Origin of the sequence: Variovorax paradoxus, assembly GCF_040544635.1 — a bacterium.
Taxonomy (GTDB): Bacteria; Pseudomonadota; Gammaproteobacteria; order Burkholderiales; family Burkholderiaceae_C; genus Variovorax; species Variovorax paradoxus_R.
Window position 1 is genome coordinate 55,262 of the sequence record NZ_JBEPKJ010000009.1, and the last position, 54,905, is coordinate 110,166.

General features: G+C 66.5%; 56 protein-coding genes and 1 riboswitch (2 of these 57 running past the window's edge). Of the genes, 29 read left to right on the forward strand and 27 right to left on the reverse strand.

The features are described 5' to 3' along the window. On the reverse strand, positions 1–389 hold the start of the coding sequence (locus tag ABIC94_RS16140; protein WP_354374216.1) for a Y-family DNA polymerase. The gene continues 808 nt to the left of window position 1, outside the view; 389 of the gene's 1,197 nt are visible here — the first part of the coding sequence; the start codon lies at positions 387–389; its stop codon lies beyond the left edge, outside the window. 175 nt (positions 390–564) lie between these two features. On the opposite strand from ABIC94_RS16140, the gene ABIC94_RS16145 reads away from it, so the two are divergent. After that, positions 565–1,404: an RNase A-like domain-containing protein gene (locus ABIC94_RS16145; protein WP_354374011.1), complete on the forward strand. Its 840-nt coding sequence runs from the start codon at positions 565–567 to the stop codon at positions 1,402–1,404. 12 nt (positions 1,405–1,416) lie between these two features. Here ABIC94_RS16145 and ABIC94_RS16150 read toward each other — a convergent pair whose 3' ends face one another. Then, complete coding sequence (locus ABIC94_RS16150) at positions 1,417–2,040, reverse strand: hypothetical protein (RefSeq protein WP_354374012.1); 624 nt, start codon at positions 2,038–2,040, stop codon at positions 1,417–1,419. Positions 2,041–2,134: 94 nt separating this feature from the next. Further along, positions 2,135–2,764, reverse strand: coding sequence for a YiiX family permuted papain-like enzyme (locus ABIC94_RS16155; RefSeq protein WP_354374013.1), 630 nt, complete (start codon positions 2,762–2,764; stop codon positions 2,135–2,137). A gap of 58 nt (positions 2,765–2,822) precedes the next feature. Between ABIC94_RS16155 and ABIC94_RS16160 the strand changes: the two genes are divergently transcribed. Beyond that, the gene (locus ABIC94_RS16160; protein ID WP_354374014.1) at positions 2,823–3,386 is read left to right on the forward strand and encodes a putative glycolipid-binding domain-containing protein; all 564 of its coding nucleotides are present in this window, start codon (positions 2,823–2,825) and stop codon (positions 3,384–3,386) included. A 4-nt stretch (positions 3,387–3,390) separates the two neighbouring features. On the opposite strand, the gene ABIC94_RS16165 is transcribed toward ABIC94_RS16160, so the two are convergent. Both ABIC94_RS16165 and ABIC94_RS16170 read right to left on the reverse strand, forming a co-directional pair. Continuing rightward, positions 3,391–4,416, reverse strand: a complete 1,026-nt coding sequence (locus ABIC94_RS16165) for a Bug family tripartite tricarboxylate transporter substrate binding protein (RefSeq protein ID WP_354374015.1) — start codon at positions 4,414–4,416, stop codon at positions 3,391–3,393. Beyond that, positions 4,413–5,333: a LysR family transcriptional regulator gene (locus ABIC94_RS16170; RefSeq protein ID WP_354374016.1), complete on the reverse strand. Its 921-nt coding sequence runs from the start codon at positions 5,331–5,333 to the stop codon at positions 4,413–4,415. The genes ABIC94_RS16165 and ABIC94_RS16170 overlap by 4 nt, the downstream gene beginning before the upstream one ends. 120 nt (positions 5,334–5,453) lie before the next feature. On the opposite strand from ABIC94_RS16170, the gene ABIC94_RS16175 reads away from it, so the two are divergent. Genes ABIC94_RS16175 through ABIC94_RS16185 form a run of 3 tightly spaced genes read left to right on the forward strand, consistent with a single transcriptional unit; the run spans position 5,454 to position 10,564 of the window. Then, a complete protein-coding gene (locus ABIC94_RS16175) occupies positions 5,454–8,210 on the forward strand; it encodes a tannase/feruloyl esterase family alpha/beta hydrolase (protein ID WP_354374017.1) in 2,757 nt (918 codons plus the stop codon). Next, positions 8,210–9,562 carry a hypothetical protein gene (locus ABIC94_RS16180; RefSeq protein ID WP_354374018.1) on the forward strand — a complete coding sequence of 451 codons (1,353 nt, stop codon included), beginning with the start codon at positions 8,210–8,212 and terminating at the stop codon, positions 9,560–9,562. The genes ABIC94_RS16175 and ABIC94_RS16180 overlap by 1 nt, the downstream gene beginning before the upstream one ends. 27 nt (positions 9,563–9,589) lie before the next feature. Continuing rightward, entirely contained in the window at positions 9,590–10,564 is a 975-nt protein-coding gene (locus ABIC94_RS16185; RefSeq protein WP_354374019.1) for a tripartite tricarboxylate transporter substrate-binding protein, read from the forward strand. A gap of 55 nt (positions 10,565–10,619) precedes the next feature. Here ABIC94_RS16185 and ABIC94_RS16190 read toward each other — a convergent pair whose 3' ends face one another. Further along, positions 10,620–11,399, reverse strand: a complete 780-nt coding sequence (locus ABIC94_RS16190) for an IclR family transcriptional regulator (protein WP_354374020.1) — start codon at positions 11,397–11,399, stop codon at positions 10,620–10,622. Positions 11,400–11,587: 188 nt separating this feature from the next. Here ABIC94_RS16190 and ABIC94_RS16195 point away from each other — a divergent pair, with 188 nt between their 5' ends. The 7 genes from ABIC94_RS16195 to ABIC94_RS16225 are packed head-to-tail and all read left to right on the forward strand — an operon-like array spanning position 11,588 to position 18,517. Then, entirely contained in the window at positions 11,588–12,463 is an 876-nt protein-coding gene (locus ABIC94_RS16195; protein ID WP_354374021.1) for an amidohydrolase family protein, read from the forward strand. Positions 12,464–12,473: 10 nt separating this feature from the next. Then, positions 12,474–13,997: a sugar ABC transporter ATP-binding protein gene (locus tag ABIC94_RS16200; RefSeq protein WP_354374022.1), complete on the forward strand. Its 1,524-nt coding sequence runs from the start codon at positions 12,474–12,476 to the stop codon at positions 13,995–13,997. 17 nt (positions 13,998–14,014) lie between these two features. Beyond that, a complete protein-coding gene (locus ABIC94_RS16205) occupies positions 14,015–15,049 on the forward strand; it encodes an ABC transporter permease (protein WP_354374023.1) in 1,035 nt (344 codons plus the stop codon). 31 nt (positions 15,050–15,080) lie between these two features. Continuing rightward, entirely contained in the window at positions 15,081–16,034 is a 954-nt protein-coding gene (locus tag ABIC94_RS16210) for an ABC transporter substrate-binding protein (protein WP_354374024.1), read from the forward strand. A 22-nt stretch (positions 16,035–16,056) separates the two neighbouring features. Then, on the forward strand, positions 16,057–17,337 hold the full coding sequence (locus ABIC94_RS16215; RefSeq protein ID WP_354374025.1) for an L-fuconate dehydratase: 1,281 nt from the start codon (positions 16,057–16,059) through the stop codon (positions 17,335–17,337). 31 nt (positions 17,338–17,368) lie between these two features. Beyond that, positions 17,369–18,145, forward strand: coding sequence for an SDR family oxidoreductase (locus ABIC94_RS16220; RefSeq protein ID WP_354374026.1), 777 nt, complete (start codon positions 17,369–17,371; stop codon positions 18,143–18,145). A gap of 42 nt (positions 18,146–18,187) precedes the next feature. Next, positions 18,188–18,517, forward strand: coding sequence for an L-rhamnose mutarotase (locus ABIC94_RS16225; RefSeq protein ID WP_354374027.1), 330 nt, complete (start codon positions 18,188–18,190; stop codon positions 18,515–18,517). A gap of 33 nt (positions 18,518–18,550) precedes the next feature. Here ABIC94_RS16225 and ABIC94_RS16230 read toward each other — a convergent pair whose 3' ends face one another. The 3 genes from ABIC94_RS16230 to ABIC94_RS16240 form a co-directional block, all read right to left on the reverse strand. Continuing rightward, on the reverse strand, positions 18,551–19,708 hold the full coding sequence (locus tag ABIC94_RS16230) for an alpha-hydroxy acid oxidase (RefSeq protein WP_354374028.1): 1,158 nt from the start codon (positions 19,706–19,708) through the stop codon (positions 18,551–18,553). A gap of 152 nt (positions 19,709–19,860) precedes the next feature. Then, positions 19,861–20,745 carry a LysR substrate-binding domain-containing protein gene (locus tag ABIC94_RS16235; protein ID WP_354374029.1) on the reverse strand — a complete coding sequence of 295 codons (885 nt, stop codon included), beginning with the start codon at positions 20,743–20,745 and terminating at the stop codon, positions 19,861–19,863. Between the two features lie 21 nt (positions 20,746–20,766). After that, positions 20,767–21,363, reverse strand: a complete 597-nt coding sequence (locus tag ABIC94_RS16240; RefSeq protein WP_354374030.1) for a TetR/AcrR family transcriptional regulator — start codon at positions 21,361–21,363, stop codon at positions 20,767–20,769. An 85-nt stretch (positions 21,364–21,448) separates the two neighbouring features. Here ABIC94_RS16240 and ABIC94_RS16245 point away from each other — a divergent pair, with 85 nt between their 5' ends. The 7 genes from ABIC94_RS16245 to cynS all read left to right on the forward strand — a co-directional run bounded on the left by ABIC94_RS16245 (position 21,449) and on the right by cynS (position 27,483). Further along, positions 21,449–21,871, forward strand: a complete 423-nt coding sequence (locus ABIC94_RS16245) for a nuclear transport factor 2 family protein (protein ID WP_354374031.1) — start codon at positions 21,449–21,451, stop codon at positions 21,869–21,871. Between the two features lie 37 nt (positions 21,872–21,908). Further along, a complete protein-coding gene (locus ABIC94_RS16250; protein WP_354374032.1) occupies positions 21,909–23,090 on the forward strand; it encodes a sensor histidine kinase in 1,182 nt (393 codons plus the stop codon). A gap of 10 nt (positions 23,091–23,100) precedes the next feature. Next, complete coding sequence (locus ABIC94_RS16255) at positions 23,101–23,769, forward strand: response regulator transcription factor (protein WP_354374033.1); 669 nt, start codon at positions 23,101–23,103, stop codon at positions 23,767–23,769. A 148-nt stretch (positions 23,770–23,917) separates the two neighbouring features. Then, positions 23,918–25,273, forward strand: a complete 1,356-nt coding sequence (locus tag ABIC94_RS16260; protein ID WP_354374034.1) for a CmpA/NrtA family ABC transporter substrate-binding protein — start codon at positions 23,918–23,920, stop codon at positions 25,271–25,273. A gap of 5 nt (positions 25,274–25,278) precedes the next feature. Continuing rightward, positions 25,279–26,145 carry a nitrate ABC transporter permease gene (gene ntrB, locus ABIC94_RS16265; RefSeq protein ID WP_354374035.1) on the forward strand — a complete coding sequence of 289 codons (867 nt, stop codon included), beginning with the start codon at positions 25,279–25,281 and terminating at the stop codon, positions 26,143–26,145. A 22-nt stretch (positions 26,146–26,167) separates the two neighbouring features. Further along, on the forward strand, positions 26,168–26,998 hold the full coding sequence (locus ABIC94_RS16270; protein WP_354374036.1) for an ABC transporter ATP-binding protein: 831 nt from the start codon (positions 26,168–26,170) through the stop codon (positions 26,996–26,998). A gap of 41 nt (positions 26,999–27,039) precedes the next feature. Next, entirely contained in the window at positions 27,040–27,483 is a 444-nt protein-coding gene (gene cynS, locus ABIC94_RS16275) for a cyanase (protein WP_258504644.1), read from the forward strand. A gap of 22 nt (positions 27,484–27,505) precedes the next feature. On the opposite strand, the gene ABIC94_RS16280 is transcribed toward cynS, so the two are convergent. Next, entirely contained in the window at positions 27,506–28,255 is a 750-nt protein-coding gene (locus tag ABIC94_RS16280; protein WP_354374037.1) for an SDR family oxidoreductase, read from the reverse strand. A 143-nt stretch (positions 28,256–28,398) separates the two neighbouring features. Beyond that, the gene (locus tag ABIC94_RS16285; RefSeq protein WP_354374038.1) at positions 28,399–28,764 is read right to left on the reverse strand and encodes an Atu4866 domain-containing protein; all 366 of its coding nucleotides are present in this window, start codon (positions 28,762–28,764) and stop codon (positions 28,399–28,401) included. Positions 28,765–29,013: 249 nt separating this feature from the next. On the opposite strand from ABIC94_RS16285, the gene ABIC94_RS16290 reads away from it, so the two are divergent. After that, positions 29,014–30,006 (forward strand): alpha/beta fold hydrolase, encoded by a 993-nt coding sequence (locus tag ABIC94_RS16290; protein ID WP_354374040.1) that lies wholly within the window; start codon positions 29,014–29,016, stop codon positions 30,004–30,006. A gap of 60 nt (positions 30,007–30,066) precedes the next feature. Here ABIC94_RS16290 and ABIC94_RS16295 read toward each other — a convergent pair whose 3' ends face one another. The 5 genes from ABIC94_RS16295 to ABIC94_RS16315 form a co-directional block, all read right to left on the reverse strand. Then, positions 30,067–30,315: a hypothetical protein gene (locus ABIC94_RS16295; RefSeq protein WP_354374041.1), complete on the reverse strand. Its 249-nt coding sequence runs from the start codon at positions 30,313–30,315 to the stop codon at positions 30,067–30,069. Positions 30,316–30,443: 128 nt separating this feature from the next. Continuing rightward, entirely contained in the window at positions 30,444–31,745 is a 1,302-nt protein-coding gene (locus tag ABIC94_RS16300; RefSeq protein ID WP_354374042.1) for a TRAP transporter large permease, read from the reverse strand. Beyond that, positions 31,742–32,245 carry a TRAP transporter small permease gene (locus tag ABIC94_RS16305; RefSeq protein ID WP_354374043.1) on the reverse strand — a complete coding sequence of 168 codons (504 nt, stop codon included), beginning with the start codon at positions 32,243–32,245 and terminating at the stop codon, positions 31,742–31,744. The genes ABIC94_RS16300 and ABIC94_RS16305 overlap by 4 nt, the downstream gene beginning before the upstream one ends. A gap of 10 nt (positions 32,246–32,255) precedes the next feature. Beyond that, on the reverse strand, positions 32,256–33,248 hold the full coding sequence (dctP, locus tag ABIC94_RS16310) for a TRAP transporter substrate-binding protein DctP (protein WP_354374045.1): 993 nt from the start codon (positions 33,246–33,248) through the stop codon (positions 32,256–32,258). A gap of 42 nt (positions 33,249–33,290) precedes the next feature. Further along, positions 33,291–33,743, reverse strand: a complete 453-nt coding sequence (locus ABIC94_RS16315) for a type II 3-dehydroquinate dehydratase (RefSeq protein WP_354374047.1) — start codon at positions 33,741–33,743, stop codon at positions 33,291–33,293. A gap of 67 nt (positions 33,744–33,810) precedes the next feature. Between ABIC94_RS16315 and ABIC94_RS16320 the strand changes: the two genes are divergently transcribed. Continuing rightward, positions 33,811–34,605 carry an IclR family transcriptional regulator gene (locus tag ABIC94_RS16320; protein WP_354374048.1) on the forward strand — a complete coding sequence of 265 codons (795 nt, stop codon included), beginning with the start codon at positions 33,811–33,813 and terminating at the stop codon, positions 34,603–34,605. A gap of 27 nt (positions 34,606–34,632) precedes the next feature. Here ABIC94_RS16320 and ABIC94_RS16325 read toward each other — a convergent pair whose 3' ends face one another. Continuing rightward, entirely contained in the window at positions 34,633–35,226 is a 594-nt protein-coding gene (locus ABIC94_RS16325) for an NADPH-dependent FMN reductase (protein WP_354374049.1), read from the reverse strand. 153 nt (positions 35,227–35,379) lie between these two features. On the opposite strand from ABIC94_RS16325, the gene ABIC94_RS16330 reads away from it, so the two are divergent. From ABIC94_RS16330 to ABIC94_RS16360, 7 genes are all read left to right on the forward strand, one after another. Beyond that, positions 35,380–36,168 carry a hypothetical protein gene (locus ABIC94_RS16330; RefSeq protein WP_354374050.1) on the forward strand — a complete coding sequence of 263 codons (789 nt, stop codon included), beginning with the start codon at positions 35,380–35,382 and terminating at the stop codon, positions 36,166–36,168. Positions 36,169–36,321: 153 nt separating this feature from the next. Beyond that, a riboswitch (glycine riboswitch) is annotated at positions 36,322–36,453 on the forward strand. Between the two features lie 202 nt (positions 36,454–36,655). Then, positions 36,656–38,239: an ABC transporter substrate-binding protein gene (locus ABIC94_RS16335; protein ID WP_354374051.1), complete on the forward strand. Its 1,584-nt coding sequence runs from the start codon at positions 36,656–36,658 to the stop codon at positions 38,237–38,239. A 21-nt stretch (positions 38,240–38,260) separates the two neighbouring features. Next, the gene (locus ABIC94_RS16340; protein WP_354374052.1) at positions 38,261–39,202 is read left to right on the forward strand and encodes an ABC transporter permease; all 942 of its coding nucleotides are present in this window, start codon (positions 38,261–38,263) and stop codon (positions 39,200–39,202) included. A gap of 24 nt (positions 39,203–39,226) precedes the next feature. Beyond that, entirely contained in the window at positions 39,227–40,174 is a 948-nt protein-coding gene (locus ABIC94_RS16345) for an ABC transporter permease (RefSeq protein ID WP_436318030.1), read from the forward strand. Between the two features lie 2 nt (positions 40,175–40,176). Beyond that, positions 40,177–41,793, forward strand: a complete 1,617-nt coding sequence (locus ABIC94_RS16350) for an ABC transporter ATP-binding protein (protein WP_354374053.1) — start codon at positions 40,177–40,179, stop codon at positions 41,791–41,793. A 37-nt stretch (positions 41,794–41,830) separates the two neighbouring features. After that, positions 41,831–43,333, forward strand: coding sequence for a M81 family metallopeptidase (locus ABIC94_RS16355; protein ID WP_354374054.1), 1,503 nt, complete (start codon positions 41,831–41,833; stop codon positions 43,331–43,333). Between the two features lie 47 nt (positions 43,334–43,380). After that, positions 43,381–44,565, forward strand: a complete 1,185-nt coding sequence (locus tag ABIC94_RS16360) for a M20 aminoacylase family protein (protein WP_354374055.1) — start codon at positions 43,381–43,383, stop codon at positions 44,563–44,565. Between the two features lie 25 nt (positions 44,566–44,590). Here ABIC94_RS16360 and ABIC94_RS16365 read toward each other — a convergent pair whose 3' ends face one another. From ABIC94_RS16365 to pbpC, 4 genes are all read right to left on the reverse strand, one after another. Then, on the reverse strand, positions 44,591–45,871 hold the full coding sequence (locus ABIC94_RS16365) for a CynX/NimT family MFS transporter (protein ID WP_354374056.1): 1,281 nt from the start codon (positions 45,869–45,871) through the stop codon (positions 44,591–44,593). 55 nt (positions 45,872–45,926) lie between these two features. Further along, complete coding sequence (locus ABIC94_RS16370; RefSeq protein ID WP_354374057.1) at positions 45,927–46,607, reverse strand: FadR/GntR family transcriptional regulator; 681 nt, start codon at positions 46,605–46,607, stop codon at positions 45,927–45,929. 87 nt (positions 46,608–46,694) lie between these two features. Continuing rightward, positions 46,695–48,116, reverse strand: a complete 1,422-nt coding sequence (locus ABIC94_RS16375) for a TPM domain-containing protein (RefSeq protein ID WP_354374058.1) — start codon at positions 48,114–48,116, stop codon at positions 46,695–46,697. Further along, on the reverse strand, positions 48,113–50,389 hold the full coding sequence (gene pbpC / locus ABIC94_RS16380) for a penicillin-binding protein 1C (protein ID WP_354374059.1): 2,277 nt from the start codon (positions 50,387–50,389) through the stop codon (positions 48,113–48,115). Before pbpC ends, ABIC94_RS16375 begins: the two co-directional genes overlap by 4 nt. Before the next feature lie 268 nt (positions 50,390–50,657). Between pbpC and ABIC94_RS16385 the strand changes: the two genes are divergently transcribed. Next, positions 50,658–50,864, forward strand: coding sequence for a hypothetical protein (locus ABIC94_RS16385; protein WP_354374060.1), 207 nt, complete (start codon positions 50,658–50,660; stop codon positions 50,862–50,864). An 18-nt stretch (positions 50,865–50,882) separates the two neighbouring features. Here ABIC94_RS16385 and ABIC94_RS16390 read toward each other — a convergent pair whose 3' ends face one another. From ABIC94_RS16390 to mnmH, 6 genes are all read right to left on the reverse strand, one after another. Continuing rightward, a complete protein-coding gene (locus ABIC94_RS16390; protein WP_354374061.1) occupies positions 50,883–51,509 on the reverse strand; it encodes a LysE family translocator in 627 nt (208 codons plus the stop codon). A 27-nt stretch (positions 51,510–51,536) separates the two neighbouring features. Then, entirely contained in the window at positions 51,537–51,806 is a 270-nt protein-coding gene (locus tag ABIC94_RS16395; RefSeq protein ID WP_354374062.1) for a DUF2277 domain-containing protein, read from the reverse strand. A 32-nt stretch (positions 51,807–51,838) separates the two neighbouring features. Then, on the reverse strand, positions 51,839–52,333 hold the full coding sequence (locus ABIC94_RS16400; RefSeq protein ID WP_354374063.1) for a GNAT family N-acetyltransferase: 495 nt from the start codon (positions 52,331–52,333) through the stop codon (positions 51,839–51,841). A 22-nt stretch (positions 52,334–52,355) separates the two neighbouring features. After that, positions 52,356–52,781, reverse strand: a complete 426-nt coding sequence (locus tag ABIC94_RS16405) for a GNAT family N-acetyltransferase (protein WP_354374064.1) — start codon at positions 52,779–52,781, stop codon at positions 52,356–52,358. A gap of 27 nt (positions 52,782–52,808) precedes the next feature. After that, positions 52,809–53,708, reverse strand: coding sequence for an FkbM family methyltransferase (locus tag ABIC94_RS16410; protein ID WP_354374065.1), 900 nt, complete (start codon positions 53,706–53,708; stop codon positions 52,809–52,811). Positions 53,709–53,868: 160 nt separating this feature from the next. Beyond that, positions 53,869–54,905: the 3' portion of a tRNA 2-selenouridine(34) synthase MnmH gene (gene mnmH, locus ABIC94_RS16415; protein ID WP_354374066.1), read on the reverse strand. The gene runs 43 nt beyond the window's last position; 1,037 of the gene's 1,080 nt are visible here — the last part of the coding sequence; its start codon lies off the right edge, out of view; the stop codon is at positions 53,869–53,871.

The following is a 54,905-nucleotide window of genomic DNA, read 5'->3' on the forward strand; positions in this document are numbered from 1 at the left end:
TCGATGTACACCTCGTCCACGCCCCGGTCTTCCATCAGCGGCGCGACCTCCCTGATGATCTGCTTGAAGGTGCGCGAATACTTGCGTATCTCTTCGAAGTCCACCGGCAGGATGATGGCCTGCGGGCACAGCTTGGCGGCCTTCATGAGCCCCATGGCCGAACCGACGCCGAACTGCCGCGCCGGGTAGGTGGCGGTGGTGATCACGCCGCGGCCCACGTAGTCTTTCAGCCGGGGAAAAGCGTCGAGCGGAATGTCGGCCAGCGTGCCGCCTTCCGGCACATGGCGAATCGCCTCGTCCACGCTGCGCCGCCCGCCGCCGATCACCACCGGCAGGCCCTTGAGCTGCGGATAGCGCAGCAGCTCGACCGACGCGTAGAAGGCGTCCATGTCGAGGTGGGCGATGCGGCGCAGCGGCGGCGCTGGAACGGGCTGGGGACTCACGGCTCCGATTGTCTCGCGGCCGGGGCTTGTTCGCCCGCGGGCGCATGCATGCCAGAATGCGGCGGACTGCGGTTTTGACCGTCCGATGGCATCGAAGGCATGGGAAGGAAAGGGATCTGGCATGGATGACGAAGTCGAAGGCATGACCATCGCGCTGACGCCGGTGCAGATGGCCGGGGTTCTGGGTGGACAGGATGTGCCCGAATCCGCGAGCTTGAGCAATCGGCTCTGGGGCACCGTCGGGCTGGTGGGCGGTGTCGTGGAACTGGTCGGTGCCGGCGTGCTCTGCCTCACCCCCGAGCCCACGATGGTGACCAAGGCCGGCTGCGTGGTGCTGGGCGTGCACGGTTTCGACACCCTGGCCACTTCGGGCCGCCAGGTCTGGACCGGTACGCCGCAACGCACCGCGACCGCCGTCACCGCAAGTTCGGCGGCCGAAGCGCTGGGTGCCTCGCGCGAAACGGCCGACGGCATCGGGCTTGCGGTGGATGTGGCGGTGCCGCTGGCCGTGGCCGCGGGGCTGGGAGCCGCTCGCATCATCGCTGTGACGCGCGGAGGCCGCATCCGTCTGGTCGAGCATGAAGCCGCCGCCGGATCGAGGCTCGGCGGCCACACCATGGCACGCCATGTCGGGCAAACCGACGCCCAGTTGCTGGCCAGGGTGCGGACCGCCACCCGGCCGGGCCCCAAGGCAGTTTCCACCTTTGCCGATCTCGCCACGGCGGAACGCGCGATCACTGAAACGCTGCGCGTCAATGCCGCCGCGGTGCGCGCCTGGTCACGCGGAGCGGCCGCGGGCAGCAAATCGCCGGAGCTGGAGCACGTGCTGGGCTATGTGGTCGGACGGGGCGTGCAATTCGGCAGCACGGCCGTCAATGACCTCTCCGGCGTGCGGATCATCCTCAAGATGGAAAGCTACAACGGCAAGCCGTTCTACATTCTGACGGCCTATCCGATCTGAGGCTCTGGGTGGCTAAGGAAACGAAGGCGCTTCGCCCGTGGTCCACACGTCGGCACCGAACTCCTCTGCAAGCTGGGCCACGATCTTCACGGTGCGCTCGCGCAGCGGTGCGATGCGAGCCTGCAGGCCCGCCCTGGCCAGCGTAACGGCCTGGCCGGGGTCATCGTCGGCCTCGGGATCGCTTTGGCGGATGTAGAGCGTGCCGTTTCGGGCCCAGACCTCTATGGCCCAGCCCTGGTCCTGGTCGTCGTAGATCATGCCTTGGTCGTTGCCGGCCATTGCGGCAAGAAAATGGTCCATCGTGGCAAAGGTGTCATACCAGGGGAACGACAGCTGAACGCCGGCTTCTTCGTTGTCCAGCCGCAGATCCATCCAGAAGTAATGCCGCACCTGGTCGAGCTTGAGCGTGTGGCGCCGGGCCGCCGCAACCACCTGTGCGTAGTACGCGGCAAGCTCCGCCTCGTGCCCCACCACCTCGGAGGTGCGCGCCAGCAAACGCTCGGCGCGCGGAAACCCGGGCAAGGCGAGCGGTTCGGCCGGGCCGCCCGACACGGGGCTGAACTCGTCCTGCAAATGAAAAGCGATCTCGGGCTCCAGCGAGTCGATCGGCTTGGCATGGGCGAACCAGGGTTCCAATTGCGCGCTCCTCTGAATGGTCGGGCGTACGATGTTAGCTCGGCATGCATCGATGCGAGCGGCGGCTTGGGCGAGACCGCTCGGCGCTCAGCGCTCAGCGCGCCTCCACCGTCACCAGCAGCGGCGATCCGAACATCGCCACCGGAGAGATCACCGGTTCGTCCATCGGCACCTTGTCGCCATAGCGCTCGCGCATCTTGGCGCGCACCGCGGGGTCGTCCAGGTTGAAGCTGCGAATCTTCTGCAGCTCGCCGATGCGCACGCCCAGTGCGCGCTGGTAAAGCTTCCACACGAGTTCGGAGCAGTAGATGCGCTGGTCCGACCATTCGAAAGTCAGGTCGTAGGGGCGGCCTTCGTAGTCCGCGGAGCCCGCATGCAGGCGGGCCACGGCGCCGGGCGTCAGCAGTGCGTCGGCATTGCGCAGCCGCTTCGCCACGTAGTGCCCGCCGTCGCCGCGCGCCGTCCACTGCGCGAGCGGCGTGTAGCGCACGGTCGACACCGCTTCGAACACATAGGGCTTGCCGCCGCGCAGCAGCACGATGCCCATGTGGCTGTAGCGTGAGCCGGTAGCGCGCTGCACCGCCAGGCTCTGGGCCGAGCGCGAGGTGTGAAAGACGATGTCGCCGTCTTTCAGCGCGGCATGGACCGGCGTGGCGAACAGAGCGAACAGGCCGAACAGGGCGGGCAGCAGCGGGGCCGCCGCGGGGAGATGGATCTGCTTCATGTGCGGCGCATTGTGACAAGGCTTGCCTGTTGTGCCGCCTCGGGCCATTATCCGGACCATGCAAACCGTCGCTTCCATTCTGTGGCGCAGGCTCGATGCACCGGGCCATGACGCCTGCCGCCTCGAACGCAACGCCGCTGCGTGGCAGCTCGACGGTGCCGCCGTATTCCGCCTTGAAGACCGGCGCATCGCGCAGTTGCACTATCGCGTGCGCTGCGATCTGCACTGGCACACGCAATGGGGCACCGTGCGCGGCTGGCTCGGCGCAGCCGCCATCGACCTGTCGATTGCCCGCGATGCGCACGGGCATTGGAAACTCAACGACGAGGCGGTGCCGGACCTCTCGCATTGCGTCGACCTCGACCTGGGCTTTACGCCCGCCACCAACCTGCTGCAGCTGCGCCGGCTCAACCTTGCAAAAGGCGAGGGCGCGGACGCGCCGGCCGCCTGGGTCGACCTGGACGGCGGTGGCATGCTCAGCGAACTGAAGCAGCGCTACGAACGGACCGCGAACGACGCGTACGCCTACGAGGCCAAGCGCTTCGACTATGCGGCGATGCTGCGTGTGACGGAGGACGGGTTCGTGCACGACTACCCCGGACTCTGGATCGCCGAGGCGTAGCACCTCAGTCGAACTGCGACCGATCCCCCGCCACCAGTTCGCGGTTGCGCCGCCGGTCGACGGCAATCTCCTGCGCAAAGTCTTCGATGCTGCCGCCGGCCGGAATGTTGTGGGCATCGCGCAGGCGTGCGCGCAGCGGCCCGGTTCGCAGCAGGCGGTTGATCTCCGCATTGAGGCGTTGCACCACGGCGGCGGGTGTGCGTGCCGGCGCGAAGATGCCGAAGAGCGAATCGCGGTTGGCCTTCCCGAAGCCCAGCTCCGCGAGCGTGGGCACCGAGGGCAGCGCCTCGATGCGGGCGGGCGCGCCCACGGCCAGCGCGCGCAGGCGGCCGCTTTCGATGTATTGCAGCTGCTGCGCCGCAACGTTGGTCGACAGCACCTCGAACTGCCCGCTCAGCGCATCGTTGAGCTGCGGGCCGCCGCCCTGATACGGAATGTGCGTGATGTCGGTGCGGCTTTGCATGCGCACCTGCGCCAGCACCATGTGGCCGATGGTGGCCACGCCCGAGGTGGCCCAGCGCACGGCGCCCGGCTGGCTGCGCGCCATGGCGATCAGATCGTCGAAGCTGCGGCCCGCGAAGGCGGGCGTGCCGACCACCAGCACCGGCGTTCGCATGACGCTGGCCACGGGCACGAAGCCGCGCAGCGCGTCGTAGGGCACGCGCGCGAGCAGCGGGTGCAGCGTGAGCGGGCTGATGGCCGAGAAGGCGAGCGTGCAGCCGTCGGGCGTGGCACGCGCGAGCGCATCCATGCCCACGCTGCCGCCCGCGCCGGCGCGGTTTTCGATGAGCACCGGCACGCCCAGCGCCTGCGCGAGCGGTTCGGCCAGTGCGCGCGCCATGCCGTCGCTCACGCCACCGGGCGGATACACCACGATCAACCGGACCGGGCGATTCGGCCAGGGCGGCGCAGCGGCGTGCAGCAGGCGCGGCCCCCCGCACGCGGCGGCGAGTGCCGTGCCCAGGTGGCGCACGAAGCGGCGGCGCTGGAACAGCGGGCTCACTGGTGCAACCCTTGGCGCTGTGCTCATGACCGCGGGTTCTCGCTCGCGAGCCGGCGCAGCAGCGCGGCAAAGTGCTGCGCGGGCAGGTTGTCTTCCTCTGCACGCGATACCAGCGTGAGCGGCGCATCGAGCTGGCCGCCGTCGGCCAGCCGCGCGTAGGCGATGGCATGCGCGTGCACGCCGGTCATCGAGGCCGGCACCACCGAGAGGCCGACACCCGCGGCCACGAGGTTCAGGTTGGTCATCATGCGATCGACTTCGGCCACCACGCGCGGACGCAGCCCCTTGGCATGGCACAGCGCGAGCAGCTCGGCATAGAGGCCGGGCGCGCCGGGGCGGCGCACGAGGATGATGCCTTCCTCGCACACCCTGGCCAGCGGCAGCGGCCGCGAGGCCTTGCTGCGTGCGAGGGCAAAGCGATGGTCGCTGGGCATGGCCACCAGCACCGGTTCGCGCAGCAGCGTTTCGAACACCAGGCCGTCGGGCCGCGCCACCGGCACGCGCAGCAGCCCGCAATGCAGGCGGCCGGCGGCCAGCGCCTCGGTGAGCTCTGCGGCGTTGTCTTCGCGCAGCTGCAGCTCCACGCCCGGATGCGCGCGGCGAAAGGCGCGCAGGGCCTCGGGCATGAAGCGGTGCGCCGCCGCCGAGCTCGTGAAGCCCACCGCGAGGGTGCCGGCCTGCCCCTTGGCCACGCGCGCCATCCGCTGCTTCATGGCCTCCATGTCGTGGAGCATGCGCAGCGCCTCCACCTGGAACAGCCGGCCCGCATCGGTGAGCGCCACGCCGCGCGGATGCCGCCTGAACAGCAGCACGCCCAGCTCGCGTTCGAGCGCCTTGATCTGCTGGCTCAACGGCGGTTGCTGGATGCCCAGTTGCTCTGCGGCGCGCGTCATGTGGCCGGTCTCGGCCACGGCCGCGAAGTAGCGGAGCGCTCTGATGTCCATATCTTTTTCGTATTGAAAGTGCCTTGTTATTTTATTTGACCCGAAGTCACTCGTGCACCTATCGTCCGGCCGCCTGATCAAAAAAGCGGCCCACCGAGGCCGCATGCCGGAGACAAGTCCATGCGCATGTCGCGCCCCTCATCGATGATTCAAGCCGCCTTTCGCGCCTGCCGTTCGTTCGGCCCCGCGATCGGCATTTCCCTGGTTCTGGCCGCGTGCGGCGGCGGCGGTGGAGGAGGGAGCGGCGGCGCCGGTTTCTTCTTCCCCACGCAGCCCACGACGCCGCCCGCCGCCAGCAATCCGCCCGACGCCGAGCCACCGGACAACCCGCCGCCACCGCCCGTGGCGCCTGTGCTCTCGTGCGCGGAGCTGGCCGGCAAGAGCCTGCCCGCCTCGCTGATCGGCCTTCCCACGCAGGGCGCCACCGTCACCAGCGCCACGCCCGTGGCCGCGGGCGACGCCGGCAACCTGATGGGCGACTACTGCCGCGTGCGCGGCACCATCCAGCCGGTCGACCCCGGTTCGCAGGCGATCAACTTCGCGCTCAATCTGCCCGAGAAGTGGAACCAGAAGACCATTCACTTCGGCGGCGGCGGCTTCGACGGCGTGCTCATCGACGGCACCGAGACCATCCGCTTCGGCCCGACCGGAAAGCCTGCGCTGCTGGCACTCGGCTACGCCACCTATGGCGACGATTCGGGCCACCAGGCGAGCAGCATCACCGACGGCCGGTTCGCCGCCAACGACGAGCAGCTGGCCAACTACGGCGGACTGTCGCTCAAGAAAACCCGCGACGTGGCGCAGGCGCTGGTGCTTGCGCGCTACGGCGTCAAGCCCAGGAAGGCCTACTTCCTCGGCACCTCCACCGGCGGGCGCGATGCGCTCGGCTACGTGCAGCGCTGGCCGCTCGACTACGACGGCATCGTTGCCAACGAGCCCGCGCTCAACTACACGGGCACGCGGCTGTCGAACGTGGCGGTGGGCCGCGCGCTCTACAACAACGGCGGCGCCGGCTGGATGAACGTGGCCAAGACGCTGCTGGTGCAGAAGGCCGCGATGCAGGCCTGCGACAAGCTCGACGGCGCGGCCGACAACATCGTAAGCAACGTGGAGAGCTGCCGGCTGCTGAACACGCAGATCCTCGCCTCGCTGCGCTGCAGCGGCGGTGCGGACACGGGCAACACCTGTCTGTCGGATGCACAGATTGCCACCGTGCGCACCATCGAGTCGCCGCTGGACTTCACGACCTACTCGCTCGCCAACGGCGTGAAACGCGCGGGCGGCTACAACATCCTCGAAGGTGCGCTCGTGGCGGGCCCGTACACCACGCGCGACCTCGGCACGCGCCCTGTGCCGGCCAACCCCGCTACATCGGCCGATGCCAACATGTATGTCACGGGCGACCAGTGGGTGAAGTACTTCGTCACGCGCATCGACAGCTTCGACACGCTCGGCTTCGATCCGCTGGACCCGGGCAGCTATGCGGCGCGGGTGACTGCCGTGTCGAACCTCACGGACGCGACCAACCCGAACCTCGCACCGTTCTTCGCGCATGGCGGCCGCATCATCATGCTGCATGGCCTGGCCGACGAGGTGATCAGCCCCAACTCCACCATCGACTACTACCGGCAGCTTGTCGCCACGCTGGGCCAGGCCGCGGTGGACGAGAGCGTGCGCTTCTACACCGTGCCCGGCATGGGCCACGGCACGGGCGTGTTCATTCCCAACTGGGATTCGCTCGCGGCGCTCGAAGGCTGGGTGGAGGGTGGCCTCGCGCCCGCCACCGGCGTGGCGGTGGATGCCGTGGCCGGCACCTACGGCCGCACGCGTCCGCTGTGCCGGTTTCCGTCATGGCCCAAGTACCGCGGCAGCGGCAGCCTCGACGCGGCGGTCAACTACAGCTGCGTGACCGAAGTCGGCGATCCGCTCGCCTGCCCGAACCTGCCCGCGGCCACCACGGCCTACAAGGGCGGCAACGGATTCGGCGAAGAGCTCAGCGTGCAGGTCGATCCCACCACCATGGCCTATGTAGTCACCATCGACGCCAGCCTGCAGCGCACCGCCGGCGCGCAGCGCCGCGGCACGTTGGTGGCGCAGGGGCAGTGCAGCTACGCCAGTGCGGAGAGCGGCGCGGTCTTCACGTTTTCGCCGGGAGGCGTGCTGCTCGGCGGCGTGAACGCGCCGGCCGGCGGCGGCTTCACGCCGCTCCTGGCTTTCCAGACCACCTTCGAGAATGCGGCCACGCCCACGGTGTTCAACCCGGTGGCGAACATCTTCAACGCGGTGGGCGTGCAGCAGGGCACGGGCGGCACGGCGGCACACGCGTCATCGGTGCGGCTGCGCAATGCGGGCACCTTCCAGTACTGCCGCGACGCGACCACCGGCAGCTTCATGGCCTACGACCCGAGCTGCACCCAGACCGAGAAGGGCTACATCACGTACAACGCCGCGCGCAACGCCTACGACCTGCGCACCACGTTGCCGACGGGGGGCTCCACCACCACCGGCGGCACGCTCACCGGCTCGATGGTGATCGGGCTGGTCAACGGCAACGCAGTGCCCCTGCACCTGGTGCGCGAATCGGCCACCAACACCGGGCTGCGGCTGCTGGCGCCGCAGCAGAGCCTGATGGCGGGCGCAGCCGACGGCAGCTACACCGTGGCCAGCGTGCAGGGCGAAAGCCGCGAGGCCACCGTGGCGGGCAGCGCCTTCAACCTGGGCGGCGCCGCCGCGGTGCTGAGCTACGACACGCCGGTGCCGGGCGTGGTGCAGGCCGATGCAGGCCGTCCCGGCAATTTCATCTTCACCCACGGCGTTCTCGGCTTCGTCTCCGCATCGGGGACGGCCGCGGCGCTGGAACTCGGAGCACGGCATTGATGAACAACAGGAAACCGCTTCTTCGCACGGTTGCTTTTGCGCTGCTCGGCACCATGGCCGCGCTGGCGGCCGAGGCCGCCGCCTGGGGCCCCAAGCCCACGGCCTGTCCGGCGCCGGTGCCCGCGCAAACGCGCTGCTACACCGGCGACGATGGCGCCGGCGCGCTCTACTGGATCGCCGTCCCGCAGGCGTGGAACCGCGTGCTCGTCATGCATGCCCATGGCGGCCCCGAGACCGGTCCGCCCAGGCTCGAGCGCAGCGAGGAAGACCTGAAGCGCTGGGCCGTCACCGTGAAGGCCGGCTACGCCTGGGCCGGCTCCACCTACCGGCGCGGCGGCTACGGCGTGACCATGGCCGCCGAAGACACCGAGCGCCTGCGCCGCATCTTCGTGCAGCGCTTCGGCGCACCGCGCCGAACGCTGCTGCATGGCCAGAGCTACGGCGCGGGCGTGGCTGCAAAAGCCGCCGAACTCTATGCGCCGGCGGGCGATGCGAAGAGCCCGTACGACGGCCTGCTGCTCACCAGCGGCGTGCTCGGCGGCGGCAACAGCGCCTACGATTTCCGGCTCGACCTGCGCGTGGTCTACCAGTACGTGTGCCGCAACCATCCGAAGCCTGATGAGCCGCAATATCCGTTGTGGCAGGGCTTGCCGATGGATTCGAAGCTCACGCGCGCCGAACTGGCCGCGCGCGTCAGGGAGTGCACCGGCGTCGGCCTGCCCGCCGCTCAGCGCACGCCCGAGCAGGCCGCGCGGCTCAAGACCATCCTGTCGGTCGTGAAGATCCAGGAGCGTTCGCTGGTGGGCCACCTGAACTGGGCCACCTGGCTGTTCCAGGACCTGGTGCAGCAGCGCCTGGAGGGACGCAATCCCTTCGGCAACATCGGCGTGGTCTACCAGGGCTCGGCGGACGATGCGGCGTTGAATGCCGGCGTGGCGCGCTATGCGGCCGACCCGCAGGCCAAGGGCGCGCTCGCCGCCGACAGCCAGCCCACCGGCCGCACCGCGTTGCCCACCGTGGCCCTGCACGCCATCGACGACCCCACGGCCTTCGTCGAACTCGAAAGCGCCTACAAGCGCATCCGCGATGCCGCCGGCACGGGCGACATGCTGGTGCAGAGCTTCAGTGCCGAGCGCGAGCACAGCTACCTGAGCGATTCGGAATACCCCGCGCTCTTCGGCGCGCTGATGGACTGGATCGACAAGGGCGAGAAGCCCACGCCCCAGAGTCTGGCGCAACGCTGCGTATCGCTCGCGCCGCGCTACGACACCGACGGCAAGAACGGCTGCCACATCAAGCCCGAGTGGCAAGCGCCCGCGCTCGAAACCCGCGTGCCTGCGCGGGCTCCCTGATTTTTTTCTTAACTCGTTGGAGACTCCATGAAAAAACTGTTCGCCCTTGCGGCGATTGTCCTGGCCGCGGGCGCACACGCGCAGGACTTTCCCGCCGGCAAGCCCGTGACCATCGTCGTGCCCTTTGCTGCCGGCGGCCCCACCGACCGCGTGGCGCGCGACTTGGCCGAGGCGCTGCGCAAACCATTGGGCGGCAGCACCGTCATCATCGACAACGTGCCCGGCGCGGGCAGCTCCATCGGTGCGGCCAAGGTGGCGCGCGCCAACCCCGATGGCTACACGCTGCTGCTCAACCACATCGCGATGGCCACCGTGCCCACGCTGGTGCGCAACGTGCCGTTCAAGGTCGAGAGCGATTTCGAATACCTGGGCATCGTCAACGACGTGCCGATGACGTTGATCGCCAAGCCCAGCCTGCCGGCCAACAACTACAAGGAACTGACGGCCTGGATCGCCGCCAACAAGGGCAAGATCAACATCGGCAACGCGGGCGTGGGTTCGGCCTCGCACCTGTGCGGGCTGCTCTTCCAGAGTGCGACCAAGACCGAGATGACGCCCGTGCCCTACAAGGGCACCGCCCCGGCCATCACCGACCTGATCGGCGGGCAGATCGACCTCTTGTGCGACCAGACCACCAACACCTCGCCGCAGATCGAGGCGAAGAAGGTCAAGGCCTACGCGGTGACCACGCCCAGGCGCCTGACCATGCCGCTGCTGAAGGACCTGCCCACGCTCGACGAAGCCGGCCTGAAGAATTTCGAGGTCACGATCTGGCACGGCCTGTACGCGCCCAAGGGCACGCCGGCGCCGGTGCTCAAGAGGCTCAACGATGCGCTGAAGGTCGCGCTGAAAGACCCGGACTTCATCAAGCGCGAAGAACTGCTGGGCGCCGTCGTGGCAACCGATGGCCGCATCGAGCCCGCGGGCCACAAGAAGTTCGTGATCGACGAGATCGCCAAGTGGACGCCGGTGATCAAGGCGGCTGGCGTCTACGCGGACTGAGAGCCGGTCATTTACCCAACCATCGCCCCTGTGGGCAGGCGCCGGATTCGATAGCCTAGGCGTTCGCCAGCAGTGAGAGATCGCGCGCGGCCTGCAGCATCAGCTCTCGCGCGCGGTCGAGCGACGGAATCGCGTGGCGGTCGATGCGCCGGATGTACGGCGTGGTGAGCACCGCCAGCGCATGGCCGTGCGGCCCGAGGATCGGGCACGAGATGTCGATCACACCGAAGTACTGCAGGCTCTCGCGCTGCCGGTAGCCGGTGGCGCGCACGGCTTCGAGCATGTGCTCCAGCTCGTCGGGCGGTATCTGCACCTCGCCGTCGAGCGCGACGTGCTCGGCCAGCATCTGCTTGCGCCGCGCATCCGATTCGCAGGCCAGCAGCACCTGGCCGGAGCCCGTGTCCAGCAGGTTCACGCGCGTGCCCGGACGCACCGTCATGCTGCTGGCGGCGGGGCTGTTGACCTGCGCCACGATCTGCACGTTGCCCCGGTCGTACACGCCGAGGTGGCAGGCCTGCTCGGCCTCCTTGGCATAGCGGTCCATCACCGGCAGCGCCTGCGCGACCAGGCGGTGCGTGGGCGGGTAGCGGTGGGCGAGGTCGAACATCTTCAGGCTCAGGCTGTAGCGGTCGCCCGCCAGCGAACGCAGCACGTACTGCCGCGCCACCAGCCGCTCGAGCATGCGGTAGATCTCGCTCGGGCCGCGGTCCAGCGCCTTCACGATCTCGCCGCGCGTGAGGCCGTCGGGCTGGTCAGCGAGCAGCTCGAGGATGTCCAGCCCCTTGTCGAGGGCGGGAGCGCGGTAGCGGTCCGCGTCGTCGGCAGGCTTGGCCAAAACTTCAGATGAGAGAGATTTGTTCACTGGTGAATTTCACCAGCAGGCTTTGTTTTTTGCAAGTTTCGTTCTACGGGTAAGCCCCGATGAATCGCGCTTGACGCTGAAAGTTCGCATGTAAATACTCTGTTCGCATATGGACTAGAGAGGCAAGGCGTGCGGCGGCTCCCTTCCGCCCGCGTCACGACATGATCCAGCGCATCGACTCGCATCAGCATTTCTGGCGACCCGCGCGCGGCGACTACGCGTGGCTGCGCGCCGATGTGCCCGCCCTCGCGCCGCTGGTGCGCGACTTTCTTCCCGAGCATCTTGCACCGCTGTTGCACGCGCATGGGGTGGAGCGGACCGTGCTCGTGCAGGCCGCCGACTCGGAAGCCGAAACCGGCTTCATGCTCGAGCTGGCCACTGCGAACGACGTGGTGGGCGGCGTGGTCGGCTGGGCGGACCTGAGCAGCCCCGATGCCGTGGCCTCGATCGAACGCATGGCGCGGCATCCCAAGTTCAAGGGCGTGCGGCCGATGCTGCAAGACCTGCCCGAGGACGACTGGATCGCGCGCATGCCGCGTCCCGATGCGGTGCAGGCGCTCGTGCGCCTGGGCCTGCGCTTCGATGCGCTGGTGAAGCCGCGGCACCTGTCTTCGCTGATGCGCTTCCTGAACGACTGGCCGCAACTGCCCGTGGTGATCGACCACGCCGCCAAGCCGCCCGTGGGCGCGCATGACAGCGAAGTCTTCGCGACCTGGCGCAAGGACATGAGCGCGCTCGCCGCGCTGCCGCAGGTGTGCTGCAAGTTCTCCGGCCTCTGGGGCGAGGCGCCGCCATCGACGCACGGCGATGTCGATGCGGCGGCGCGCGCCGTGCGCCCGGTGTGGGAGCCGCTGCTCGAAAGCTTCGGCCCCGCGCGCCTCATGTGGGGCAGCGACTGGCCGGTGCTCACGCTGGCCGGCGACTATGCGGGCTGGATCGCGGTCAGCGAGGCCTGCATCGGCGGCCTGTCGGCCAGCGAGCAGGCGCACATCTGGCGCGGCACCGCGCAACGCTTCTACGGCCTTCCGATGGACTGAACGCGCCGCCATGCAACCCATCGTCACCATTCGCGATCTCTGCAAATCCTTTGCCGGCGTACGCGCCCTCGACAAGGCCCACTTCGACCTGCTGCCCGGCGAGGTGCATGCACTGATGGGAGAGAACGGCGCGGGCAAGTCCACGCTCATGAAAGTGCTGGCAGGCGTCTACAGCAAGGACTCCGGCGAGGTGATGTTCGACGGCCGGCCCGTGGACATCGCGAGCCCGCGCGCGGCGCAGGCCCTGGGCATCGGGATCATCCATCAGGAACTCAACCTGATGAACCACCTGAGCGCCGCACAGAACATCTTCATCGGCCGCGAGCCGCGCGGGCGCTTCGGCCTCTTCATCGACGAAGACGCGATGCGCGCCGAGGCCGCGCGCATCTTCGCGCGCATGAATCTGCGGCTCGACCCGCACACGCCGGTGGGCGAGCTCACGGTGGCCAGGCAGCAGATGGTCGAGATCGCCAAGGCGCTCTCGTTCGACTCGCGCGTGCTCATCATGGACGAGCCCACCGCCGCGCTGAACAACGAAGAGGTGGCCGACCTGTTCCGCATCATCGGCCAGCTCAGGTCGCAGGGCGTGGCCATCGTCTACATCTCGCACAAGATGGACGAGCTCAAGCGCATTGCCGACCGCGTGACCGTGATGCGCGACGGCCAGTACATCGCCACCGTGTCGATGGCCGAAACGCCGATGGACACGCTCATCGCCATGATGGTGGGCCGCCAGCTCACCGAGGTGGAGAACGACTTTCCCGACACCTCGGGCAACGAAATCGTGCTCGAGGCCCGGGGCATCACGCGTGGATCGATGGTGCGCGATGCGAGCTTCGTATTGCGCCGGGGCGAGATCCTGGGCTTTGCGGGGCTCATGGGCGCGGGCCGCACGGAACTGGCGCGCGCGGTGTTCGGCGCCGACCCCATCGACGCGGGCGAGGTTCGCGTGCGCGGCAAGAAGGTGTCGATCAAGTCGCCCGAGGATGCGGTGTCGCACGGCATCGGCTACCTCTCCGAAGACCGCAAGCACTTCGGCCTGGCCACCGGCATGGACGTGGAGACCAACATCGCGCTGCCGAGCATGAAGAAGTTCCTGTCCATGGGCGTCTTCATCGACCAGGCCGCCATCGAGGCGGCCGGCGAACGTTATGTGAAGCAGCTCAGCATCAAGACACCCTCGGTGCGCCAGCAGGTGCGGCTGCTCTCGGGCGGCAACCAGCAGAAGATTGTCATCGCCAAATGGCTGTTGCGCGACTGCAGCGTGCTCTTCTTCGACGAGCCCACGCGCGGCATCGACGTGGGTGCCAAGGCCGAGATCTACCACCTGCTCAACGAGCTGGCCGCGCAAGGCAAGGCCATCGTGATCATCTCTTCGGAGCTGCCCGAGATATTGCGCGTGAGTCACCGCGTGCTGGTGATGTGCGAAGGCCGCATCACCGGTGAACTGGCGGGGCGCGAAGCCTCGCAGGAAAAGATCATGCAGCTCGCCACCCGGCGTGAAACCACCGCTGCTGCTGCCGCCACCGCATGACGACTGGAGACAACGCTTTGACGACCCCCAACGCTACCACCGCCACCACCGCCCCCGTATCGGGCTTCTCGCTGAAGGCGCGGCTTTTCAGGCCCGCCACGCGGCAGAAGCTGCTGGCCTTTGCCAGCCTCATCGCGCTGATGGTGTTCTTCAGCTTCGCGTCGCCGCAGTTTTTGCAGACCGACAACCTCGTGAGCATCCTGCAGTCGACCGCGGTGAACGGCGTGCTGGCCATTGCCTGCACCTTCGTCATCGTCACCGCGGGCATCGACCTGTCGGTGGGCACGCTGATGACTTTCTGCGCCGTCATGGCCGGCGTGGTGCTCACCTACATGGGCATGCCGCTCGCGCTCGGCATCGCGGCCGCGATCTTCTTCGGCGCGCTGGCCGGGTTCGTCTCGGGCGTGCTGATCGCCAAGCTCAAGATCCCGCCCTTCATCGCGACGCTGGGCATGATGATGCTGCTCAAGGGCCTGTCGCTCGTGATCTCGGGCACCAAGCCGATCTACTTCAACGACACGCCGGACTTCCCGGCCATCTCGCAGGAATCGCTGATCGGCTACTTCATTCCGTCGCTGCCGATTCCGAATGCGGTGCTGATCCTGTTCCTGGTTGCGGTTGCCGCGAGCATCCTGCTCAACAAGACCATCTTCGGACGCTACACCTTCGCGCTCGGCAGCAACGAAGAGGCCGTGCGCCTGTCGGGCGTGAACACCGACTTCTGGAAGGTCGTGGTCTACACGGTGAGTGGCGGCATCTGCGGCATCGCGGGCCTCTTGATCGCCTCGCGCCTGAACTCCGCGCAGCCTGCGCTGGGACAGGGCTACGAGCTCGACGCGATCGCGGCCGTCGTCATCGGCGGCACCTCGCTCAGCGGGGGCACCGGCACCATCGTGGGCACGATCATCGGCGCCTTCATCATGAGCGTGCTGACCAACGGCCTGCGCATTCTCTCGGTCGCGCAGGAATGGCAAACGGTGGTCACGGGCGTGATCATCATCCTGGCCGTGTATGCGGACATCCTGCGCCGCCGCAGCAGCAGCAAGCATTGACCCCATTTCTACAACCACAGGAGACCTTTGCATGATTCAACGAAGAGCAGTCACCGCCGCGATCGGCGCGGCCCTCATCGGCCTGTCGGGCTTCGCGCAGGCACAGCAGGCGCAAGAGATCTACATCCCGCTCGTGTCGAAGGGCTTCCAGCATCAGTTCTGGCAGGCCGTGAAGTCCGGCGCCGAGCAGGCTGCGAAGGACCTGAAGGTCAAGGTCACTTTCGAAGGCCCCGAGACCGAGGCGATGGTCGACAAGCAGATCGACATGCTCTCCGCCGCGCTCGCCAAGAAGCCGCAGGCCATCGGATTTGCCGCGCTCGACAGCCAGGCCGCCATTCCGCTCCTGAAGAAGGCGCAGGCCGCGAAGATTCCCGTGGTGGCGTTCGACTCGGGCGTGGACAGCGACATCCCGGTGACCACCACAACGACCGACAACAAGGCCGCCGCCGCGCTGGCCGCCGACAAGATGGCCGAGCTGATCGGCAAGACGGGCGAAGTGGCGTTGGTGGTGCACGACCAGACCAGCCGCACCGGCATGGACCGGCGCGACGGCTTCGTGAACCGCATCAAGTCGACCTACCCGAACATCAAGATCGTGAGCGTGCAGTACGGCGGCGGCGACCAGCTGAAATCGACCGAGATCACCAAGTCGATCCTGCAGGCCTCGCCGAACCTGAAGGGCATCTTCGGCGCCAACGAGGGCTCCGCCATCGGCGTGGTCAACGGCGTGAAGGAGATGAAGCGCAACGGCAAGGTCGTGATCATCGGCTACGACTCCGGCAAGCAGCAGAAGAACGCGATCATCGACGGCAGCATGGCCGGCGCGATCACGCAGAACCCGGTGGGCATGGGCTACAAGACCGTGGAGATGGCGGTGAAGGCGATCAAGGGCGAAAAGCTGCCCAAGGTGGTGGATACAGGCTTCTTCTGGTACGACAAGACGAACATCACCGACCCGAAGATTGCCACTGTTCTGTACGACTGATTCTTTCGACGAAGACTTGTCCATGACCATCGTCCGATCCATGCGCGTACTGGACGTGCGCTTTCCCACTTCGCAGCAACTCGACGGCTCCGACGCGATGAACCCCGACCCGGACTACTCCGCGGCGCATGTCGTGCTCGAAACCGATCAGCCGGGGCTCGAAGGCCATGGCCTGACCTTCACCATCGGCCGCGGCAACGAGATCTGCTGCGCGGCCATCGAGGCGATGCGTCACCTGGTCGTCGGGCTCGATCTGCAGTGGGTGGCCGAGGACATGGGCCGCTTCTGGCGGCACATCACCTCCGACAGCCAGCTGCGCTGGATCGGTCCCGACAAAGGCGCCATTCACCTTGCGACCGGCGCGGTGGTCAATGCGATGTGGGACCTGTGGGCCAAGTCCGAAGGCAAGCCGGTGTGGCAGCTGGTGGCGGACATGAGCCCCGAGGAGCTGGTGCGGTGCATCGACTTTCGCTACATCACCGACTGCATAACGCCCGATGAGGCGCTTGTGTTGCTGCGCGATGCGGCCGCCGGCAAGGCCGAGCGCATCGCCACGCTGCAGGCCGAAGGCTACCCCTGCTACACGACTTCGGCCGGATGGCTCGGCTACTCCGACGAGAAGCTGAGGCACCTGGCGCAAGAGGCGGTCGATGCGGGCTTCAATCACATCAAGCTCAAGGTCGGCCGTGATCTGCAGGACGACATCCGCCGCCTGAGAGTGGCGCGCGAAGTGCTCGGGCCCGACCGCCACCTGATGATCGACGCCAACCAGGTCTGGGAAGTCGACCAAGCCATCGACTGGGTGCGGCAGCTGGCATTCGCCAAGCCCTGGTTCATCGAGGAGCCGACAAGTCCCGATGACGTCGAAGGCCATCGCAAGATCCGCGAAGGCATCGCGCCGGCGGTGAAGGTGGCCACGGGCGAGATGTGCCAGAACCGCATCATGTTCAAGCAGTTCATCATGCGCGGCGCCATCGACGTGGTGCAGATCGATTCGTGCCGGCTCGGCGGCGTGAACGAGATCCTGGCGGTGATGCTGATGGCTGCGAAGTACAAGCTGCCCGTGTGCCCGCATGCGGGTGGCGTGGGGCTTTGCGAGTACGTGCAGCACCTGTCGATGATCGACTACCTGTGCATCTCGGGGACGCGCGAGGGGCGGGTGATCGAGTATGTGGACCACCTGCATGAACACTTCACCGAGCCCTGCGTGATTCGCGGTGCGGCGTACATGCCGCCGACGGCAGCGGGCTTCTCGATCACGATGAAGCCCGAGTCGCTCGAGCAGTACCGCTTCCGCGGCTGAACAGACAACGAAAGAAAAGGCACGGAAAACCATGGACCTGCATCTGAAAGACAAGGTGGTGATCGTGACCGGTGGCGGCAGCGGCATCGGCGCGGCCATCTCGCTCACGCTCGCACGCGAAGGAGCGGTGCCGGTGATCTGCGGCAAGAACCCGCTCGACGCGCCGTTCGAGCAAGAGCTGCGCGCGCTGCAGCCGCACGCACGGTTCATCCAGTTCGAGCTGATGGAAGAAGCGGCTTGCGCCAAGGCCGTCGAAACCACCGTCGCCGAGTTCGGCCGCATCGACGGGCTCGTCAACAACGCGGGTGTGAACGACAGCGTGGGCCTCGAAGCGGGGCGCGAGGCCTTCGTTGCTTCGCTGGAGCGCAACCTCATCCACTGCTACGTGATGGCGCATTTCAGCCTGCCGCACCTGAAAGCCAGCCGTGGCGCCATCGTCAACATCTCGTCGAAGACCGCGGTAACGGGGCAGGGCAACACCAGCGGCTACACCGCAGCCAAGGGCGCGCAACTGTCGCTGACGCGCGAGTGGGCGGCATCGCTGCTGGAGGACGGCGTGCGCGTCAATGCCGTGATTCCGGCCGAGGTGATGACGCCGCTGTACCAGCGCTGGATATCGGCCTTCGACGAACCCGACCGCAAGCTCGCGGCCATCACCGACAAGATTCCGCTGGGGCGACGCATGACCACGCCGCAGGAAATTGCCAACAACGTGGTGTTCCTGCTATCGGAGCAGGCGTCGCACACGACCGGGCAATGGGTGTTCGTCGACGGTGGCTACACGCATCTGGACCGGGCGTTGACCTGATCTTTTTTCTTCACCCTTTCCACTGGAACGAACGAGCCGCCCATGCGCCATTGCCTTGCCCTTGACCTCAGAGACGACCCGGCGCTGATTGCGGAATACGAGGCCTACCACCGCAGCATCTGGCCCGAGGTGCGCGCGCATCTGCATGCGCACGGCGTGACGGGCATGGAGATCTATCGTCTCGGCACGCGGATGGTGATGCTGATGGAGACGGACGACGCGCGGTATGACGCCGAGGCCATGGCGGCTGCAACGCGGGGCGACCCGAAGATTCGGGAGTGGGAAGAGCTGATGTGGAAGTTTCAGGCGCCTACGCCCTGGACGCCTGAAGGGGAGAAGTGGGTGGCCATGGAGCGGATATTCGAGTTGTAGGCTCCTTCGCATCAGCCTACCCCCGAAGTGGCCTTAGAAGGTGCCCGGCAGCAGGATGCTCGAATCGACCTGGTCGATCTGCGTGCGACCGCAGAAGGCCATGGTGATGTCCAGCTCCTTGTGAATGATCTGCAGCGCGCGCGTCACGCCCTCTTGCCCGTGAGCCCCCAGGCCGTACAGGAAACTGCGGCCGATCAGGGTGCCGCGGGCGCCGAGCGCGCGGGCCTTGAGCACGTCTTGCCCGCTGCGGATGCCGCCGTCCATCCACACCTCGATCTCGCTGCCCACGGCCTCGACGATGGCCGGCAGGGCCGCGATGGACGAGGGTGCGCCGTCGAGCTGGCGGCCGCCGTGGTTCGACACGATGAGCGCATCGGCACCGCTGGCCGCCGCAAGGCGGGCGTCTTCCACGTCCATGATGCCCTTCAGGATGAGCTTGCCGCCCCAGAGCTTCTTGATCCACTCCACGTCGGCCCAGCTGAGCGCGGGGTCGAACTGCTCGGCGGTCCACGAGGAGAGCGACGAAAGATCCTTCACGCCCTTCGCATGGCCCGCGATGTTGCCGAAGGTGCGGCGCTTTGTACCGAGCATGCCCAGGCACCAGTGCGGCTTGGTTGCCAGGTTGAGCATGTTGGCGATGGTCGGCTTGGGCGGCGCGGTGAGGCCGTTCTTGATGTCCTTGTGGCGCTGGCCCAGTATCTGCAGGTCGAGCGTGAGCTGCAGCGCCGAGACGTTCGCGGCGCGCGCACGCTCGATCAGCCGCTCGATGAAGTCGCGGTCTTTCATGACATAGAGCTGAAACCAGAACGGATGCCGGCCGGTGTGTTCGGCAATGTCCTCGAGCGAGCAGATGCTCATGGTCGATAGCGTGAACGGAACGCCGAAGGCCTTGGCCGCGCGCGCGCCGAGAATTTCGCCGTCGGCGTGCTGCATGCCGGTAAGGCCGGTGGGCGCAATGGCCACCGGCATGGCCACGTCCTGGCCGATCATGGTGGAGCGGGTGGACCGGCCCTCCATGTTCACCGCCACGCGCTGGCGCAGCTTGATCTTCTGGAAGTCGCTCTCGTTGGCGCGGTAGGTGCTCTCGGTCCAGGCGCCGGAGTCGGCGTAGTCGTAGAACATTTTCGGCACGCGCCGCTTGGCGATCACCCGCAGGTCTTCGATGCAGGTAATCTTGGAAAGGTCGGGCACGAGGCGGTCTCCTGTTGGGTCTTCTATGGGTTGCGCAAGGCGGGCCGTTGTCTTGTCGCTTGTCGACGGGCCCGCAACGGTCCGAGTCTGATCCACCCCAAGGCCGCCGGTCTGAAATTTACCCGGTCCTGGCCTGAAAAAAATTCAAGTCGTCAGCCGCGCAGCGCGTCTCGCAGCCATTCGACGAATGTGGCGCACTCCCAGCGCTCCATCGCACCCGGCCGCCAGCAGATGAAGTAGGCGTTGGGCGAGGGCACGCTCGCTTTCGAAAGCCGCACGAGCCGGCCGCTCTCGAGCCAGGCGCTTCCGAGCTTCAGGTGCATCAGCACCACGCCGAAGTCTTCGGCCGCCGCATCGAGCGCCAGGCCCAGGTCGTGAAACTGGTGGCCCGCAGCCGGCTCCGGCAGGCCGATGCCGCAGGCCTTGAACCAGGTGCGCCAGGCTTCCAGCGGCGTACGCAGCAGCTGGGCGCGGGACACTTCCGCATCCGTCGCAAAGCCGTCGAACGGACCATGGCGCTCCCGGTAGGCCGGGCTGCACACCGGCGACACCTCGTCGGCCAGCAGCTGAAAAAACTCGCGGTCGTGGAACGGACCGGTGCCGAAGCGCAGCTCGATGTCGGCCTCTTCGGCCGTCATGTTGCGCACCGGCGTGGTCACCTGCAGCATCAACTCGATGTTCGGATACGCGTCGCGGAACAGGGCCAGCCGGGGCAAGAGTATCTGGCGCGAGAAGGTGGGCGTTACCGCCACGCGCAGCCGCCGCACCTGCGATTCGGGCTCGCGCCCGGGCACCTGCTGCAACGCTGCAATGGCTTCGCGCACGCGGGCCAGGTAGGCGATGCCGTCCGCGCTCAGGCTGAAGTCGTTTCCCCTGAAGAACCTGAGCGCCAGCTGCGACTCGAGCTGCCGTATGCGATGGCTTATCGCGCTGGGGGTGACGCTGAGCTCTTCCGCCGCAAGGTTCACGCTGCGCAGCCGTGCAACGGCCTCGAAAGCCTGCAGGCCCTGTGTGGAGGGAAGTCGCGTCGAAGCCATGGGTTGTTTCCGGAGCGGATGTTAGCGGGCCGGCGCCGGCACGGCGGCCAAAGCCTCGAGCAGGCGCCGCAGATCGCAGACGGCTTCGTGCGCCATGGCCGCGCCGCCCATCTGTGCCTTGACAATGGCGCCGTCCACCCCGAGCGCAGCCGCCTGCGCGAGCGCCATGCCTGCGGGTGAAGCCGCGGGCAGCAGGCCCGCGATGACCTCCACCATCTCGCGCTTGTGTTCGCGCGCACGCTCGGCGGCGCCCTCCACGCTGCCGCCCACCTCGGCCACCGAGTTGATGAAAGCGCAGCCCCGAAAGACAGGATCTGCGAACCATTCGGCCATGACGTCGGCCAGCAGCGGCAAGGCTCCGGCATCGCCCGCACGGTCGTGTGCGCCGCGGCGGCCGAGCGCATCGACGAACCACGCCATCCATTGCGCATGGCGATGGTCGAGAAACTCGCGCACCAGGTCGTCCTTCGACGGGAAGTGCCGGTAGAAGGTGACCTTGGTCACGCCCGATGCGGCAATGACGCGGTCGATGCCCGTGGCCCGGATTCCATCGGCATAGAAGAGGTCGTGCGCGGTCAGCAGGATGCGCTCGCGCGCGGGCAGTGCGGAGATGTCCATGGCGCTATTGTAGGCATGTAGACAGATCTGTCTACATATGGCACATTGCGGGCCTTCACCATCCCTTCCTCAAAGAAAGAACGCCATGGAATCCCGTCCGCCGCTGCCTCCCTTTACCCTTGAAACCGCAACGAAGAAAGTGCAGGCCGCCGAAGACGCCTGGAACACGCGCGACCCGGTCCGCGTGAGCCTGGCCTACACGCCCGACACCGAATGGCGAAACCGCGCCGATTTCGTCAGCGGACGCGAGCAGGTGGTCGGCTTCCTCACCCGCAAATGGGAGCGCGAGCTCGACTACCGGCTGAAGAAGACACTCTGGGCTTTCATGGACAACCGCATTGCGGTGCGTTTCGAATACGAATGGCACGACGCGGCCGGCCAATGGTTTCGCAGCCACGGCAACGAGAACTGGGAGTTCGCGGAGAACGGGTTGATGCAGCGGCGCTACGCGAGCATCAACGACCAGCCCATTGCCGAGTCGGAGCGCAAGTTCCGCTGGGAACGCTGACCGGCCTTCGGGCACGGGTGTTGCTTGCTTTTGGTGCATGGAGACACCCGTACTGAACCCCACCGCCAGCCACCCGCTCTGGCAGCATCAATTGGGGTTGCTGCTCGAGTCCACCGGCGAAGGAATCTTCGGCATCGACCTCGACGGCCATTGCATGTTCATCAACCGGGCCGGCGCGCAAATGCTGGGCCACGAGGCGCGTGACGTGATCGGCAGCAACATGCACGAGCTCACGCACCATTCGCACCCCGACGGCTCGCACTACGCCGACACGGACTGTCCCATCTTCAACGTCTTTCGCCGCGGCCTGCCGTGCCGCATCGACACCGAGGTGTTCTGGCGCCGCGACGGCAGCGCCTTTGCGGTGGAGTATTCGAGCCACCCCATCATGGACGGCGCGCAGGTACGCGGTGCGGTCATTACCTTCGTCGACATCACCGAGCGCCGCCGCCAGGCCGAGGCGCTGCAGCAGGCCAAGGACGAGCTCGGCCTACGCGTGCAGGAGCGTACGCGCGAGCTCAGCGATGCGCTGGTGCAGTTGCGCGAGCTTTCGGCCTGGCTCGACAAGGTGCGCGAAGACGAGCGCACCCGCATTGCGCGCGAAGTGCACGACGAACTCGGCAGCCTGCTGGTGGCACTCAAGATGGACGTCAACTGGATCGGCAAGCGCCTGGGCGAACAGCAGGAGCGCGCACCCGACGCAGCGCAGGCCATGCGCGAGCAGATGCGCGGCAAGTGCAGCAACATGAGCCAACTGATCGAACGCGCGGTCGACAACGTGGGCCGCATCATCACCGACTTGCGCCCGAGCATCCTCGACCACCAGGGCCTGTGGGCCGCGCTCGAATGGCAGGCGCATGAGTTCGTTCAATCGGCCGAGCTGGCGCTGCAGTGGCACCTCGACGTGCCGGCGGGCGTGGAGCTTCCCGAGCCTGCGGCCATGGCGGTATTTCGCATCTTCCAGGAGATGCTGAGCAACGTCGGGCGCCATGCCAGGGCGCGCAGCCTCGACATTCGCATCGATGTTCAACAGCGGCACTTGAGCATCAGCGTGCGCGACGATGGCATCGGCGCGCCGGCGCAGGCCTTCGAGGCGGCCACCGCCTATGGCGTGCTCGGCATGCGGGAGCGCGCGCGCCACTTCGGCGGGCGCATCGATATCGAAAGCCATGTGGGCGAGGGCAGCACCTTCCGCCTGCACCTGCCGTTGCCGGTGTAGGCTCCGACGAATGAACGACATCCGCGTACTCATCGGAGACGACCACCGCATCGTGCGCGAGGGCCTCAAGCAGATGCTCGGCGACCTCTCCAACGGCCTGCCCTCGATGACCGTGCGCGCCGAAGCGCAAACCGGCCCCGAGGTGCTGGCCGCCGTGCAGGAACTCGGCGGCTCCGAAGGCCTGGACGTAGTGCTGCTCGACATCGCGATGCCGGGCCGCGACGGCCTCGACGTGCTCCAGGCCTTGCACAAAGACTGGCCCACGCTGCCGGTGCTGATGCTCAGCACCTATCCCGAAAAGCAATACGCAGTGCGCTGCATCAAGCTCGGTGCCTCCGGCTACCTGAACAAGAGCGCCGATGCCGACGACATGGTGAGTGCGGTGCGCAAGGTGGCGGCGGGTGGCCTGTATGTCTCGGCCGGCACGGCGGAAGCGCTGGCTGCGGCGGTGGGCCGCAATGCGGGGCAGGGCCCCGAACAGCTTTCGCATCGCGAGCACCAGGTGTATCGCCTGCTCAGTACCGGGCACAGCGTGAGCGAAATTGGTGCGCAGCTGGGCCTGGCGCCCAACACCGTGAGTACTTACCGTGCGCGCATTCTCGAAAAGACCGGCACCAAGAACGACGTGGAGCTCGCGTTGTATGCCGAGCGCCACGGCAAAGCCGCGCCCGCAGCCTGAAAACGAAGCCGGCGGGCACTGCCTTGTAGTGCCAGCCCTACAAGGCCTCGACAGCAGCGGCACGATCTGCAGTCCATAGGCCTTTCGGCCTCGCTTCCGGCCCGCGCCTTGCATCGTGGCAAGCATCTTTTCACCGAGGTGCAACACCATGTCCAGCCCATCCGACTCGACCGCCTGCGATCTCTATGACGCCGACCGGCCACTGAGCATGCGCTGCGCCTGCGGCCGCAATCATGGCCGCGGCGCAGAGATCGACGTCAGCCCCGACGACAAGCTCGAGGCCAGCCTCATGAAGGCGCTGTTCCCGATCGACAGCGTGCGCCGCAATTTCCTGCGTGCCGTGGGCGCCAACACCGCGCGCGCCGCCATTGCCTCGGTGCTGCCGCTGGGCACGCTGCAGGCCATGGCGCAAGACAAGGCGCCGCTTGAAAAGACCAACCTCAAGATCGGCTTCATTCCCATCACCTGCGCCACGCCGCTCATCATGGCGCACCCGCTGGGCTTCTATCAGAAGCAGGGGCTCAACGTCGAGGTGGTGAAGACGGCCGGCTGGGCGCTCATCCGCGACAAGATGCTCAACAAGGAATACGACGCCACGCATTTCCTGTCGCCGATGCCGCTCGCCATTTCGATGGGGGCCGGCTCGAACCAGGTGCCGATGAATGTCGCCACCATTCAGAACACCAACGGCCAGGCCATTACGCTGGCCAACAAGCACAAGGACAAGCGCGATCCGAAGATGTGGAAGGGCATGAAGTTTGCCGTGCCCTTCGAGTACAGCATGCACAACTTCCTGTTGCGCTACTACGTGGCCGAGGCGGGCCTGAACCCCGACACCGACATCCAGATTCGCGTGGTGCCGCCGCCCGAGATGGTGGCCAACCTGCGAGCCGGCAACATCGACGGCTACCTGGGCCCCGACCCCTTCAACCAGCGCGCCGTATTCGAGGAAATCGGCTTCCTGCACCTTTTGACCAAAGACCTGTGGAACGGTCACCCGTGCTGCGCCTTCGGAACCTCGACCGAGTTCATCGAGAAGAATCCCAACACTTTCGCCGCGCTGGTGCGCTCGGTGCTCACGGCCTCCGCCATGGCACGCGACCCGAAGAACCGTGAACTCATCGCCAAGGTGATTGCGCCCGCGCAGTACCTGAACCAGCCGGAGACGGTGATCAACCAGGTGCTCACCGGCAAGTTTGCCGACGGCCTGGGCAACATCCGCACCGTGCCCGACCGCGCCGACTTCGACCCGATTCCGTGGCAGTCGATGGCGGTGTGGATGCTCACGCAGATGAAGCGCTGGGGCTATGTGAAGGGCGATGTCAACTACAAGCAGATCGCGGAGAAGGTGTTCCTGCTGACCGACGCCAAGAAGCGCATGAAGGAGCTCGGCCAGAGCGCGCCCGATGGCGCCTACCCCAAGTTCACCATCATGGGCAAGGTGTTCGACCCCGCGAAGCCCGACGACTACGTCAAGAGCTTTGCCATCAGCAAGATGGCTTGAACAACATGCGCAAGAAAATCCTCTCGTTCAAGGCGGCGCTGGTGTCGTTGTTGATGTTCCTGCTGCTGATCGGGGTATGGCAGCTCGCCACCCTGCCGGCGGCCGGCAACGGCGCCCCCGCCGGCATGACCGCCGAGCAGATCGAATACCAGAAGATGCTCGGCAAGGACCCGGGAGGGCAGGTCAAGAGCTCGGGCTTCCCGACGCCGGCGGAAATGGCCGTGACAGCGTGGAAGCACTTGTCGAACCCCTTCTACGACAACGGGCCGAACGACAAGGGCATTGCCATCCAGCTGGCGTACTCGCTCGGGCGCGTGGGCCTGGGCTTTCTTCTGGCCTGCGTGGTCGCGGTGCCGCTGGGCTTTGTCATCGGCATGTCGCCGCTGCTGCACAAGGCCTTCGATCCGTTCATCCAGGTGCTCAAGCCCATATCGCCGCTCGCGTGGATGCCGCTTGCGCTCTACACCATCAAGGACTCGTCGGTCAGCGGCATCTTCGTGATCTTCATCTGCTCGGTGTGGCCGATGCTGCTCAACACCGCCTTCGGCGTGGCCTCGGTCAAGCGCGAATGGCTCAACGTGGCGAGCACGTTGGAAGTGAAGCCGCTGCGCCGCGCGTTCCGCGTCATATTGCCCGCGGCGGCACCCACCATTCTCACGGGCATGCGCATCAGCATGAGCATTGCGTGGCTCGTCATCGTGGCGGCCGAAATGCTGGTGGGCGGCACGGGCATCGGCTACTTCGTGTGGAACGAGTGGAACAACCTCTCGCTCACCAACGTGATCTTCGCGATCCTGGTGATCGGCGTGGTCGGCATGCTGCTGGACCAGGCCTTTGCCGGACTGCAGCGAAAGGTGACCTATGTGGAGTGATCGATCGGCACAAGGCGCCCTCATGACAGCTGTTCCCATCCCATCATCGCCCGCCGCCGGCGGCTTCCTGCGCATCGAAGGGCTTGCCAAGGCCTTCGCGCCCGCGCGGCCCGTGTTCGCCGACGTGTCGTTCACGCTCGACCGCGGCGAGTTCGTCTGCATCATCGGCCACTCGGGCTGCGGCAAGACCACCATCCTCAACGTGCTGGCCGGGCTCGACCAGGCCAGCGCCGGCCACGTGTTCATGGACGGCCGCGAGGTGGCCGGCCCGAGCCTGGAGCGCGGCGTGGTGTTCCAGAGCCATGCGCTCATGCCGTGGCTCACCGTGCGCAAGAACATCGCCTTTGCCGTGAGCTCGCGCTGGCCCGACTGGCCGGCCGCGCAGGTCGATGCGCAGGTGGAGCGCTTCGTGGCCATGGTGGGCCTGCAGGCCGCCATCGACAAGAAGCCCTCGCAGCTTTCGGGCGGCATGAAGCAGCGCGTGGGCATTGCGCGGGCCTTTGCCATCCAGCCGAAGATGTTGCTGCTCGACGAGCCCTTCGGCGCACTCGATGCACTCACGCGCGGCACCATTCAAGACGAGCTGATGGCCATCGTGCGCCAGACGCAGCAAACCGTTTTCATGATCACGCACGACGTGGACGAAGCCATCCTGCTGGCCGACCGCATCCTGCTGATGACCAACGGCGCCGAGCAGCCGGGTGGCGGCTGGCGGCCCGGCAACATCGCCGAGACCGTGGTCAACCCGCTGCCGCGCGAGCGCACGCGCGCTTCGCTGCATCACCTCGATGGCTACTACGCGCTGCGCAACCACATCGTCGATTTCCTCGTCACGCGCGCCAAGGCGTCGTGACTTTCACTTCATCCATCCAACTCGATCAGGAGCAAACCCGCATGAACCGCAACGACGTTACCGAGAAGATCATCACCGTGAAGGTGTCCAAGGGCATTCAATGGGCCGACGTGGCCAAGAAGGTGGGCCTCTCCAAGGAGTGGACCACCGCCGCATGCCTGGGGCAGATGACGCTCGACGACAAGCAGGCGAAGATCATCGGCAAGATCTTCGGCCTGACCGTCGAGGAACAGAAATGGCTCAAGGTCGTGCCCTACAAGGGCTCGCTGCCCACGCCCGTTCCGACCGATCCGCTCATCTACCGCTGGTACGAGGTGGTGAGCGTGTATGGCACCACCATCAAGGAACTGATCCATGAAGAATTCGGCGACGGCATCATGAGCGCCATCGATTTCAGCATGGACATCCAGCGCCAGGCCGACCCGAAGGGAGACCGCGTCAACGTGGTGCTGTCGGGCAAGTTCCTGCCCTACAAGACCTACTGACGCGGCCGGCCGGACCGCAGAGTCAGAACGCGTGCTCGGCCGGCTTCGGCCGCCACGCCGGACGCCGGGGTGCCAAGATGCTGCTGCCTTCGATGGCGCCGGCAATCGAGCGTGCCACGGCTTCCGCCGGCACCGCGATGCGCCGCCGCGTGACCATGCGCTCGAAGGTGCTGCAGGCGGCAATGCGGTCGGCCAGCGTGTTGTCAGCCTCGCTCACGTCGGGGCGCACCACCGTCACGCGCACCCGCCCCGCATGCTCCTGCCGCAGCCCTTCGGAGATAGCGTCCACCGCGTACTGCGTGCCGCAATACACCGCCGAGTTCGGCGACACGCCGTCCGCGGGCACCGGCGCCACGTTGACGATGTGGCCCCAGCCCTGTTCCTGCATCGTCGGGAGGACCGCCGCAACACCCAGCAGCACGCCGCGCAGGTTCACGTCGATCATCAGTTCCCATTCGTCGATCTTGCGCGTCCACAGTGGCGAGCGCGGCATCACGCCCGCGGCGTTCACCAGCACGTCGATGCGGTCATGCGTCTCGAGTGCAAACTCGGCAAACGCTTCCACGTCGGGCCGGTAGGTCACGTCGAGCCTCTGGAAGCTCGCCGTTCCGCCGGCCGCCGTGATTTCTTCCACCAGTGCTTCGAGCTGATGGGTACGCCGCGCGCCGAGCACCACCTTGGCGCCACGCCGCGCGAGCAGCCGCGCGGCCGCAGCGCCGATGCCGCCGCTTGCGCCCGTGATGAGGACGACTTTTTCCTGGATTGCGCTCATAAGAAACTCCTCGTGCTGGTTGGTATGAACCATGGCGCAACGCTGCGCCGGCATGGTGACAAGTCTCGCGCCGATGGTGCCGCGGGCGTTATCCGGATCGAACGGCGTTCTTGCCTGATTCTGCAAAACGCGCGTGTCCGGCCTCAGCGCCGCGGTGTACTTTCGCGGTAAAGCACCATTCCGGCGTGGTACAGCACGCCGTCGCGAAAGTCGCCGTCGGCCGTAAAGCCGGTGTCGTCCACGTAGTCGATGTGATCGCCGCGCAGCGTGTAGCGGCCCTGGTAGGCGCTGCGGCGGTTGCCGCGCGCCTCGTCATAGCGGCCGCCCGGCAGCAGCTCGTGGCGGATGTAGCCGTCCTTGGTGACCCACATGCCGACATAGCGGTTCTGATCGGTCGGCGCGCGGGCCGACTCGGTTTGCGAGTGCGATGGCGCGGAAGCCATCGCCAGGGAGAGCGAGAGTGCGGCGAGGGTGCTGCCGCTGCGGTGTGTGATGGTGCCGGTGGACATGGTGTGCGCCTTTCTTTCGATGGTGTGGATGGATCGGCCGGTTTGGCTTCTCGTGCCACGCCATTGTGAAAAGAGCACCGCTGCGAGCGTTATCCGCTTCGTGTCGATTTCTTGCCCGATTCTGCGCAAGCCCCCGGGGGGCGGCCCGCTCGAGCGGCATCCGGGAAAGCGATTCGCCTTTCTTCGCCGTTCCGGCCACACAATGCGCTGCTCTGAGGCTCACTGTTGAAAACCGCCAGACGTCGAACCATGCATATCGTCCTGGGAGTCGCCGCATTCGCGGCATTGCTCGTCCTGGCGGGCGTCGTGTACGAGCGCCTCGGTCAATACCGGGCCGCCCGGGACTTTCCTCCGCCCGGAAAAATGGTCGACATCGGCGGCCGCAGGATCCAGCTGGATTGCCGGGGCGCGGGCTCTCCCACTGTCGTGTTCGAGGCGGGGCTGAGCGTCGAAGGTTCGCTGAGCTGGTCCGCCGTCCAGCCGAAGATCGCCGCCCACACGCGCGCCTGCGCGTACAGCCGCGCGGGCCTGATGTGGAGCGATTCTTCGAGCGCTCTTCACAGCGCGAAGCAGGTGGCGCAAGACCTTCACGCAGCGCTGGCCAACGCGGGCGAACACGGTCCCTTCGTGCTGGTGGGCCAATCTATCGGGGCTCTTTACGCCATGAGCTTCACCAAGTATTTCGGCCCGGAGGTGGCGGGGCTGGTTTTTGTCGACCCCTCGCATCCGCAGCAGGTCGAGCGTGTCGCGGGCTTCATGACGGAGTCGCGGTCCATGCTGTCCCGGATCGGTGTGGCACTTGGATGGTCCGGCATCCTGCGAGCGGCGGCCCCCGTGCTTCTGCCGCAGGCGCGGCATCAGTCCGCACGCGATGCACATGCGGTTTGGGCTTACGCGCCCAAGTCGTTGGCGACGCAACTCGCGGAGAGCGATTCCACAGACCGCACGCTCGCCGAGACGCGAGACTTTCGGAAGTTGGGTAACCGCCCGCTGGTGGTGCTGACCGCGATGGCTCCGTACACCGAGGCCGAACTCCGGGGGATGAAGATCACGCCCGAGCAAGGCCGGCAGGTTCAGGCCATCTGGAAGCAGCTGCATGAAGAGGAGGCGACCTGGTCGTCTCGAAGCACCCATCGGGTACTGCCGAATTCAGGGCACAACATCCAACTCGAAGATCCGGATGCCGTGGTCGAAGCGGTGCTGTCGGTCGTGCGGGCTGGCGGACCTACCGAGGCTCGGTGACGATAGACCTGCAGCGGACCGGTTCGCGGAGGCGAACGAACTCAGGTCCGTTCTTGCAACCTATTCCCTGGCTTCTTCGATGGAGTCGTCCCACTCGGCGCCCAGCGCAACCCGAATGTGCGATGCCACAGCCGAAAGGCGTGCGTCCGACACTGCGACGGGTGGTGCGTCGTCCAGGTGATTGGCAATGACCTGAAGTTCTGCAGCCGCCTGCGGCGAGTACTTCAATACCGAAGCCAGGCATGTGGTCAGCGCGAATATACGGCTCTCCGCGGCGTCCAGGCGCCGGGTGACTGCGTCGAGGTCCATCTTGTCTGCCTCTCGCAGAGGCCGTAGTAGGGGGAACCTCGACGTTATCTCCGGCCGGCGGCCCGACCTGTCGGCCAGCATCCGGCACATGCGTCGGCGCATTCCCCTACGGCCGAGGGCCGCTCCGCTCAGCCCGAATATCCCGCCAGCCTCGGCAGGAACAGCACCATGTCCGGCCACACCGTCACCAGTGCCAGCGCGCCCAGCATGACCATGAGAAAAGGAAAGGTCTCGCGGATCAGCACCATCAGCGACACGTTTGCGATCTTGGCCATCATGAACAGCAGCAGGCCGTAGGGCGGTGTCACCAGCCCGATCATGATGTTCAGCACCGCCATCACGCCGAAGTGCACGGGGTCGATGCCCAGCGCAGTGGCGGTCGGCAGCAGCACGGGCAGCATGATCAGGATGATCGTCGAGCCTTCGAGGAACGCGCCCAGCACCAGCAGCAGAAGGTTCACCAGCAGCAGGAAGCCGAACGGGGAGAGCTCCAGCCCTTTCATTGCCGTGCTCAGCGTCGCGGGAATGTTCTCGGAGGTGATGACGTAGTTGAACACCATCGCCCCGGCGATCAGCATGCCGATGGAAATGCTCATGCGTGCGCTGGAGAGCAGCGACTGGTACAGGTCCGCCCAGCGCATGCTGCGATACAAGCCCACGGAAATGAGCAGCGCGTACGCGGCGGCAATGCCCGCTGCTTCGGTGGGCGTGGTCACGCCGCTGTACAGGCAGCCCAGCAGGATGACCGGCAGCATGAGGGCCGGCAGCGCCTCGCGGGTGATGCGGGGCATCTCGCGCAGCGGCACCCTCGGCTCGACCGGAAAACGGCCCCGGCGCGCCAGCACGTAGATCAGGCCCATCTGCACCGCGCCCAGCAGCAGGCCCGGCAGCACCCCGGCAATGAACAGGTAGCCGATCGAAGTTCCGGACACCAGCGCATACAGCACCAGGGGAATGGAAGGCGGCAGGATCGGCCCGATCACGGACGACACGGCACTCAACGCCGCGGCAAAGCCCGGCGTGTACTTGCCGTCCTTGGTCATCATCTCCTGCATCAGCTTGCCCGAGCCCGCCGCGTCGGCCAGCGCCGAGCCCGACATGGTGGCGAACACGATGCTCTGCAGCACGTTCACCTGCGCCAGGCCGCCCGGAAAGCGGCCCACGATGGCATTGCAGAAGCGCAGCAGCCGGTCCAGGATGCTGCCCGAACTCATGATGGTGGCCGCCAGGATGAAGAGCGGAATCGCCAGCATCAGAAAGCTGGAGTAGGTGCCGTTGAGCAACTGCTCCGCCGCGGCGCCCATGTCCATGCCCTTGAGGTACAGGTAGAGAACGGAGCCGCCGATCATCGCGTGGCCGATGGGCACGCCCAGGAGACTGAGCGCCACGATGACGTAGAGCGCCAGCGAAAAAGGACTGGTGAAGTTCACAGTGCAGATGAGGAAGAAGAAGGTAAGTCGTCCGACGCCGGTGCGGGCCCGCGGATGAGTTGGCGCAGGCTGCGGGCCATGACGGCCACGACGAACACCAGGTAGATGGCGTACATCACGTCCATGCGTATGCCGAGGTACGAGCTCTTCTCGACCTTCATGAAGCTCACGTAGGCGTACGAAGCCGGCAGCGACATGCCGAACAGCACGATCACGCCCAGCGCCGCAATGGCGCCGACGACGCGGCGCGTGCGCGGGCCGGAATTCGCGGCGACGAAGTCCATCCGGATCTCGTCGGAGTCTTTCAGCACGAAAGCCGCGCCCCAGAGCACCAGCCACAGCCACGCCGCCAGCGAAACCTCGGAGGTCCAGCCCACCGGCCAGTTGAACAGGTAGCGCAATGCGATCTGCACGATGAACGCGACGAAGATCACTCCCAGAAACAGTGCCGCAACCGCTTCGGCGAAGCGGTGCAGCAGCGACAGCACGCGGTCGAACATGGCCGCCGCGTCACTTCATGGCATTGATCTTGTCGAGCATGCCGGGCGGCCAGGTCTTCGCATCGTCCGAGGCGAGATAGGCCTTCTGCGCATGGTCGCGAAAGGCGTTGATGTTGGGCACGTACACCTCCAGCCCCTGCTTGCGGAAGCTCTCGGCCAGCTCGGCTTCGCGCTTCTGGTGCTCGGCCGTGCTCCAGGCAATGGCCTTGTCCGCCGCGGCCTGGAAGGTGCGCTGCTTCGCGGGCGTCATGCCCTGCCAGGTCTTCATGTTCACCGTGAGCAGGTCGAAGGCCACCAGGTGCGAGGTCAGCACGATCTGCGACATCACCTCGTTGAACTTCATGTTCTGCACGTTGGGCAGCGGATTGTCCTGGCCGTCGATGGCGCCCGTCTGCAGGCCGGTATAGGTCTCGGCGTAGGCCATGGGCGTGGGGTTGGCGCCGAGCGAGCGGCCCAGCATCTGCCAGGTGTCGCCGGGCGGCATGCGCAGCTTCACGCCGGCGAGGTCGGCGGGCGTGCTGACCCGCTTCTTCGTCTTCAGCCCCACGTGGCGCGTGCCGAAGAAGGTCGGCCCGAGGATCTTCACCTTCACCTGGTCTTCCACCATCTTCTTCATCTGCGCGCCGAGGTCGCTCGCGAAGAACTTGCTCAGGTGATCGGGGTCGCGGAACAGGTAGGCCGAGGTGAGCAGCGACCACGCCGGCACCTGCTTTGAAATGTCTTGCGGCGCGATGTTGCCCATCTCCAGGTTGTCGCGTTGCAGGGCGACGAGTTCGGTGCCCTGGCGGAACAGCGTGGAGTTCAGGAACATCTCGAGCTTGAAATCGGCCTCGATGTCCTTGGCGAACATCTTCATCATGTCGGCGCGAATGTCCTTGTCCGAAAACACCGCGGCGAACCGCAGCGTGGGCGGTGTGGTCTGGGCCCGGGCCGGCAGCACGGCGCCTGCGGCCAGCGCGGCTCCAGCGCCCAGCAGCGTACGGCGATCGATGGAAAAGGTCATGGTGTCTGTCTCCTGTTGTGTTGTGATGATGAACGCGGGAACTCAGGCTGTCGATGCAGCCGCCAGGCGCTGCGCCAGCGCCCGGATCGCCAGCTCGTAGCCGAAGGCGCCGAAGCCGCAGATCACGCCCGTGGCGGCGAGCGACACCAGCGAATGCTGATAGAGCGCATCGCGGCGGTGGATGTTGGTGATGTGGACTTCCGCAATGGGCTGCTCGAGCGTCTTGAGCGCATCCAGCAGCGGAATGGATCGGAACGACAGCCCCGCCGGATTGATGGCCACCGCCGCAGCCTGCTCGCGGGCTTCCTGCACCCAGTCCACCATCACGCCTTCGTGGTTGGTCTGGCGAAAGTCGCAGTCCAGTCCCAGTTCGCCGGTGACGCGGCGGCACAGCTGCTCCACCTGCGCCAGCGTGGTGCCGCCGTACAGATGCGGCTCGCGCACGCCCAGCAGGTTGAGGTTGGGGCCGTTGAGGATGTAGACGATTGAACTCATGCGGCCGATTCTTCGGCGGCGCCAGGAAAGACTTTCCAAATTGGAAACAACTTTCATAATGCAGGATATGAGCATCTCACTCGACCGGGGCCTTTCCGTGGTGGAACACCTTGCGCGGCATCCGCAGGGGTTGCCGCTCACGCTGCTCGCCTCCGAGCTCGACATTCCGCTCGGCGCCTGCCACCGCTTGCTTGCCGACCTGCAGCGCCGCGGCTACGTGCGCCAGACGCGCAAGCAGGGCGACTACGTGCTGACGACCAAGGTGGTGTCGCTTGGGCTGGGCTTCCTGAGCGGGGCGGGCATCGTGAACATCGCCGAGCCGCTGCTGGAGCGGCTGGCGCAGGCCTCGGGCGAACTGGTGCGGCTGTCCATCGTGGACGAAGACCGCCTCACCTGGGTCGCCAAGTCGCAGGGCATGCGGCAGGCGGGGCTGCGCTACGACCCGGACATGGGCATGGATGCGCGCCTGTCGTGCACGTCTTCCGGCCACGCCTGGCTGATGGCGCTGAGCGACGAACGCGCACTGGAGCTCGTCTCGCGCCAGGGATTCGGCACGCCCTCGGAATACGGCCCGAAGGCGCCGACCACCATTCGCGCACTGCTGGGTTTTCTGCATGCGGCGCGGGTGCGCGGCTACGCGATGATCGACGAGGTCTTTGCGCCCGGCATGGCCGCCATGGCCGCGCCCGTGTTCCGCCGCAAGGAGGTGATCGGCGTCATCAGCATCGCCGGACCCCGCACGCGCCTCGGCAGCGAGCGCATGCACGACCTGGCACCGGCGCTGCTGGCCGCGACGGCCGAGCTCGGGCCGATCAGCAACGCATCGAGCCTGTTCGGCCGCCCTTCGCTGGGGAAGGGCTGAATCGCGCGACTTGGCTTGTCACTTGGCTTATGAGTAGGGCGGCGCCTTGCGCGCCCGCTGTTCGCGCGCGGCCTCGGTCCACCAGGCCAGGTCATCGGCAAAGCGGCCGAACGAACGCTGGAGCGATTCGCCCGCGCTGCCGGCGGGCTTGCCGCTGGCATCCAGCGTCTGCGAAATAGGCCCGACAGCCAGCGTGCTCGAAATGACGACCATGCCCATCTCCGACAGGATCGAATGCCACACGGTGCCTGAGCGCACGCCGGAAAACCGGCCCGCCGAGTAGCTGGCAATTGCAGCGGGGCGCCAGAACCATTCTTCGAGGAAGTGGTCGGTCAGGTTCTTCAGGCCGGGTTGCGGGCCCCAGTTGTATTCGCCGGTCACAAAGACGAAGGCGTCCGCGCCGCGTATCTTCTGTGCCAGTGCCTCCATGGCCGCGGGCGCGGTACCCGCAGGGTACTCTTTGTACATGCGGTCGAGCATGGGCAGGCCGACAGCTTGCGCGTCGATCAGCTCCGCATCGGCGCCTCGCGACCGGAGGCTCGCCACCAGGTAGTCCGCCAGGCGAATGCCCATGCGGTCCGACCGGTAAGAACCATAGAACACCAGAATCTTGTCAGCCATTGTTCGTCGCTCCGTTGCAGGCCGGGGCGGCCATGGTCGCGAAGGCTACAACATCGGGTGCTCACGCTGGTGTTGCGGCTGTTGCGACTGGTTGCGCCCGATTGCCGCAATTGGTAGCAGCATCTTTCAAAGGGTCTGGCTACCATCGCGGCCATGAACAAGCTGCCTGCCCTTCGCACCGCTGCCTGGACGCTTGCCGTGCTGCTGACGGGCCACGCGTTCGCCGCACCTTCGGCGCAGGTGTTCGATGCGGTCAGGAAGCCGCAGGCGGTCGATCCGGAGTGGCGCGCGCGTTTGTGTGCGTTGCTGCCGCAGCCCTGCGACGCGCAAGCGCTTGGGTTGTACCGGCTGCGCGGCGCGGCGGCAAACGACTATGTGGTGCTGTCGGCCGAGCCGCTCGCCATGGCGCGCATCAAGCGCGACAAAGACACCAGGACCTGGCGGCTGAACCGCTTGCACGACTTCAGCAGCTATTCGGCCATCATGAAAAAAGACGCCGGCACGGGCATGGCCGACGTACGCCTGTCTCTCGCGCCGGCGCTCTACCCGCTGGCCGAAGGGCAGTGGGCCGTGGCCGTGCTGCAGACCGTGTCGGAGATGTATTCGGGCGGCGGCGCCTCGTTCAGCAAGGCCGACTTCGTGCCGCTCGACGACACCAGGGCCGTGCATGAAGGCATTCCTTTTTCGTGCTCGAAGATGATCCGTGCCTGCTTCAGCGAAAGGGATCACAAGCAGTCGAAGCGTTGCCACGACGAGAGCAACGGCAGCCTTCGCATTGTTTACGACGAGCCCGCCAAACCCGGTGAACCCCACAGCTGGCAATACACGTGGCTGCAGAGCGAGTGGCCGGCGAACACGCCCGCAAGCGGAATGACCACCACGCGCCTTCATTTCACCGCGAAGACCACCGAAAGAGCGAGCTTCTGCGGCGGGCCGCAGTAGCCTCCGGCTCATTTCTGTTCGCGTGCGCACGACGCCGAGTGGCACGCATTCTGCTTAGAAGAAAACATCCAGGAGAAATGCCGGCTCGATGCTTCGAGTTAGTGCATTACCGAAGGCGACAGCCCGTAACGCTCAGGTCCCCAGACTGGATATACGACTAACGCTGGAGAGCGCTGCCCGGAGTCCTGAACACAAAAGGATTCCGAGGGCGGCCGCCGAAGGGGCAAGCCATGCGCGATGAGCGTGCATGGTGAATCTCTCAGGCTAAAGGACAGCAGGGGCAGCTCGCGCAGCGCGCGGGGTGACCTTTGCGCGCTTCCGGAGCCTTCTTCTTGATGACTTTCAACAGAGCGCATTGCGCGTTGTTCTCTTCTCCATCGGATCTTCCGAGGCCTGCGTACGCGCGCAGGAGCCCGGCTGAATCGCGTCCCCCGTTCTTTGCCCCTTGCCGACTTTTCCTCACGATTTATCAACCGGAGAACCGAAGATGCTGTCGAAACGAAACCTGAAAGCCGTTGTCGTGGGCGCCGTGCTCGCTGCCGCTGTCGCAAGCGCGTTCGCTCAAGATGCGGGCAAGGTGCTGCGGGTGGTGCCTCAGTCCGATCTGAAGATTCTCGATCCGATTTGGACCACCGCATTCATCACGCGCAACCATGGCTATGCCGTGTACGACACGCTCTTCGGCGTGGACGAGCAGGGCAAGGTCAAGCCGCAGATGGTCGACAAGTACACCACCAGTGCAGACGGCAAGACCTGGACCTTCACGCTGCGCAAGGGCCTGGAATTTCATGACGGCAAGCCGGTGACGTCGGAAGACGTGCTGGCGTCGCTCAAGCGTTGGGGCCAGCGCGACGGACTGGGCCAGAAGATGTATGCGGCGCTCGACAAGGCCGAGGCTGTCGACGCCAACTCCTTCAAGCTGGTTTTCAAGGACACCTTCGGCATGGTGCTCGACGCGCTGAGCAAGCCTTCGTCGAATCCGCCGTTCATCATGCCGGCACGTGTGGCCGCTACCCCGTCCGACAAGCAGATCGACGATGCCACGGGATCGGGCCCCTACGTCTTCAAGAAGGACGAGTACCGTCCCGGCGAGAAGATCGTGTACCTGAAGAACACCAAATATGTGCCCCGCACCGAGGCACCCTCGGGCACTTCGGGCGGCAAGAACGTGTACGTCGAGCGCATGGAATGGATCATTCTGAAAGATGCGCAAACGCAGGCCAATGCGCTCGCCAACGGCGAGGTCGACATGATCGAGTGGCTGCCGCCCGAGCAGTACACCGCGCTCAAGAACAACCCGGCCATCACGGTCGACAACCCGATTCCGAAGGGCTCGTTCGCGCTGCACCTGAACCACGTCATCCCGCCGTTCGACAACCCGAAGATCGCGCAGGCGGCCATCATGGCCATCAACCAGGAGGCGCTGATGCGTGCCCAGATGGTGCACAAGGAGCTCTACAACAGCTGCGCGTCGGTCTACCCGTGCGGGACGATCTTTTCCAACGACAAGACCGGCTACTTCACCGGCAAGCCGCAGTTCGAGAAAGCCAAGGCACTGCTGAAGGACGCGGGCTACGACGGCAAGCCCGTCGTGCTGATGTACCCGGCCGACTTTGCGCTGCTCAACAAGTTTCCGCCGGTGATGGCGCAGTTGCTGAAGCAGGCCGGCTTCAACGTCGACATGCAATCGATGGACTGGCCCACGCTGGTGACGCGACGCGCCAAGAAAGACCCGGTGGACAAGGGCGGCTGGAATCTCTTCATCACCGGCTGGGGCATTGCCGACAACATGAACCCGATGTTCTACGCACCGCTCACGGGCAACGGCGAGAAGGGCTGGTTCGGCTGGGCCACCGACGACAAGCTGGAGCAGCTGAAATCGGACTTCCTCGCGACGGCCGACGAGCCCCGGCGCAAGGAACTGGCCACGGCCATCCAGCAGCGCGTGTACGACACCGGCATTTACGCGCCCGTCGGCGAATACAAGCCGCTCACGGCCTACCGAAAGGGCGTGGTGAGCGGCGTGGTGCGCTCCCCGGTCAACGTGTTCTGGAACATCAAGAAGAGCTGAGCGCGCTCCTTCGCAAAACCCATGCTGATCTTTCTTGCGCGCCGCATCCTGTCGACCGTGCCGGTGCTTGTCATCGTCGCGCTGATCGTGTTTCTCATGCTCCGGCTGGCGCCCGGCGATCCGGCTGCCGCCATCGTGGGCGACAGCGGCACCAGCGAAAACATCGCGAAGGTGCGCGAGCAGCTGGGGCTGAACGAATCGCTCCCCGTGCAGTTTCTGCACTGGAGCGGCCGGTTGCTGCAAGGCAACCTGGGCGAGTCCTACTTCATGAAGAAAACGGTGGTGGAACTCATCGGCCAGCGCATCGAGCCGACGGTGTCGCTCGCGGCGGTGACGCTGGTGGTCACCATCCTCGTCGCGGTGCCGCTGGGAGTTATTGCCGCCTGGCGGCACGGCGGCTGGCTCGACCGCATGCTGATGGGCTTTTCGGTCATGGGCTTTTCCATACCGGCCTTCGTGATCGGCTATGTGCTCATCTGGATCTTTGCGCTGCACCTGCAGTGGCTGCCGGTGCAAGGCTACCAGCGGCTGAGCCAAGGGCCGCTGCTCTGGATCAAGCACCTCATCCTGCCTTCGATCACGCTGTCGATCATCTACGTGGCGCTGATCGCGCGCGTCACGCGCGCGGCCGTGGCCGAGGCCATGACCGAAGACTACATTCGCACCGCGCGCGCCAAGGGCATCTCGGAAAAGCGGGTGCTCATGCGGCATGCGCTCGCCAACGCGGCAATTCCCATCGTCACGGTGATCGGGATCGGCATTGCACTCCTGATTGGAGGCGTGGTGGTTACCGAAACCGTGTTCGCCATTCCGGGCCTCGGGCAGCTCACGGTGGATGCGGTGCTGTCGCGCGACTTTCCGCTGATACAGGGCATCACGCTGTTCTTTTCAGTCGTCTATGTGCTCGTCAACCTGCTGATCGACCTGAGCTACCTGGTGTTCGACCCCCGTATCCGCTATTGAGGCGCAAGAACGGAACAAAACACGATGACCGATTCACTTGCCACTCCCATGCTTTCAGGCGACGCTCTCGCTGAACCGCTGCCGCCGCCCAGGCGCCGGTCGCTCCTCAAACGCATCCTGGCCGACTGGTCGGTGCGCGCCGGCGGCGGCGTGCTGATGCTGCTGGTGCTCATCTCGCTCGCTGCGCCATGGCTCGGCACCATCGACCCGACCGCCATCGACCCCGGCAGCGGCAATCTCCTGCCCGGCACGCGCGGCGAATTCAACAGCCTGGCGGGCGACACCTTCGAGCACCTGTTCGTCATGGGCACCGACAGCCTGGGCCGCGACATCTGGAGCCGCACGCTCTACGGTGCGCGCGTGTCGCTCACCGTGGGCGTGTCGGTGGCCGTGCTGGCGGTGGTGTTCGGCATGCTCGTCGGCTTGCTGGGCGGCTACTTCCGCCGGCTCGACAGCGCGATCATGCGGTTGATGGACGGCGTCATGGCCATCCCCGGCATTCTGTTCGCGATCAGCCTGGTGGCGCTGTTCGGCGGCAAGCTGCTGACGGTGGTGGTGGCCATTGCGGTGCCCGAGATTCCGCGTGTGGCGCGCCTCGTGCGCTCGGTGGTGCTCACCGTGCGCGAAGAGCCCTATGTGGAAGCGGCCATTGCGCTGGACACGCCGACGTGGAAGATTCTTGTGCGCCACATCCTGCCGAACGCCATTGCGCCGCTCATCATTCAGGCGACCTATGTGTGCGCCTCGGCGATTCTTGTCGAAGCCATCCTGTCGTTCCTCGGCGTCGGGCTGCCGGCCGACATGGCCACCTGGGGCAACATCATGGCCGAGGGCAGGGCGCAGTTCAACCAGTTCCCGCACAACGTGCTGTTCCCCGGTATCTTCCTGGCGCTCACGGTGCTGGCGGTCAATATCCTCGGCGACGGGCTGCGCGACACGCTCGACCCCAAGTTCAACAAGCGCGGGGGCTGAACATGACGCAAGCACCTGTTCTTTCCGTTCGCGACCTTGCCATTTCGCTTCCGCGCGGCGGTGACCGGCCGCATGCGGTCGACAAGATTTCCTTCGACGTGCCGCCCGGCAAGATCGTCTGCCTGCTCGGCGAGTCGGGCTCGGGCAAGTCGGTCATCGCCAATGCGGTGATGGGGCTGCTGCCTTCGGCCCTGGTGCCGGTGCGCGGCGCCATCGAACTGCAGGGCGAGAACCTGCTGGCCGCAACGCCCGCCCGCCTGCGCCAGCTGCGCGGGCCGTCGATGGCCATGGTGTTCCAGGAGCCCATGACCGCGCTCAACCCCGTAATGACCTGCGGTGCGCAGATCGACGAAATGCTGGCTCAGCACGTGCAGATGGGCTCGGCCGAGCGGCGGAAAAAGATCATGGCCATCATGGCGCGGGTCCGGCTGCCCGAGCCCGAGCGCATCTACGCTTCGTATCCGCACCAGCTCTCGGGCGGACAGCGCCAGCGCATCGTGATTGCGATGGCGCTCATCCTGAAGCCCGTGCTGCTGATCTGCGACGAGCCGACCACCGCGCTCGACGTGACCACGCAGGCCGAGATATTGCGGCTCATTCTCGAGCTGCAAACCGAGAACGGCACGGCTGTGCTCTTCATCACGCACGACTTCGGCGTGGTGGCGGAAATTGCCGATGAAGTGGTGGTGCTGGAGCTGGGCGCCATGATCGAGAAGGGCGACAAGATGGCGGTGCTCACGGCCCCGCGCGAGCCCTACACCCGGATGCTGCTCGACGCGGTGCCCGAGCTCTCGCCGCCGCAGCGGCCACCGGTGGTGGACACCTATCCCCTGCTCAACGCGGTGAACATCTGCAAGACCTACATCACGGGCAGCTGGCCCGGCAAGCGCCGCACGGTGAATGCGGCGCGCGATGTGTCGCTCGAGGTGCGGCCCGGCGAAACCGTGGGCATCGTCGGCGAATCGGGCTCGGGCAAGTCGACGGTGGCGCGTTGCATCGCGCGGCTGATCGATCCGAGCTCGGGAGACATCTTTGCCGACGGCCGCTCGGTGGCGCATGTCAAGGGCCGCGCGCTGTCGCCGTTCCGGCGCACGGTGCAGGTGATTTTTCAGGATCCGTACCGTTCGCTGAACCCGCGGCAGACCGTGGGCGCCTCGATTGTCGAAGGCCCGGTCAACTTCGGCATGCCCCGCGAGCAGGCCTGGGCACGCGCCGAAGAGCTGATGCGCCTCGTGCGCCTTTCGCCCGATGCGCTTCGCCGCTACCCCAGCGAATTTTCGGGCGGGCAGCGCCAGCGCATCTCGATTGCGCGCGCGCTGGCCTGCGATCCCAAGGTGCTGATTGCCGACGAGGCCGTTTCTGCACTCGACGTTTCGGTGCAGGCGCAGATCCTTCGCCTGCTCGACGAAATCCAGCAGCGGCTGAAGATCGGCATTCTCTTCATTACCCACGATCTGCGTGTGGCCAGCCAGATCTGCGACAGCGTGCTTGTCATGAGCCAGGGCGAAATCGTGGAGCGCGGCTCGGTGCGCGACGTGTTCTTTGCGCCGCGCCACGACTACACGCGCAAACTGCTGGCGGCGGCGCCGGGTCGCGACTTTGCTTTTGCACGCAGCTGAAACCTTTTCATTCCCACGATCAAGAAAAAAGGATCCCATGAAAGTCTTCATCGCCGGTTTCCAGCACGAAACCAACACCTTCGCGCCGAGCAAGGCGGACTGGGCCGCTTTCAACGCGGGGTCAACCTTCCCGCCGTACCGGCGCGGCGCCGCGATCGTCGAGGCCTACGCGGGAAGGAACATTCCCGTCGGCGGCTTCATCGACGCCGCGCGCGAGAAGGGCTGGTCGCTGGTGCCTTCGGCCTGGGCCGGTGCCACGCCCTCGGCGCATGTGACGGAGGATGCGTTCGAGCGCATCTCGGCCGCCATCACTGAAGACCTGGCCGCTGCATTGGCCGACGGCGGCATCGACGCGGTCTATCTCGACCTGCACGGCGCGGCCGTGACCGAGCACCTCGAAGACCCTGAAGGCGAACTGATCGCGCGCATCCGCATGCTCGTGGGGCCCGGCGTGCCGATCGTCGCGAGCCTGGACCTGCACGGCAACATCACGGGCCGGATGCTGGCCGAGGCCGATGCGCTGGCCACCTACCGCACCTATCCGCATGTCGACATGGCCGACACGGGCAGGCTCGCCGCCGAACTGCTGGAACGCCGCATCGCGCGCGGCTCGCGCGAGCCGCTGCATGCGCGGCGGCTCAGCTTCCTGCTGCCGCTCAACGTGCAGTCGACCATGATCGAGCCGGCCGCATCCGTGTACCGGCTGCTCGGGGAACTCGACGCCAGGCACGATGCAGTGCTGAGCTTTGCCACCGGCTTCCCCGCCGCCGACATCGCCGAGTGCGGCCCGGTCGTGTGGGGCTATGGCGACGATGCCGGCGCGGCCGTGGCCACGCTGTACGAGCGCATCGACCAGCCGCGCTCTCAATGGCGGCTCGACGTGCTGGAGCCGCGCGCGGCGGTTGCGCAAGCCATGGCGCTGGCGGCGGACGCGGGCAAGCCGGTGGTCATCGCAGACACGCAGGACAACCCCGGCGCCGGTGCCGACAGCAACACCACCGGAATGCTGCATGCGCTGCTGGCCGAGGGCGCGGGCAAGCGTTACCCGGGGCAGGTCGCGCTGGGGCTGATGTTCGATCCCATTGCGGCCGCGGCCGCGCACGAGGCCGGCGTCGGCGCGCAGATCCGCATCGCGCTCGGCACCTCGGTGCCGACGTGGGGCGGCCGTTTCAGCGATGCGCCCGTGCAAGGCCTCTTCACCGTGCGCGCGCTCAGCGACGGGCAGGTGCACGGCAAGGGGCCGATGTCGCGCGGCGGTGTGGTGTCGCTCGGCCAGAGCGCCTGCCTGGAGATCGACGGCGTGCGCATTGCCGTGGCCAGCGGCAAGAGCCAGATGCTCGACCGCGAGTTCTTCCGCTACCTGGGCATCGAGCCGGAGGCGATGAAGGTGCTGGTCAACAAGAGCTCGGTGCACTTTCGAGCCGACTTCGCGCCCATTGCAAGCCACATCCTCGTGGCCAAGGCGTCCGGTCCGATGGCCGCCGACCCGGCCGACCTGCCATGGACCCGGTTGCCCGCCACGATGGCGCTGCAGCCCTGAGCAGAGCTTCCGTCACATCCACCACCCATCCGGAACACGAGACCACGATGCCGCAAAGCGCCCAGCACTACCTCGAGTACATGAGAAAGAACGCCGCCGAATTCGTCACGGTGCGCCAGCAGATCCACCAGAACCCCGAGCTTGGCTTCGAGGAATTCGGCACCAGCGACCTGGTGGCCGAGCGCCTCGCCGCCTGGGGCTACGAAGTGGAGCGCGGCCTCGGCGTGACGGGGCTCGTGGGTCGCCTGAAGCGCGGCAGCGGAACGCGCGCCATCGGCATCCGCGCCGACATGGACGCATTGCCCATCGAGGAGAAAACAGGCCTGGCCTACCGCAGCGGTCGGCCCGGGATCATGCACGCCTGCGGCCACGACGGCCACACCGCGATGCTGCTCGGCGCAGCCAAATACCTGGCGCAGCACGGCGAGTTTTCGGGCACGCTCAACCTGATCTTCCAGCCGGCCGAAGAGGGCATGGGCGGTGCCGTGAAGATGATGGAAGACGGCCTGTTCGAAAAATACCCGTGCGATGCGGTCTACGCGATGCATAACTCCCCGGGGCGCCGCCAGGGCAACCTGGTGTTTCGCGAAGGCGCGGCCATGGCCTCATCGGACTACGCCACCGTCACGCTCACCGGTGTGGGCGGCCACGGCGCCATGCCGCACCGCACGGCCGACCCGATCGTCGCCGCTTCGAGCATCGTGATGGCGCTGCAGACCATCGTCTCGCGCAACGCCGACCCGCAAGAGATGGCGATCGTTACCGTGGGCGCCATTCACTCGGGCAAGGCCAACAACGTGATTCCCGAAACGGCGGTGCTGGAGGTCAGCGTCCGTTCGCTCAACCGCGAAGTGCGCGAGCTGCTCGAAAAGCGCCTCAAGGCCATCGTCACGGCGCAGGCCGAAAGCTTTGGCGTGAAGGCCCAGGTCGACTACCGCAAGGGCTACGCGGTGCTGGTGAACACACCCGAAGAAACCGAGTTCGCACGCCGCATCGGCTACGAACTGGTGGGCGCGGAGCATGTCGAGCCCCAAGGCCCGGCGGTCACCGGCAGCGAAGACTTCGCGTTCATGCTCGAGAAGAAACCCGGCTGCTATCTTTTCATCGGCAACGGCGCGACGGGCGAGCACGGCGGTTGCATGGTGCACAACCCGGGCTACGACTTCAACGACAGCAACCTGCCGATCGGCGCAGCCTACTGGGCGATGTTGGCTGAGAGCTACCTGAAGTAGCAGGCAGGTCGCCGGACCCGTTCCCTCAGCGCCGGGGAACCGTTACCGCGCCCACATGCATCGTGCGTCCCGCGCCAAGGCCCGCCATCACCAGCGCAATGCCCAGCCCGATGAAGAGCCACGACGATGCGCGGAAGCTCCCGGTCCAGCCATGCAGCAGGCCGGCAACCAGCGGGCCGCAGGCGGCCACGACGTAGCCCACGCCCTGCGCCATGCCGGAGAGGTGCGCCGCCACGTGCGAATCGGGCGAGCGCAGAACCATGAACGTGAGCGCGAGCGCAAAGGTGCCGCCCTGCGCAATGCCCAGCAGCACGGCCCACAGCCACACGCCGCCGAGCGGCGCGAACAGCATCGCCAGCATGGCGGCCACGGTGACGATGGCCAGCACCACCGCCAGCCCGCGCTGGTTGCGAAGCCTCACCGCCACCGCGGGAACGACCAGGCAGGTCACCACCTGCGTCATGACCGCCAGCGACACGACATAGCCGGCGGTTTCACCGCCGAGCCCGCGCTCGCGCAGGATCGGCGCGAGCCAGCCCATCACGATGTACGCAAGAGCCGACTGCAGCCCCATGAAGAACGTGACCTGCCAGGCCAAGCGGTCGCGCCACAGCCCGCGCACGGTAAAGCCCGACTCGCTCGCCACCGGCTTCAGCGGCAGGGCCTGCGGCGCCCAGATCAGCGTGACCACGAGGGCCGGCACCGCCCACATGGCAAGCGCGGAAGTCCAGCCGCCGCCCAGCGCATGTTCAAGCGGCACCGTGAGCCCCGCCGCGCTGGCCGCGCCGCCGCACACCGCCATGGTGTAGAGGCCCATCATCAGCGCCGCCTGCCCGGCGAAGTCGCGCTTCACCAGGCCGGAGAGCAGCACGTTCGACACCGCAATGCCGCTGCCCGCAATGGCCGAAGCCACGAACAGCAGCGGGATGTTGCCGGTGCCGCGCAGCACCGTGCCGACCAGGATGAGCATCATGCAGGCGAGCAGCGTGCGCTCGGTGCCGAAGCGCCGGCCCAGGCCCGGCGCCAGCGGCGCGAACACGCCGAGGCACACGATGGGCAGCGTGGTCAGCAGGCTCGCGGCGGTGGCGGAAAGGCCGGTGGCCGCCATGATTTCGGGCAGCATCACCGACAGGCTGGCGAACACCGGCCGCAGGTTGAAGGCAATCAGCACCACGCTGGCGCCCAGCAGGATGCGGCGGGCCAAGCCCGGCGCCGGCGTGGGATGCGGCGCGGGCATGCTATCCGCCTCGGCGTCGATCAGCAGTTCGCCGGCGGCGCGGTTGGTAGAGAACGGCACCGCGCTCATGGGTGCACCCTTGGCGCCATGCGCCTTCCCGCCAGGCGGGAGCGAGCTTGCTTCTTCATGGCGCGCCCTGCGACAGCGTGTCGATCATCGGCGACATGAAAGCGCGAACCGCCTCCGCGGCGCGGTCGGGGCTGCGGCTTGCAATGGCGTCGACGATGGCCTGGTGCGCGGCGTGGTCGGGCTCCGGCAGGCTGGTGCCCATGGTGCTCGCGATGGTTTCCTTGATGTAGCCGGCAATGAAGCGGCAGGTTTCGGCCAACGCCAGGTTGCCCGAGATGTCGACGATGGCCAGGTGAAAAGCCAGGTCGCGTTCGATGAAGCCCGCACCGGCGTCGCTTGCGTCGGGTACGCCACGCTTTTCGAGCAGGGTCTTGAGGTTGCGCAGGTCCTTGGCGGTGTGGCGCACGGCGGCCAGCCGCGCGGCCTCGACCTCGAGCGCGCGGCGCACCTCGAACTGGTCGCGCAGGCTGGCGCGCCGCATCTTCTGCAAACTGACCGAGGGGTCGAAGCCCGAGCGCACATAGGTGCCGGAGCCCTGCTGCACTTCCAGCAGGCCGCGCGAGACCAGCGTTTTCACAGCCTCGCGCACCGTGCCGCGGCTCACGCCGAGCAACTGGGCGAGCTGCGGTTCGATGGGAATGCGCGAACCGACAGCCCAGCGGCCGGCCGCGATTTCGGCGCGGATGCTGTTCGCGGCGCTGTCGGCCAGGGAGGTTCGGGGTGCTTGGGCCAGCATGTGAGTCAGAAAGACCTATTCATTGAATCATTGGATGAATTTTCGCTCGTTGCGCAAGTCGCAGTCGCGAGCAGGGTGATTGGCGAGCTACCAGCTGCCGGATGCGCCGCCGCCGCTGCTGGAGCCGCCGGACGAAGATGAAGATGAAGAAGACGACGAGGAAGAAGACGAGCTGCTGGAGGAACTTCTGCTGCTGCTGCTCCAGCCGCTGTCGCTCGAGCTTTCGCTGTAGCGGGTGCGGCCCGTGCCGTTCCCATTGCCGAAGGCGAGCGGGAGAAAGGCAAAGGCCGATGTCACCACGGCCACCAATGTGAGCGGCATCCATATCGCGTCCGCCGGAACGCCCTCGAAGGCCGTCACGCCCATCACGGCCAGGGCGCCGAGCACGAAGAGAAGACGCAGCCCGAAGCTGGCGATGCTTACGCGCCAGGCGTTGCGCATGCCGAACGCCACGCCCGAGGCGAACGCAAGGCCGATCACGGCGGCGAGCAGATACATGGCGCCCTGGAGCAGCACATCCGCTTCCACCCTGCGGGCCACCACGACGAGCAGCACGATCAGCAGTACCGCGGCGGCGGTGATGCGGCGTGCGGAACGCGAGCGGGCGCATGCCATGCCCAGCGCGAAGCCGAGCGGTACGGGCATCGCCGGAAGCATGAAGAGCATCACAGGTTCGCGCAACGCGCCGGCTGCCGCCAGCGGAGCCGCTGCGAGCATGCCGAGCGACAGCTTCCAGTGGGAATGCGCGTACGAGAACGAATCCGGAGCCGCAGCGGCCGCGCGCTTGCGCTTCTGCCTGCCGGACCGCCAGTTGTGCCAGACCCCCACGCCGACGCTCCAGAGCAGTACGCCGAAGACGGCCCAGCCCGCCGGCGTCACGCGGCCCATCCCGGTGGGGCCGCTTTCGTCCTGCTCTTCCGGCTCTTCCGGCGCTTGCATGGCCTGCTGCTCGTCCTCCAGCGTGTCCGGCCCCGCGATCATCATGGAAGGCTGCGTGCCGACCCGCTGCGACAGCGCTTGCAGCGCGGCCTCGATGCCCCCCGCGAAGTCGCCCTTGCGAAAGGCTGGCGTCATCTGCTCGTCGATGATGCGGGCGGCCTGTATGTCCGTGACGCTGCTTTCAAGACCCGTTCCCACCTCGATGCGCATGCGGCGGTCTTTCAGCGCCACCAGCAGCAGCATGCCGTCGTCTACTTGCTCGCGGCCCAGCTTCCAGGCGGCGAAGACGCGCGTGGCGTATTGCTCGATCGAATCCTCTCCGGTGGTCGGCACGATCAGTACCGCGAGCTGTGCCTGGCTTTCGTTCTCGATGGATGCGATCTGCTGCCGCAGGGCCTCGGCTTCGGAGGGCTTCAGCGTCTTCGTCAAATCGACCACGCGCGACTGCATCGGCGGCACGGGCACAGGCTTGGCTTGCGCCGGCAAGGGCCACGCGAGCAGCGCAGCCACGCACAGGCTCAACCACCACCAGAGCCGCGGAGTCCATGCCGCGCCGATGGCCGGCCTCATCGGCGAGCGCTTTTCGTGACCACGCCGGCGCCGCGCACTTCGAGCTTGCGTTGGTCGACCACCTTGCCCGTCGCGTCGACGAGCTCGATCACGTGGCGACCGGGCCAGGGCAGCCATTGCGCGCTGTTGCCGCGCGCAAAGTGCTTGCCGTCGATGCGCCATTGCACGCCGCGGCCTTCGGACTCGAAGCGCACGCGCTGGTGCAGCGGCGGAATGTCGGGGTCCAGCGCGATGATGGTGCCGTCGGCCGGCGCGGTGATGCGTGCGGGCGCGGTATCCGCCAATCCGCCGGACGTGCCCGGCGTGCCGGATGCACTCGTGTCGAGCGCAAAAAGCGGTTGCTCCGTGCCCTGCAGGAACCATTCGCTGCGTGCCGCCTCGAGCGGATTGCCGTCCGCACCGGGCCCGAACGCCACGCGCGCCTCGACCAGGCCGGCGGGCGGCTTGGGCGCGCGGCTCGGTTCGCGTGCGTGCAGGAAGCGCATCACCTCGGCCCACACGGGTGCCGCGCCGCTGGTGCCGCTCACGTCCCACATCGACGCGCCGCTCGCGTTGCCGACCCACACGCCCACCGTGTAGCGCTGCGACCAGCCCACGGCCCAGTTGTCGCGCATGTCCTTGCTGGTACCGGTTTTCACCGCGGTCCAGAAGCGCGTCGAAAGAATGCTGTCGAGCCCGAAGGTGCGCGTGCGTGCGTTCGCGTCCGACAGGATGTCGCCGACGATGAAGGCCGCAGCGGGGTCGAGGACGGGCGCTGTGGCGGTGTTGTCGGCGGCCTTGGCTTTTGCTGCTGACGAGGCCGGTGGCGGAGCGGGCACGCGCACTGTCAGTGCGATCGGCCCGTAGCGCCCTTCGTTGGCCAGCATGCGATAGGCATTGGTGAGCGACAGCAGCGACACCTCGGCGCTCCCCAGCGCGAGGCTGTAGCCGTAGTAGTCGCCGCTTTCGCGCAGCGGCAGGCCGGCCGTGCGCAGCTGCCGCGCAAAAGATTCGGGCGACACCATCACCAGCGTGCGCACGGCCGGCACGTTGAGCGAGGCGGCAAGCGCCGTGCGCGCCGACACCGGTCCCTTGAACTGGCGGTCGTAGTTCTGCGGAATGTAGAGCCCGCTCGCGGTGTTGATCTGCGCCGACGAATCGTCGATCAGCGACGCCGCGGTGAGCCGCCGCTCGGCAATGGCCTGTGCATAGAGCAGCGGCTTGAGCGTGGAGCCGGGCTGCCGCAGCGCGGTCACGGCGTCGACCTCGGCCGCCTGGCTCAGCGTGCCCGATGAACCGACCCACGCGAGCACCTCGCCGCTCGCGTTGTCGAGCACCACGAGCGCGCCGTCTTCCACGTGCCGCCCGCGCAGCTCCTTCAGGTGGCGTTGCAGCGCATCGAGCGCAAAGCGCTGCAGCGGGGCGCGCAGGCTGGTTCGCACGTCAGTCTCTTTGTCACCAGCTTCGCGCAGCTCTCGCAGCACACGCCGCGCCGCATGCGGCGCAATGCCTTCGTTCGCATCGAACGCCCGCCGCTGCACGGCCGCACTGGTGAACATGTCGAGCGCATCGCAATCGATTTTTTGACCCGGCTCCATTGCGCGCATGACCTCGCAGGCGCGCTGCGCCACCGCCGCGGGCTTGGCATTGGGTGCCCGCACCAGTGCGGCGGCCACGCTGGCCTCGCGTGCGTCGAGGCCGCTCGGGGCCTTGCCGAACAGCGTGCGCGAAAGCGCGTCGATGCCCACGATCTCGCCGCGGAACGGCACAGTGTTGAGGTAGGCCTCGAGGATCTGGTCCTTGCGCCAGTTGCGCTCCAGCTGCGTGGCCGCCACGGTCTGGCCGATCTTCTGCGTGAAGGTGCGCCCGCTGTTGGCGCGGCGCAGGTCTTCGTCCAGCAGGCCCGAAAGCTGCATCGTGATGGTCGACGCGCCGCGGGTGCGCGTGTTCCACAGGTTGGCCCACGCGGCGGACGACACCGCGCGCCAGTCGATGCCGCTGTGCTCGTAGAAGCGCCGGTCTTCGCTCAGCACCATGGCCATGCGCAGCGCGGGCGAAACGTCGGCCAGCGCAATCCACTGGCCGCGCCGCACGGTGGCGTCGGTGCGCACGCGCTGCAGCAGCTCGCCGTTGCGGTCGAGCACCGCGGTGTCGGAAGAACGGAACTCGCGCTTCACCTCGTTGAAGCTCACGACGCCGGCGGCAAGCGCAAGCGCCGGCCGCGCGCAGGCCGCCACGATCAATGCAGCGACAAAAAGGGCGCTGCGGCTGGCAATGAATGGCGGGCGATGCATGAGGGGTTTGAAGGCGGGGCGGATATCGATGGCGTGGCCGCGCCATTCTCGGCGATGCGTCCACGGGAACTGCACCTACTTCGAGACGGGCGCGCCGCCGCCTCCCCCGGGGAGAAATTACCCCCAAAGTTCACAGCGCAGATCCACATCCGGTAACGAACTTCACGCCCGAGCCTCATTCGGGATACGGAGCCGAGACGGAGGTGGCCTTCAATGCAGACGTCGGCTTGCGGAGGCAAGCCGCTTTCCAAAACTCCAAGGAGAAATCATGAAAAAGACATTGGCTCTTCTGCTTGCCGCATCGGCTGTTCTGGCTGGCTGCGTCGTTGCGCCCTATGACCGTCCGGCGCCGCGCCCTGGCTACGGCTACGGAGATCGGGACCGCGACGGCGTACCGAACCGCTACGACCGCGATCGCGACGGCGACGGGGTGCCGAACCGCTACGACCGCAGGCCGAACAATCCGTACCGTTGACCTGCGCCGAAGCGCAGCTCAGGCAGGCCGGCGCGCGAGCAACGCCCACACGCCTGCCGCGCTCAACAGCGAACCGCCCGCAAGATTGAAGCGCCGCTGTGCGCGCGGCGAAGAAAGCAGCTTGCGGGCCGATCCCGCAAACACGGCGTAGAGCGTGGCATTGAGCGCCGCCATCGCCACGAACGTGACCGCCAGCACCCACAGCTGGCGCGTCATGTCGGCCGCAGGGCTCAAAAACTGCGGCAAGAACGCCACGAAGAACACGATGCCCTTGGGGTTCAGCGCCGTCACCAGGTAGGTGTTGGCGAACAGCCTCCAGCGCGAATCGGGCGCGGCCGGCGCCGCGATTTCGGCCGACGTGATGCCCGCGCGCAGCAGCTTGATGCCGAGGTACAGCAGGTACAGGCCGCCCGCCCACTTCACCACCGTGAACCAGAACGCCGAGGTGGCCAGCAGCGCGCCAAGGCCGAGCAGCGAAACCACCAGCGCCGTCGAATCGCCCAGCGCCACGGCCGCAACCAGCGGCACATTGGCGCGCCGGCCATGCGACATGGAGTAGCTGATCACCGTGAGGATGGTCGGGCCGGGAATGATCAGCAGCACGGCCGATGCGGCGACGAAGGCGAGCCAGAGTTCAACGGGCATGAAGAGTCTCCTGAGGTTGTTGTTGCGTTAGGCGCCGAAGCGCGCGGCCGACCTGGCCTTGGCCCGTTCGGCCTCGATGTCGCGGTCGCGCGGCTCGGCGGTGGTGACCAGCGAGTCGATCAGGCGCGCAGCCGTCGCGGCCACTTCATCGACTGCGCGCTCGAAGGCTTCCTGGTTGGCCTTGGAGGGCACGCTGAAGCCGCTGAGCTTGCGCACGAACTGCAGCGCCGCGGCGCGGATCTCCTGCTCGGTGGCGGGAGGCTCGAAGTTGTAGAGGGTCTTGATGCTTCTGCACATGGGAACTCCATTCGGCAGGGAATGGCGCCAGTCTAGCGAAGCAGCGCCATCGTGTGGGCGTCGTAGTAGATGCCGTCGATCAGGCTGGCGCGGCGGATGAAGCCTTCGTGTTCGAAACCGAATTGCTCGTACAGCCTCGTCGCTTTCAGGTTGTCCACGCGAACGGCGAGTTCGATGCGGGTCAGCCCGCGCGCCCACGACTTGTCGATGGCCGCCTGCAGCAGCTTCGCGCCGAATCCCTGGCCGCGCATCTCGGGCATCAGGGCGAGGCCCAGCACGCCGATGTGGGCCCGCGATTGGCCAACAAGCGGCGATATGTCGCACCAGCCCACGACCTTGTCGTTGCCATCGACAGCCACGAAATGGGGGAAGCCCGCGGCCAGCACGTTGCGGTAGTGGGCAAGCGATTGCTCCCATGGCGGCGCCTGCGTAAGCGCGAGGTACTTCTGCTCGCGCGCCACCACGTCGAGCGCCTTGTACAGGCTCTGGAAGTGGCACTCTTCGGTGGGAACGACGGAATGGTTCATGTGCGCCAGACGAAGTGGATGTTCATTCGATCAGGCCGCGCTCGAAGGCCTGTGCCTGATTCTCGAAGACGGCCATCGCGGTCTTCATGCGCCTGAAGCCGAACTTTTCGTAGAAGGGCTCCTTGCCGGCCACTGCGTAAAGAATGATCTTGCGGTGCCCCCTCGAGAACTCCATGAGCCGCGAGACGATTTCCCTGCCGAGGCCGATGCCCTGATGGCCGGGGTGCACGGCCACATCGCAGATGTAGGAGCAGTCGAGCCCGTCGGCCACCGCGCGCCCCGCGCCCACAAGGCGGCCGTCGTCATACACGAAGCACTTGAACATGCTGTTGGAGAACACGAGCTTCAAGCCGTCGGGCTGCTTGTTGCCCAGCGGCGCGGCCTGGTAGAGCCGCGAGAGTTCTTCCCAGTCGAGGGCTTCGAGCGTGTGGCGCCATTCGAGTGTCATGGAGCGTGCCTTCTTGGTTGCATTGGATCAGGACGACGCCTTCAAGACGCTTTCTAGTCGCCTTCGAAGCCAGCTCGACTTGGACTCCGCACTTGTGGTGCCGGTGTTTGTGGCCGACTCTGCCAGAAAAACGTACATCGGGCTCGTGTGATGCATCTCGTCGGTGGGCTGTGTCGACGGGTCTTTCAGAACCAGCTCGTAACCCTCGCGGGTAATGAATGCACGGTATGCAAACGGGTGCGTCGGAAGCACGAGCTGATGAAATTCGTCATAGAAGCGGTCGTATAGCTCAGCGATGATCACGCGCGGCGGATTCGTGCTCAATGTGTGCTTCGCGCCGCGCAACGCGTCGGCTTCCGCGCCCTCGACGTCCAGCTTCCAGACATCGAGGTGGCCGAAGGTTTCCGTAAGAAGATCGATCGTCGTCAACTGGACTTCGACCGTCTGATGAGTTTCCCCAAAAACAGTCGGAAAGACCTCGGTGATCTCTTTTTTGAGGCTGGACCCCTGGTTGTGCAGTGTCGATAGGATCAACGGAGCGTTGCCGATGTTGCTGGAGATGGCGCGATTGATGGCGCGCACCCCCCGTCCTTCAATGGACCTGAGCCGTTGACAGATCGAAGGTACCGGCTCTACCGCCAAGACCGTTCGAGCACCGGCTTGCAGCATTTCGATGGCCGTAAATCCGATGTTCGCTCCTGCATCGAGAACTGCGTCTCCAGGTCGCACGAAGCGCTGCAAAAGAAATGCGTCGACGTCCGATTGAGGGTGTTTGGCCTTGAACAACAGCTTGGCCGCGTAGGCACGCTCATGCGGATGCTGCAGGTTGATATCAAGACGACGACCGTCGATTTCGAACAGCATGCGCCCTTCAGTCCGGATGTGGGGCTCGACGCTGGCGAGGAAGAAGTCGGTGGTATCGGTCATGGGTTGTTTTGCGTTTCAGCGAAGAGAAATTATTGTCCCGCACCGGCAGAGCTATTCGCAGACGCCCCGTCATGGTGTCCCAGTCTTCGAGTACGGCGCGATGTTTTGCGCCGCCAGCAGTTCAGCGATCCCATCGGCGTGGGCGCTTTGTTCGGAAAGCTCACCCGGCGGCGTTCAGCTGCAGGATAGCGTCCGCCACGGCTTCGATGCCTTTGTCTGTAAGGTCCGGCGCCGCCACCTGCTGGCGCAGCGGCCACTTCTCGAAATGGCGCGCCTGCGAGCGCTCGTAGTGCGGATCGTAATGAAGCGCCATCAGTTCGGCAAAGAGCGGCGGCAGGTCGCCCTGGAGCGCCCATTCCTGCCACCTCTGCACCACCGCCTTGCCCTGCATCTCCTTCAGCCTGTCGAGCTGGCCCGCAAGGGCTTCGCGGTCGTCGCCCAGGTAGGCGTAGTCGCGCAGCAGGTAGTCGAGCCGGGCGGCGGCATCCGCCTGGATCTCGATGCATGCGGCGGTACGCATGTGCGCGACAAGGGGGATGGGCACCGAGAGCCGGCCGATGCGCGCGCTTTCGCCTTCCACATACAGCGTGCGCGAGAGATCGAGCGCATCGAAGCAGGTGGCAATGCGCGTCTCGAACTGCTTTTGCGAGGGCTGCGGCACGCCGGGCAGGGCGCCCAGCAGCGAGCCCTTGTGGCTTGCGCAATGTTCCAGGTCGAGCACCTGTTCGCCGCGCGCGGCCAGCGCCTGCAGCACGCGGGTCTTGGCGCTGCCGGTGGCGCCGCAGATCACCTTGAGCCGAAGCTTCGGCACCGTGGCCTCGATCTGCGCCAGCACATGATGGCGAAAGCTCTTGTAGCCGCCGGCGAGCTGCTGCGCGTCCCAGCCGACCAGGCGCAGCCAGGTCACCATCGAGCCGCTGCGCAGCCCTCCGCGCCAGCAATACACGAGCGGTCGCCAGTTGGCGGGCTGCTCGGCAAAGCGTTCGCGCAGGTGCCGCGCGAGGTTGGCGGCCACCATGGCGCCGCCGACGCGGCGGGCTTCAAAGGCGCCGGTCTGCTTGTAGATGGTGCCGACGATACGGCGCTCTTCGTCGTCGAGCACCGGGCAGTTGATGGCGCCGGGAATATGGTCGAGCGCGAACTCGGAAGGCGAGCGCGCATCGATGACGGTGTCGAACCGGTGCAGGTCGGCCACGC

Bases quoted from the DNA above. Each gene is read 5' to 3' on its own strand.
- ABIC94_RS16145 (WP_354374011.1), top strand. From the start codon at position 565: ATGGATGACGAAGTCGAAGGCATGACCATCGCGCTGACGCCGGTGCAG.
- ABIC94_RS16155 (WP_354374013.1), bottom strand. From the start codon at position 2,764: ATGAAGCAGATCCATCTCCCCGCGGCGGCCCCGCTGCTGCCCGCCCTG.
- ABIC94_RS16160 (WP_354374014.1), top strand. From the start codon at position 2,823: ATGCAAACCGTCGCTTCCATTCTGTGGCGCAGGCTCGATGCACCGGGC.
- ABIC94_RS16165 (WP_354374015.1), bottom strand. From the start codon at position 4,416: ATGAGCACAGCGCCAAGGGTTGCACCAGTGAGCCCGCTGTTCCAGCGC.
- ABIC94_RS16170 (WP_354374016.1), bottom strand. From the start codon at position 5,333: ATGGACATCAGAGCGCTCCGCTACTTCGCGGCCGTGGCCGAGACCGGC.
- ABIC94_RS16175 (WP_354374017.1), top strand. From the start codon at position 5,454: ATGCGCATGTCGCGCCCCTCATCGATGATTCAAGCCGCCTTTCGCGCC.
- ABIC94_RS16180 (WP_354374018.1), top strand. From the start codon at position 8,210: ATGAACAACAGGAAACCGCTTCTTCGCACGGTTGCTTTTGCGCTGCTC.
- ABIC94_RS16185 (WP_354374019.1), top strand. From the start codon at position 9,590: ATGAAAAAACTGTTCGCCCTTGCGGCGATTGTCCTGGCCGCGGGCGCA.
- ABIC94_RS16195 (WP_354374021.1), top strand. From the start codon at position 11,588: ATGATCCAGCGCATCGACTCGCATCAGCATTTCTGGCGACCCGCGCGC.
- ABIC94_RS16200 (WP_354374022.1), top strand. From the start codon at position 12,474: ATGCAACCCATCGTCACCATTCGCGATCTCTGCAAATCCTTTGCCGGC.
- ABIC94_RS16210 (WP_354374024.1), top strand. From the start codon at position 15,081: ATGATTCAACGAAGAGCAGTCACCGCCGCGATCGGCGCGGCCCTCATC.
- ABIC94_RS16215 (WP_354374025.1), top strand. From the start codon at position 16,057: ATGACCATCGTCCGATCCATGCGCGTACTGGACGTGCGCTTTCCCACT.
- ABIC94_RS16220 (WP_354374026.1), top strand. From the start codon at position 17,369: ATGGACCTGCATCTGAAAGACAAGGTGGTGATCGTGACCGGTGGCGGC.
- ABIC94_RS16225 (WP_354374027.1), top strand. From the start codon at position 18,188: ATGCGCCATTGCCTTGCCCTTGACCTCAGAGACGACCCGGCGCTGATT.
- ABIC94_RS16235 (WP_354374029.1), bottom strand. From the start codon at position 20,745: ATGGCTTCGACGCGACTTCCCTCCACACAGGGCCTGCAGGCTTTCGAG.
- ABIC94_RS16240 (WP_354374030.1), bottom strand. From the start codon at position 21,363: ATGGACATCTCCGCACTGCCCGCGCGCGAGCGCATCCTGCTGACCGCG.
- ABIC94_RS16245 (WP_354374031.1), top strand. From the start codon at position 21,449: ATGGAATCCCGTCCGCCGCTGCCTCCCTTTACCCTTGAAACCGCAACG.
- ABIC94_RS16250 (WP_354374032.1), top strand. From the start codon at position 21,909: ATGGAGACACCCGTACTGAACCCCACCGCCAGCCACCCGCTCTGGCAG.
- ABIC94_RS16255 (WP_354374033.1), top strand. From the start codon at position 23,101: ATGAACGACATCCGCGTACTCATCGGAGACGACCACCGCATCGTGCGC.
- ABIC94_RS16260 (WP_354374034.1), top strand. From the start codon at position 23,918: ATGTCCAGCCCATCCGACTCGACCGCCTGCGATCTCTATGACGCCGAC.
- ntrB (WP_354374035.1), top strand. From the start codon at position 25,279: ATGCGCAAGAAAATCCTCTCGTTCAAGGCGGCGCTGGTGTCGTTGTTG.
- ABIC94_RS16270 (WP_354374036.1), top strand. From the start codon at position 26,168: ATGACAGCTGTTCCCATCCCATCATCGCCCGCCGCCGGCGGCTTCCTG.
- cynS (WP_258504644.1), top strand. From the start codon at position 27,040: ATGAACCGCAACGACGTTACCGAGAAGATCATCACCGTGAAGGTGTCC.
- ABIC94_RS16280 (WP_354374037.1), bottom strand. From the start codon at position 28,255: ATGAGCGCAATCCAGGAAAAAGTCGTCCTCATCACGGGCGCAAGCGGC.
- ABIC94_RS16285 (WP_354374038.1), bottom strand. From the start codon at position 28,764: ATGTCCACCGGCACCATCACACACCGCAGCGGCAGCACCCTCGCCGCA.
- ABIC94_RS16290 (WP_354374040.1), top strand. From the start codon at position 29,014: ATGCATATCGTCCTGGGAGTCGCCGCATTCGCGGCATTGCTCGTCCTG.
- ABIC94_RS16295 (WP_354374041.1), bottom strand. From the start codon at position 30,315: ATGGACCTCGACGCAGTCACCCGGCGCCTGGACGCCGCGGAGAGCCGT.
- ABIC94_RS16305 (WP_354374043.1), bottom strand. From the start codon at position 32,245: ATGTTCGACCGCGTGCTGTCGCTGCTGCACCGCTTCGCCGAAGCGGTT.
- dctP (WP_354374045.1), bottom strand. From the start codon at position 33,248: ATGACCTTTTCCATCGATCGCCGTACGCTGCTGGGCGCTGGAGCCGCG.
- ABIC94_RS16315 (WP_354374047.1), bottom strand. From the start codon at position 33,743: ATGAGTTCAATCGTCTACATCCTCAACGGCCCCAACCTCAACCTGCTG.
- ABIC94_RS16320 (WP_354374048.1), top strand. From the start codon at position 33,811: ATGAGCATCTCACTCGACCGGGGCCTTTCCGTGGTGGAACACCTTGCG.
- ABIC94_RS16325 (WP_354374049.1), bottom strand. From the start codon at position 35,226: ATGGCTGACAAGATTCTGGTGTTCTATGGTTCTTACCGGTCGGACCGC.
- ABIC94_RS16330 (WP_354374050.1), top strand. From the start codon at position 35,380: ATGAACAAGCTGCCTGCCCTTCGCACCGCTGCCTGGACGCTTGCCGTG.
- ABIC94_RS16335 (WP_354374051.1), top strand. From the start codon at position 36,656: ATGCTGTCGAAACGAAACCTGAAAGCCGTTGTCGTGGGCGCCGTGCTC.
- ABIC94_RS16340 (WP_354374052.1), top strand. From the start codon at position 38,261: ATGCTGATCTTTCTTGCGCGCCGCATCCTGTCGACCGTGCCGGTGCTT.
- ABIC94_RS16345 (WP_436318030.1), top strand. From the start codon at position 39,227: ATGACCGATTCACTTGCCACTCCCATGCTTTCAGGCGACGCTCTCGCT.
- ABIC94_RS16350 (WP_354374053.1), top strand. From the start codon at position 40,177: ATGACGCAAGCACCTGTTCTTTCCGTTCGCGACCTTGCCATTTCGCTT.
- ABIC94_RS16355 (WP_354374054.1), top strand. From the start codon at position 41,831: ATGAAAGTCTTCATCGCCGGTTTCCAGCACGAAACCAACACCTTCGCG.
- ABIC94_RS16360 (WP_354374055.1), top strand. From the start codon at position 43,381: ATGCCGCAAAGCGCCCAGCACTACCTCGAGTACATGAGAAAGAACGCC.
- ABIC94_RS16365 (WP_354374056.1), bottom strand. From the start codon at position 45,871: ATGAGCGCGGTGCCGTTCTCTACCAACCGCGCCGCCGGCGAACTGCTG.
- ABIC94_RS16370 (WP_354374057.1), bottom strand. From the start codon at position 46,607: ATGCTGGCCCAAGCACCCCGAACCTCCCTGGCCGACAGCGCCGCGAAC.
- ABIC94_RS16375 (WP_354374058.1), bottom strand. From the start codon at position 48,116: ATGAGGCCGGCCATCGGCGCGGCATGGACTCCGCGGCTCTGGTGGTGG.
- pbpC (WP_354374059.1), bottom strand. From the start codon at position 50,389: ATGCATCGCCCGCCATTCATTGCCAGCCGCAGCGCCCTTTTTGTCGCT.
- ABIC94_RS16385 (WP_354374060.1), top strand. From the start codon at position 50,658: ATGAAAAAGACATTGGCTCTTCTGCTTGCCGCATCGGCTGTTCTGGCT.
- ABIC94_RS16390 (WP_354374061.1), bottom strand. From the start codon at position 51,509: ATGCCCGTTGAACTCTGGCTCGCCTTCGTCGCCGCATCGGCCGTGCTG.
- ABIC94_RS16395 (WP_354374062.1), bottom strand. From the start codon at position 51,806: ATGTGCAGAAGCATCAAGACCCTCTACAACTTCGAGCCTCCCGCCACC.
- ABIC94_RS16400 (WP_354374063.1), bottom strand. From the start codon at position 52,333: ATGAACCATTCCGTCGTTCCCACCGAAGAGTGCCACTTCCAGAGCCTG.
- ABIC94_RS16405 (WP_354374064.1), bottom strand. From the start codon at position 52,781: ATGACACTCGAATGGCGCCACACGCTCGAAGCCCTCGACTGGGAAGAA.
- ABIC94_RS16410 (WP_354374065.1), bottom strand. From the start codon at position 53,708: ATGACCGATACCACCGACTTCTTCCTCGCCAGCGTCGAGCCCCACATC.